General features: G+C 49.7%; 39 protein-coding genes and 1 pseudogene. 25 read left to right on the forward strand and 15 right to left on the reverse strand.

Annotated elements, in window-relative coordinates; all coding sequences use genetic code 11:
• Window positions 1–79: 79 nt before the first annotated feature.
• From ACOJTG_RS13930 to ACOJTG_RS13960, 7 genes are all read left to right on the forward strand, one after another.
• Window positions 80–1,009: a hypothetical protein gene (locus ACOJTG_RS13930; protein WP_420154378.1), complete on the forward strand. Its 930-nt coding sequence runs from the start codon at window positions 80–82 to the stop codon at window positions 1,007–1,009.
• Between the two features lie 12 nt (window positions 1,010–1,021).
• Entirely contained in the window at window positions 1,022–2,719 is a 1,698-nt protein-coding gene (locus tag ACOJTG_RS13935; RefSeq protein ID WP_420154379.1) for a RagB/SusD family nutrient uptake outer membrane protein, read from the forward strand.
• Window positions 2,720–3,376: 657 nt separating this feature from the next.
• Window positions 3,377–5,218, forward strand: a complete 1,842-nt coding sequence (locus ACOJTG_RS13940; protein ID WP_420154380.1) for a PQQ-binding-like beta-propeller repeat protein — start codon at window positions 3,377–3,379, stop codon at window positions 5,216–5,218.
• Window positions 5,219–5,318: 100 nt separating this feature from the next.
• Window positions 5,319–6,131 (forward strand): class I SAM-dependent methyltransferase, encoded by an 813-nt coding sequence (locus ACOJTG_RS13945; protein WP_420154381.1) that lies wholly within the window; start codon window positions 5,319–5,321, stop codon window positions 6,129–6,131.
• Window positions 6,132–6,166: 35 nt separating this feature from the next.
• Window positions 6,167–6,961, forward strand: a complete 795-nt coding sequence (locus ACOJTG_RS13950; RefSeq protein WP_420154382.1) for a 3-keto-disaccharide hydrolase — start codon at window positions 6,167–6,169, stop codon at window positions 6,959–6,961.
• A 195-nt stretch (window positions 6,962–7,156) separates the two neighbouring features.
• Window positions 7,157–7,942: an endonuclease/exonuclease/phosphatase family protein gene (locus ACOJTG_RS13955; protein ID WP_420154383.1), complete on the forward strand. Its 786-nt coding sequence runs from the start codon at window positions 7,157–7,159 to the stop codon at window positions 7,940–7,942.
• Between the two features lie 89 nt (window positions 7,943–8,031).
• Window positions 8,032–8,943, forward strand: a complete 912-nt coding sequence (locus ACOJTG_RS13960) for a sterol desaturase family protein (RefSeq protein ID WP_420154384.1) — start codon at window positions 8,032–8,034, stop codon at window positions 8,941–8,943.
• Window positions 8,944–8,952: 9 nt separating this feature from the next.
• On the opposite strand, the gene ACOJTG_RS13965 is transcribed toward ACOJTG_RS13960, so the two are convergent.
• Window positions 8,953–9,390 carry a GNAT family N-acetyltransferase gene (locus ACOJTG_RS13965; protein ID WP_420154385.1) on the reverse strand — a complete coding sequence of 146 codons (438 nt, stop codon included), beginning with the start codon at window positions 9,388–9,390 and terminating at the stop codon, window positions 8,953–8,955.
• A 223-nt stretch (window positions 9,391–9,613) separates the two neighbouring features.
• Between ACOJTG_RS13965 and ACOJTG_RS13970 the strand changes: the two genes are divergently transcribed.
• The gene (locus ACOJTG_RS13970) at window positions 9,614–10,432 is read left to right on the forward strand and encodes an enoyl-ACP reductase FabI (RefSeq protein WP_420154386.1); all 819 of its coding nucleotides are present in this window, start codon (window positions 9,614–9,616) and stop codon (window positions 10,430–10,432) included.
• Between the two features lie 255 nt (window positions 10,433–10,687).
• On the opposite strand, the gene ACOJTG_RS13975 is transcribed toward ACOJTG_RS13970, so the two are convergent.
• From ACOJTG_RS13975 to ACOJTG_RS13990, 4 genes are all read right to left on the reverse strand, one after another.
• The gene (locus tag ACOJTG_RS13975) at window positions 10,688–12,457 is read right to left on the reverse strand and encodes a MutS-related protein (protein WP_420154387.1); all 1,770 of its coding nucleotides are present in this window, start codon (window positions 12,455–12,457) and stop codon (window positions 10,688–10,690) included.
• Between the two features lie 54 nt (window positions 12,458–12,511).
• A complete protein-coding gene (locus ACOJTG_RS13980; protein ID WP_420154388.1) occupies window positions 12,512–13,795 on the reverse strand; it encodes a glycosyltransferase family 4 protein in 1,284 nt (427 codons plus the stop codon).
• A 25-nt stretch (window positions 13,796–13,820) separates the two neighbouring features.
• Window positions 13,821–14,708 (reverse strand): glycosyltransferase, encoded by an 888-nt coding sequence (locus ACOJTG_RS13985; protein WP_420154389.1) that lies wholly within the window; start codon window positions 14,706–14,708, stop codon window positions 13,821–13,823.
• Window positions 14,709–14,984: 276 nt separating this feature from the next.
• On the reverse strand, window positions 14,985–15,770 hold the full coding sequence (locus tag ACOJTG_RS13990) for a TylF/MycF/NovP-related O-methyltransferase (protein WP_420154390.1): 786 nt from the start codon (window positions 15,768–15,770) through the stop codon (window positions 14,985–14,987).
• 263 nt (window positions 15,771–16,033) lie between these two features.
• Here ACOJTG_RS13990 and ACOJTG_RS13995 point away from each other — a divergent pair, with 263 nt between their 5' ends.
• The 6 genes from ACOJTG_RS13995 (at window position 16,034) to ACOJTG_RS14020 (ending at window position 24,562) form a co-directional block, all read left to right on the forward strand.
• Window positions 16,034–16,975 carry a glycosyltransferase family 2 protein gene (locus ACOJTG_RS13995; protein ID WP_420154391.1) on the forward strand — a complete coding sequence of 314 codons (942 nt, stop codon included), beginning with the start codon at window positions 16,034–16,036 and terminating at the stop codon, window positions 16,973–16,975.
• Window positions 16,968–17,900 (forward strand): glycosyltransferase family 2 protein, encoded by a 933-nt coding sequence (locus ACOJTG_RS14000; RefSeq protein WP_420154392.1) that lies wholly within the window; start codon window positions 16,968–16,970, stop codon window positions 17,898–17,900. Before ACOJTG_RS13995 ends, ACOJTG_RS14000 begins: the two co-directional genes overlap by 8 nt.
• Window positions 17,901–17,952: 52 nt before the next feature.
• A complete protein-coding gene (locus ACOJTG_RS14005) occupies window positions 17,953–19,461 on the forward strand; it encodes a polysaccharide biosynthesis C-terminal domain-containing protein (RefSeq protein WP_420154393.1) in 1,509 nt (502 codons plus the stop codon).
• Window positions 19,462–19,552: 91 nt separating this feature from the next.
• Entirely contained in the window at window positions 19,553–21,898 is a 2,346-nt protein-coding gene (locus tag ACOJTG_RS14010; protein WP_420154394.1) for a TonB-dependent siderophore receptor, read from the forward strand.
• Window positions 21,899–22,143: 245 nt separating this feature from the next.
• Window positions 22,144–24,048 carry a M1 family metallopeptidase gene (locus ACOJTG_RS14015; RefSeq protein WP_420154395.1) on the forward strand — a complete coding sequence of 635 codons (1,905 nt, stop codon included), beginning with the start codon at window positions 22,144–22,146 and terminating at the stop codon, window positions 24,046–24,048.
• Between the two features lie 154 nt (window positions 24,049–24,202).
• Complete coding sequence (locus ACOJTG_RS14020) at window positions 24,203–24,562, forward strand: BlaI/MecI/CopY family transcriptional regulator (RefSeq protein ID WP_420154396.1); 360 nt, start codon at window positions 24,203–24,205, stop codon at window positions 24,560–24,562.
• Window positions 24,563–24,753: 191 nt separating this feature from the next.
• Here ACOJTG_RS14020 and htpG read toward each other — a convergent pair whose 3' ends face one another.
• The gene (gene htpG, locus ACOJTG_RS14025; RefSeq protein ID WP_420154397.1) at window positions 24,754–26,568 is read right to left on the reverse strand and encodes a molecular chaperone HtpG; all 1,815 of its coding nucleotides are present in this window, start codon (window positions 26,566–26,568) and stop codon (window positions 24,754–24,756) included.
• Window positions 26,569–27,535: 967 nt separating this feature from the next.
• Here htpG and ACOJTG_RS14030 point away from each other — a divergent pair.
• From ACOJTG_RS14030 to nadE, 4 genes are all read left to right on the forward strand, one after another.
• Entirely contained in the window at window positions 27,536–28,438 is a 903-nt protein-coding gene (locus ACOJTG_RS14030) for an ROK family protein (RefSeq protein ID WP_420154398.1), read from the forward strand.
• Between the two features lie 41 nt (window positions 28,439–28,479).
• Window positions 28,480–29,118: a cysteine hydrolase gene (locus tag ACOJTG_RS14035; RefSeq protein WP_420154399.1), complete on the forward strand. Its 639-nt coding sequence runs from the start codon at window positions 28,480–28,482 to the stop codon at window positions 29,116–29,118.
• A gap of 293 nt (window positions 29,119–29,411) precedes the next feature.
• The gene (locus ACOJTG_RS14040) at window positions 29,412–30,167 is read left to right on the forward strand and encodes a hypothetical protein (RefSeq protein ID WP_420154400.1); all 756 of its coding nucleotides are present in this window, start codon (window positions 29,412–29,414) and stop codon (window positions 30,165–30,167) included.
• A 109-nt stretch (window positions 30,168–30,276) separates the two neighbouring features.
• Complete coding sequence (gene nadE / locus ACOJTG_RS14045; protein ID WP_420154401.1) at window positions 30,277–32,295, forward strand: NAD(+) synthase; 2,019 nt, start codon at window positions 30,277–30,279, stop codon at window positions 32,293–32,295.
• A gap of 123 nt (window positions 32,296–32,418) precedes the next feature.
• Here nadE and ACOJTG_RS14050 read toward each other — a convergent pair whose 3' ends face one another.
• Window positions 32,419–34,146: a glycoside hydrolase family 9 protein gene (locus ACOJTG_RS14050; protein ID WP_420154402.1), complete on the reverse strand. Its 1,728-nt coding sequence runs from the start codon at window positions 34,144–34,146 to the stop codon at window positions 32,419–32,421.
• Between the two features lie 159 nt (window positions 34,147–34,305).
• Here ACOJTG_RS14050 and ACOJTG_RS14055 point away from each other — a divergent pair, with 159 nt between their 5' ends.
• The 5 genes from ACOJTG_RS14055 (at window position 34,306) to ACOJTG_RS14075 (ending at window position 41,617) form a co-directional block, all read left to right on the forward strand.
• Entirely contained in the window at window positions 34,306–35,061 is a 756-nt protein-coding gene (locus ACOJTG_RS14055; protein WP_420154403.1) for a type III pantothenate kinase, read from the forward strand.
• Between the two features lie 105 nt (window positions 35,062–35,166).
• A complete protein-coding gene (locus ACOJTG_RS14060) occupies window positions 35,167–35,778 on the forward strand; it encodes a TetR/AcrR family transcriptional regulator (RefSeq protein ID WP_420154404.1) in 612 nt (203 codons plus the stop codon).
• A 102-nt stretch (window positions 35,779–35,880) separates the two neighbouring features.
• A complete protein-coding gene (locus ACOJTG_RS14065; protein WP_420154405.1) occupies window positions 35,881–37,194 on the forward strand; it encodes a TolC family protein in 1,314 nt (437 codons plus the stop codon).
• Window positions 37,195–37,208: 14 nt separating this feature from the next.
• Entirely contained in the window at window positions 37,209–38,258 is a 1,050-nt protein-coding gene (locus ACOJTG_RS14070) for an efflux RND transporter periplasmic adaptor subunit (protein ID WP_420154406.1), read from the forward strand.
• 221 nt (window positions 38,259–38,479) lie between these two features.
• Window positions 38,480–41,617 carry an efflux RND transporter permease subunit gene (locus tag ACOJTG_RS14075; RefSeq protein WP_420154407.1) on the forward strand — a complete coding sequence of 1,046 codons (3,138 nt, stop codon included), beginning with the start codon at window positions 38,480–38,482 and terminating at the stop codon, window positions 41,615–41,617.
• A 117-nt stretch (window positions 41,618–41,734) separates the two neighbouring features.
• Here ACOJTG_RS14075 and dinB read toward each other — a convergent pair whose 3' ends face one another.
• On the reverse strand, window positions 41,735–42,811 hold the full coding sequence (dinB, locus tag ACOJTG_RS14080; RefSeq protein ID WP_420154416.1) for a DNA polymerase IV: 1,077 nt from the start codon (window positions 42,809–42,811) through the stop codon (window positions 41,735–41,737).
• 173 nt (window positions 42,812–42,984) lie between these two features.
• On the opposite strand from dinB, the gene arfB reads away from it, so the two are divergent.
• Both arfB and pafA read left to right on the forward strand, forming a co-directional pair.
• Complete coding sequence (gene arfB / locus ACOJTG_RS14085) at window positions 42,985–43,389, forward strand: alternative ribosome rescue aminoacyl-tRNA hydrolase ArfB (protein ID WP_420154408.1); 405 nt, start codon at window positions 42,985–42,987, stop codon at window positions 43,387–43,389.
• A gap of 37 nt (window positions 43,390–43,426) precedes the next feature.
• Entirely contained in the window at window positions 43,427–45,079 is a 1,653-nt protein-coding gene (pafA, locus tag ACOJTG_RS14090) for an alkaline phosphatase PafA (RefSeq protein ID WP_420154409.1), read from the forward strand.
• Between the two features lie 151 nt (window positions 45,080–45,230).
• Here pafA and ACOJTG_RS14095 read toward each other — a convergent pair whose 3' ends face one another.
• The 7 genes and pseudogenes from ACOJTG_RS14095 to ACOJTG_RS14125 all read right to left on the reverse strand — a co-directional run.
• Window positions 45,231–46,343: a Gfo/Idh/MocA family protein gene (locus ACOJTG_RS14095; RefSeq protein ID WP_420154410.1), complete on the reverse strand. Its 1,113-nt coding sequence runs from the start codon at window positions 46,341–46,343 to the stop codon at window positions 45,231–45,233.
• A gap of 187 nt (window positions 46,344–46,530) precedes the next feature.
• A complete protein-coding gene (locus ACOJTG_RS14100) occupies window positions 46,531–47,286 on the reverse strand; it encodes a hypothetical protein (RefSeq protein ID WP_420154411.1) in 756 nt (251 codons plus the stop codon).
• A 309-nt stretch (window positions 47,287–47,595) separates the two neighbouring features.
• Window positions 47,596–48,390: a thymidylate synthase gene (locus tag ACOJTG_RS14105; RefSeq protein WP_420154412.1), complete on the reverse strand. Its 795-nt coding sequence runs from the start codon at window positions 48,388–48,390 to the stop codon at window positions 47,596–47,598.
• Between the two features lie 77 nt (window positions 48,391–48,467).
• The gene (locus tag ACOJTG_RS14110) at window positions 48,468–48,929 is read right to left on the reverse strand and encodes an OsmC family protein (protein WP_420154413.1); all 462 of its coding nucleotides are present in this window, start codon (window positions 48,927–48,929) and stop codon (window positions 48,468–48,470) included.
• A gap of 221 nt (window positions 48,930–49,150) precedes the next feature.
• Complete coding sequence (locus ACOJTG_RS14115) at window positions 49,151–50,020, reverse strand: DUF6438 domain-containing protein (protein ID WP_420154414.1); 870 nt, start codon at window positions 50,018–50,020, stop codon at window positions 49,151–49,153.
• 126 nt (window positions 50,021–50,146) lie between these two features.
• Window positions 50,147–52,267 carry a tetratricopeptide repeat protein gene (locus ACOJTG_RS14120; RefSeq protein ID WP_420154415.1) on the reverse strand — a complete coding sequence of 707 codons (2,121 nt, stop codon included), beginning with the start codon at window positions 52,265–52,267 and terminating at the stop codon, window positions 50,147–50,149.
• An 82-nt stretch (window positions 52,268–52,349) separates the two neighbouring features.
• Window positions 52,350–52,689 (reverse strand): annotated as a pseudogene (locus ACOJTG_RS14125) (hypothetical protein); the annotation flags it as partial.

Genomic DNA, 52,689 nt, shown 5'->3' on the forward strand with positions numbered 1-52,689 from the left:
CACCAGCTACTTTATAACACGGGTTATTCACCGGCCTTTTACCTTCGGTGCAGCAGCCCCCCTACCAAACTACGGTTAAATGCACACGACGGGATGGGAACTGGCCGTTGATTTCAATCATGGATTTACGAATGGACTGAACGTAAACCTGGGACTGACGCTTTCGGATTTTACCGAGAAAATTACCCGCTTCGATGGTACACTGGTGAATGGGAACTACGCTGGAAAGAAGCTGGGTGAAATCTGGGGCTACGAGACCGACCGCTTCTTTACCAAAGACGATTTCCTGCAGGATGCCAATGGAAACCTGAGCCGCGATGCCGCTGGGAAGTACATCCTGAAAGACGGTATCCCCACCCAAACCCGACACGAATCGGGCTGGTTCTTCTACGGACCCGGCGACGTGAAGTACAAAGACCTTAATGGGGACGGTACTATTTTCACGGGAAGCAGCAGTCTGGAAGATCATGGCGATTTGAAAGTCATCGGTAATTCGACGCCCCGCTATCAGTACGGCGTGCGACTGGGAGCCGATTGGAAAGGCTTCGACTTTAACATGTTCTGGCAGGGCGTTGGCAAACGCGAATTGTGGCCTTCGGGTGGTATTTTCATCCCTGGCTTCAACCCGAACGATGCCATGTACGCCCATCAGATGGATTACTGGACGGAAGAAAACCCGAATGCGTTTTACCCGCGTCCGACCAATACGGGTCAATCCAACAATACGCAGAACTTCCTGATTCAGAGTAAGTATCTGCTGAATATGGCCTACCTACGGCTGAAGAACATGACGCTGGGTTATACCCTGCCCAAAACCCTCACGGAACGGATTCGGATTGAGCGTTGCCGCGTCTACGTGAACGGGGAAAATCTGCTGACGTTCGATAACCTATCCATTCCGATTGATCCTGAGGTAGCCTATCTGAATGCGAGTAGTCAACCCGCTACGTTTGGCCGGGTATATCCGTACCGTCGCACGTTCTCATTCGGTCTTCAACTTACGTTTTAATCAGAGCCAGCGATGAAAAAAATAGCGATTTTACTATCCGCAGCCCTGCTTTTTCTAGTGGGTTGTAAGGAAGATTTACTAACCCGTTCGCCCCTCGATGCCCTGTCGGACGAAACCTACTGGACCAACGAAGCCAACGTCCGAACCTTTGCCTGGGGTTTTTATACCCGATATTTTGATGGCTACGGATCCGGCTTTACGGCGGGACGGTACTTCAACGGGCAAACGTTAAACGACGATTTTGCTCCGGCAAGTCCAACCCAGTTTACGCGAAACGTACCGGCTGTAACGACTACTACCACACCATGGAGTGGGTTTACCTGGGTACGCAAGGCTAATCTCTTCAAAGAGCGGATTCAACGCGTACCGATGGAAGCCGAAGCGATCCGCCACTGGACGGGCATTGCCCGTTTTTTCCGGGCCATGGAGTACCACGAACTGGTACGGCAGTATGGCGATGCACCTTTCTATAATCAGGTCATCGGGGAAACCGATTTCGCTCAACTTTATAAACCCCGCGACCCGCGTACGGTGGTAGCGGATAGTATGCTGGCCGATTTGCAATACGCGGCGGCCAACGTACGGGCGGACGACGGCGAGAAAGGCCTGACGGTGAACAAGAGCGTTGTACTGGCGTTTATGTCCCGAATTATGCTCTACCACGGCACGTTCCTGAAGTACCATAACATCGATCAAAACCGGGCTAAAACCTATCTGGAAGCGGCGAAATGGGCGGCGAATGAAGTCATCACTTCGGGTCGGTACGCGGCTACGGATAATTACCGCTCGATGTTCAGTTCGCTGAGTCTGGCGGCTTCGAAGGAAATGATTCTGTACCGGAAATACGAAACCGGTATGCTGACGCACTCGCTGAATAGTTACAACAACAAAGAGCCGCAAACGGGCGTATCGAAAGATGCCATCGAATCGTATCTGAGCAAGGATGGATTGCCCATCCAACTTTCGCCGCTGTACAAGGGCGATAAGGGTATCGATAATGTTATGGCGGATCGCGACCCCCGGCTTTCCGCGACGATTGTCGGGCAATTGCGGGTCAGCAAGTACGCCCCTAACTTTTCGTCGAGTGGCTACGCGACCCATAAATTCCTGAACGAAGAAACCAAGGAATTACCCGAAGGCAGCGGCTCGCTCAATCAGACCGACGCCCCCGTCATTCGCTACGGAGAAGTACTGGTCAACTATGCGGAGGCTAGTGCCGAATTGGGCACGCTCACCCAGACCGATCTGGACAAATCGATCAATGCACTGCGGCAACGGCCCGGTATCGCAATACCGAAACTGGAAGTCAGTGGCTCAAGTCCAGCGGTGAACGGTAAGGTCTACGACGACCCGTCCCGCGATCCTTCGGTACCTGCTTTGATTTGGGAAATTCGTCGCGAACGCCGGATTGAACTAATGCTGGAAGGCTTCCGTCTGGATGATCTGACTCGCTGGAAAAAGATGGAGTATGTTGATACGCAGGCAAATTCGGACATCAATCGGGGAGCCTGGATTCGCAAGGCCGATTACCCCAACACCGATGCCATTATTGAGGGAACGACGGAAGGCTACATCATTCCAGCTCCGAAACTCGAATCGCAACGTTTGTTCACTGATCCGAAAGTGTATCTGACGCCCATTCCCCTCGATCAGATTACCCTGTACCGAGCCGCCGGATACGAACTCAAGCAAAATCCGGGCTGGGAGTAAATATTGTAAAGTGATCCAACTGCCAGCCTATCGCTGGCAGTTGTGTTTTTGGGTTAAATGAGGTTGGTTTTATAGGTTCAATTAACTATGTCGTCTTCAACAAACCGGGTTCGGTACTCCTTCCTGGCTGGCTAGTAGCCATTGAGTCTTCCAGGCTGGACCTCTCCACGACTAACCATTCCATGGGGGCCATCCCATGGTGGCGACAGCCTGCACTGGTCCGACGCTTTGCGGCTATCGTAGGTCGTTCAGTTGCCGCCATGGAATGGCTCAATGGCGGGAAAGATTTTCATCTTTAGACAGCAGTTTTGGTAGTTTGTTGATAGTTAATGGTCGTTAGAAAACCGTCGAATAACTTCAAGGACGGCTTAAAACCCATCCCCGTCCTATCGCGAAAAGCCGCCTTTTTCATCCGCAACGCGGTGGCCTAAAGCGGGATGAAAAGAGCGGTGTTCGCGATACGGACTAAACGAACAGCTCTGCTACCGACACCAAACTTCGTCTAGGTGAATAACGAAGCTCAAAAAGAACAAAATTTTAGATGTAGAACACAAGCTACTAGCTAGCCAGTATACCGGCCGATGTCCTGTTTGAGTTGACAATACTCTCTATATTCCAAACCCTAGCATTAAAAATAACCTCCGTAAACATCACTTTATGAAACCTATCCTCACACTGCTTCTCTGCTGGCTCGCCCTACAGACCTCGGCTCAGAGCTTTCAGTTTGCCTTTGTGACAGACTTGCACGTCGGCGGAGCAACCGGAGCCGATGACTTACGGCGTACGGTGAAAGACATCAACGCCAATCCTAATCTGAAATTTGTGTTACTCACAGGTGATCTGACCGAATTCGGTTCGGACGAAGAGTTGCAACTGGCCAAAACCATCATCGACAGCCTGCAAAAACCCTGGTACGCCATTCCCGGAAACCATGACGCCAACTGGTCGGAGAGCGGTAGTAATACCTTCAAGCGAGTGTTTAAAGGCGAATCGTTCTACTTTGAGTACGGCGGTTTTGCCTTCATTGCGACGGCTTCGGGACCAAACATGCGGATGGGACCGGGGCAGGTTCCCCGCGAGCATCTGGTCTGGCTGGATAGCACGTTGAATCATCTGCCCAACCCGAAAATTCCGATTGTGTACATCAACCACTACCCGCAGGATGCCTCGCTTAATAACTGGTACGATGCTCTGGATCGGGTGAAAAAACGGAATGTACAACTCTTTCTCTGTGGTCACGGGCACCAGAACAAGGTATACGATTTTGAACACATTCCGGGGGTCATGGGTCGTTCGAACCTGCGGGCCAAGGCCGAAGTGGGGGGCTACAACATCGTGACACTGACTAAAAACGAAGCGGTGTTCATGGAAAAAACACCAGGTACCGATCAGCTACGTTCCTGGGCAACCATCCCATTGTACGATCACGAATTTAGTAAGGATACAACGCGTTTTTCGCGTCCTTCCTACGCCGTTAATGAGCAGTACGCTCAAGTCAAAACGCTCTGGCAGTACCAAGATAACAGCGACATCGGCTCGGGGATAACCGTACAGAATGACCTGATTTTGTGTTCAAACACGAATGGACTGCTGTATGCTCTGGACGAAAAAGGCCAGAAAAAATGGAGTTTTCAGACCGCAGGTAAAGTATACGCAACGCCAGCGGCGAACAGAAAATACGCCGTCATTGCCTCCAGTGATCGCTGGATTTACGCCGTAAACCGAAAGAATGGAAGCTTACGCTGGAAGTACGAGACGGGCAAGGCCGCGGTAGGCAGTCCGGTCATTTACGAAAACGCCGTATACGTCGGCGGTTCGGATGGCCATTTTCGGGCTTTCGATTTGAAGACGGGAAAGGTACTCTGGGATTTTGACGGGGTCAAAGGTTTTATCGTGACCAAACCTCTGATTTACCAGAACAAGATCTACTTCGGTTGTTGGGCGAATGATTTCTACGCGTTGGACTTGAAAACGGGAAAACTGGTCTGGAAGTGGAACAATGGTTCGCCCAATCGCATGTATTCGCCCGCCGCCTGCTATCCGGTCGGAACGAATAATCGCATTTTTATCGTCGCTCCCGATCGGTACATGACCGCCCTGGATGCGGCAACGGGACAGGTCATCTGGCGGAAACAGAATCCAGACGTACGCGTACGTGAGTCGATGGGCCTTTCCACCGATGGCTCGCTGGTGTACGTGAAAACCATGCAGGGCAACGTCTACGGCGTTTCGACGACGGCCACGGCCATGGAATTGCCCTGGAAAGCAGAGGTACAGTTAGACTACGAAATTTGCCCGACGGCAATTGTCGAAAAAGACGGAGTCGTCTACGTACCCGGCAATTCGGGCTTGCTCACGGCCATTGATCGGCAAACCGGACAAACCCGCTGGCAGCATAAGCTTTCCAACGCCCTGGTGAGTGGTATTACTCCTTTAGGCCGGGGAAAGGTGCTGGTTAGTACCATGGACGGGAAAGTGACTTGTCTGCAAGCCAACTAAGCCTTCACGTTTTTCCGAAGCCGCCGTAGTTCCGCTGGGGAGTACGGCGGCTTTGCTTTTCAGGATTTTTCCTATCTTGATTGCCCAAACAACCGAAGGGATGGATTACCTCGAAAAAAACCGGAATACCTGGAATCAGCGAACCCTGTACCATTTGCAATCGGATTTTTATGATCTGGAAGGGTTCATGAAAGGAGCTACTTCGCTCAAAGACATCGAACTCGGCTTGTTGGGAGAGGTTGCGGGGAAAACGATCCTGCATTTACAGTGTCATTTCGGTCAGGATACGCTTTCGCTGGCCCGCATGGGAGCGAAGGTAACGGGCGTTGATTTATCAGATATTGCCATTTATTCGGCGGAGTCACTGGCGATTCAGATGGATCTGCTGACGCCTCAGTTCATTTGTTCGGATGTTTACGATCTTAACCTCAATCAGCAGTTCGATCTGGTTTTTACCAGTTATGGCGTCATTGGCTGGCTACCCGACCTGGATCGCTGGGCGGAAGTCATTGCCCGCCATCTCAAGCCGGGCGGGCGTCTGGTTTTCGCGGAGTTTCATCCCGTAGTCTGGATGTTCGACAGCCATTTCCGGTACGTGCAGTATTCGTATTTCAATACCGAAGCCATTGAAGAGACTACGCAGGGAACCTACGCCGATCCGGATGCTCCCATTACGACCGACTCGGTGGGTTGGAATCATTCGCTGGGCGAGGTACTGAGCAGCCTGATTGGGCAGGGATTACAGATTAATTTCTTTCAGGAGTACGATTATTCGCCCTACGACTGCTTTGCCGAAACTATGGAAGTGGAACCGGGCAAATTCCGAATTCGGCACCTCGATGCCAAAATTCCGATGGTCTATGCCCTGCAGGCCGTAAAACCAGAGCCTAGGGAAGGGTATGCCGCTTCCTAAAACGTCTAATCGGAATAAAGACCTGCTTTTCCTCAATGAAGATTCGCTACACCCTCGTATGCCTGGCCCTTTTGGCCGCTTCCTCCGTTCAGGCCCAAAAGAAAAAATGGGTTTCCCTGTTCAACGGCAAAGATATAAATGACTGGATCGTCAAGATTCACCACCACGATGTAAACGTCAATTACGGAAATACGTTTCGGGTCGAAGACGGCATGATTAAAGTTCGCTACGATCAGTACGATCACTTCAACGAACAATACGGGCATTTGTACTACAAAACGCCTTTTTCGCATTACCACCTGGTCATTGAATACAAATTCGCCGATCCCTGGCGGAAAGATGCCCCGTCGTACACGATTCTGAATAGTGGCGTGATGTTCCACTCGCAGGATCCACGAACCATGCCCAAGGAACAGGACTGGCCGATTTCGATAGAAATGCAGTTTCTGGCCGGGCTAGGAGATGGGAAACCCCGACCGACCGGAAATATGTGTTCGCCGGGTACCAACATTGTCTATAAAGGCAAATTGGACAAGCGGCATTGCATCGATTCCAACTCCAAAACCTACGGCAAAGATGAATGGGTACGGGCCGAACTCATCGTACTAGGCGATTCGCTCGTAAAGCACATCATTAACGGCGAAACGGTTTTGGAATACTCGAAGCCGCAGATTGGCGGCGATGTGGCGAATCGGTACGATCCAGCTCAGAAAGTGGACGGCAAAATTCTGAGTTCAGGCTTCATTGCTCTACAAAGCGAAGGGCAACCCATCGATTTCCGGAAGGTGGAAATTATGGATTTAAGTGAAGGCAAGGAGGATAAAAAATAGCATTCACAATAGCCTCGCTTGTTCGCTATTAATCCTGAAAATCCAATCGACTTTACTTCCTTCCATTACTACATCGGTGTTAGTGGGAGGAAGTAAAAGCTGGAAGCAAATATGTTATCCTAGTATTACCATTGTAAGCATCGCTTGCAGAAGTACCGTTCCGCGTGTTATTTCCGGTTTTAATACGCTCTATTGATGAAAACGGTTCTTTCCCTTTCCCTACTGGTTGTATTACTAGGTTGCACCCGTCCATCGACTCGTTCGGGTGCTGATACGGTTCGCGTCCTGACGTACAACATTCACCACGCCAACCCCCCTTCCAAACCTGAGATCATTGATCTGGAGGCCATTGCCCGGGTCATTCAAAACGACCAGCCGGATGTAGTTATGATACAGGAGGTGGACGTGCGTACCCGCCGTTCCGGTCAGATCGATGAAGCCGAAAAACTGGCCCAGCTTACGGGTTTGCAGGCGTACTTTGTCAAAGCCATTGACCACGACGGCGGCGAGTACGGCGTTGCTTTGTTATCGAAATACCCCCTCCAAAATCAACGCCGCTATCCGTTACCGCTGGATCCGCAGAAACCCGGCGAGCCCCGCGTACTGGGAACCGCCGAGCTGAAACTGCCTTCGGGCCGTAGCATCACCGTGGCCTGTACGCACCTGGATGCCCAGCGAGGTCCCGCCAGTCGGGTTTTACAGGCCAAAGAAATCGCTCGGATTTTAAAAGCTGTACCCATGCCCGTTATTCTGGCCGGAGACCTGAACGATACGCCTGAAAGTGAGACCTTACGGATCTTAAATCAGTCCCTGCAATCAACGTGTCAGAACTGTGCTCCAACCATTCCGGTTGAAAATCCTCGGAAGACTATCGACTTCATTTTAACCGCTGGTCCCTGGAAAGTAACTGAACATCGCGTCATTCAGGAAACCTACGCTTCTGATCACTTACCTGTTCGAGCTACGCTGAGCTTGCCCTAACTTCTAATTTCGTTTTAATATTTTAAAAGTATAAGGAAAAGCGTTTTGTTGCATTTTTGTAAGACCATTGATGTTTTACCTTGATTGCCATGGAACGTATATTTACCTTAATTACTACCCCTACCTACCTTTTTTTCATTCTGTTAGAACTCTACATCTCACATCGTGAACGACTGGGATTGTATAATTTCAAGGAAACCCGTAACAGTCTTCTGCTTGGATTAGGGGGTTTAGTACTGGATGTCGCCATGAAAGGCGTCTCATTTTTCGTACTCGACGGGCTGGCTCGGCACTCTTTTCTGTGGACGTATTGGCAGGAGCATCCCGTAGTGGCCTGGGTGGGCGTATTCTTTGCCCAGGACTTTTGCTTCTACTGGTTACACCGGGCTGAACACTATTGCCGGGTACTCTGGGCGGTGCATTCTACGCACCATTCCGCCGAACGGTACAATCTGACGGTGGCCCTGCGATCGTCGATGTTTCAGCCCTTGTATCGGTATGTGTTTTACGTACCGGCGGCTTTGATGGGCTTCGATGGGGTTCATATTCTGTTTATCTACGCGGTCAATCAGGCGTATCAGTTCTTCCTCCATACCGAGACGGTCGGCAAGTTGGGCCTGCTGGAACGCGTGCTGGTTACCCCTTCGCATCACCGGGTACACCACGCCTCGAACATTGCCTATCTCGACAAGAATATGGGTCAGGTGCTCATCATCTGGGATAAGCTATTTGGTACCTATGCCGAAGAAAGTGCCGAAGAACCCGCCCGTTTTGGCCTCACGCATCCGCTGCCTAGTCAGAACTTTGTACACGTAGCCTTCGATGAATGGAAACACCTGGCTCAGGATGTATCGCAACCAGGGCTTTCCTGGTCGGATAAATTCCGTTACGTATTCGCTGCTCCGGGTTGGTCGCACGACGGCCGTACACTCACCTCACGGCAGCTTCGGCAACAGCAGTCTGCCGTAGATGTAGAGAGACTGGAGGAGGTAGAGGCTTAGCTCTACGATCTAAAGCTCAATCAGGAAACTGAACCCATGCTTCTGGAATCCCAGCGATTCGTAAAAAGCATGGGTTCTTTCGCGTTTTAGATTGCTGGAAAGGGCCATTTTGTAACACTGTTTCTCCCGGCAACGCTCCATCGCAAAGATCATCATTTCCCGACCAATGCCCTGACCCTGGGCGGAGGTATGTACGGCCACATCCTCGACCACGCCCGAGCGGGCTCCGGCGTGGCCCAGATTATCCATGATCAGTAGAGCAAAAGTGCCCAGAATTACCTGCTGCTGTTCGGCTACGTACAGGGTGTAATCCGGATACGACTGCATGCGTTGAAAGGTTGCCAGAGCCTGTTCGGGACTCAGGACTTCCGGATCTTCGAGGGCGTTTTGATACAGGGCCAGAACGGCGGGAAGGTCTTCCGCCTGGGCCGGACGAATGGTTAACATACGGGAAACAAGTTGAGATGACGGCCTGAATTTCGGCTGATTTGATGGAATCAAAGCTAAGAATCGCTTCGGGTTAATTAGCGATTTCCTCAGGAAAAGATGCTTGGATGACCTGAGCGAAAGCCGTTTCTTTGCGACTGGTTTTTCAATATTCGCCTGGAAATAGGGATGAAACGAAAAACGTCAGAATCTTTACATCGACTAAACACTAACGTTAGATACTATGGCTTACGGCTTACTGAAAGGCAAACGGGGAATCATTTCCGGAGCATTGGATGAAAATTCCATCGCCTGGAAAACGGCTTTAAAAGCGTACGAAGAAGGAGCCCGTTTTGTATTGACCAATGCTCCTATTGCGATGCGAATGGGAGCCATCAACCAGCTGGCTGAGCAGTGCGAGGCCCAGATCATTCCGGCAGACGCCACCGATGTAGCGGATTTGGAAAAACTCTTTACCCAGTCGCAGGAAATATTGGGGGGTAAAATCGATTTCGTCCTGCATTCCATCGGCATGAGTACCAATATTCGGAAAGGTCGGGAGTACGGTGATCTGAACTACGAATGGTTCCTGAAATCACTGGACGTATCGGCTCTATCCCTGCACAAGATGCTACAAACGGCCGAGAAGCTGGATGCTATGGCCGAGTACGGTTCCGTAGTTGCTCTCAGTTACATTGCGGCCCAGCGGTCTTTTCCCGACTATACGGACATGGCTCAGGCCAAGGCCATGCTGGAAAGCATTGCCCGTAGTTACGGATATCGGTACGGACGCCTGAAAAAAGTGCGGGTGAATACCATTTCGCAGTCGCCCACGAAAACGACGGCGGGGACGGGAATCGGCGGTTTCGACGCGTTTTTTGATTACGCAAACAAAATGTCTCCGCTCGGCAACGCCTCAGCCGAAGCGTGTGCGGAATATGCCGTAACGTTGTTCTCAGATTTGACGCGTTCGGTTACCATGCAGAATCTATACCACGATGGGGGCTTTTCGGCGGTGGGTATTTCCCACGAAATCGTGGATATGATGACACCGAAGGAATAAGGAGAAAACAGGCTACGCACGTACGCAGCTCACCCCGATTGATTTGTAACCATCATGGAATGATTGGGGTGGGGTGGTTTCGCGTCGCAGACGCTAGACCAATCCACCCCGATTATAAATCGGGGTGAGCGTGTTAAAGGCAGTTTTTGCACAAGCAAGCAGACTAAACGCCAAGTGCCATGATAACCCCGAAGGGGGTTCAATGTGAATAGCCCCGTCTGTAATCTGAGGGACACTCTCAAAACCCACAACTCCTCAAATCACTCCCATCTTCTGCATCAGAAACGTCGCACTGCGGTTCTGGCAAATGCCGTCGAGCAACTGGTAGGGGAAGACCAGCTCATCGTTCACAATTTCTACTTCAAAGCGTTTGTTGACCAATTTTTGCGGATACTGATCCGTAATCTCGCAAACCTCCAGATCGTGCGTGGCAATCACCCCCCAGGCATTGTACTGGATAATTTTCTTGATCACTTCAATCGTGCCGTTTCGTTTGTCGTCGGAGTTGGTACCCCGGAATAACTCATCCAGCAAAATGAAACAGGGCTTCGTTTGCAGCGTCTGCAAAATGGATTGAAGTCGCTTTACTTCCGCAAAAAAGTACGATTCACTATCGGCCAGCGAGTCGTTCAGTCGCATCGATACCAGAATGTCCAGTGGCTGAACGCGGGCTTCGGTAGCACACACGCAGGCACCCACGTTGGTCAGTAACATATTGATACCCAGCGTACGCAGAAAAGTACTCTTTCCGGACATATTCGAACCCGTCAGAATCATGAAGCGGGGCGAAAAACGTACGTCGTTAGTGACGCGTTTGGTACGGTTGAGCAGCGGGTGCCCCAGGCTTTTAAACGCAATTTCGCCCGAATCCGACAACGATGGAAATACAAAGTCCGGGTTGTTGTACGAAAGATTAGCAAAGCTGTTAATCGATTCGAACGTACCAATCGTTTCGAGCCAGCTACGTAGCGATGCCGCGTACTGAGCTTTCCATTGCAACAACCGGTGGAGCGTATGCACGTGCGAAACGTACAGTCCGTTGGTCAGTACGGCGGCCAGGGCATGGTTGATACCGTTCATGGCCGCCAGTAAGGACGAAAGCCGGTGTGCCTGCGTACTGGCGAGGGATCCGTTCGTCCGGAGGCGTTGCTGCAAATCCTGTAATTCTTCCGACTGAAAGCTTTGCGATTCAATAGCAGCAATGAGTGTACTGTACTTTTTAATAATCAGTCCAATACGTTCCGAATCCACCGTTTCGGCTTTCACCTGCTTCAGATTTCGGGAAAGAATAAACAGGTTAATGAGTCCCATGAAACCAGCGAGGGTGAGAAAATCATCGTCCCAGGTCCATACAAACCCACCCAAACAAAGGGCCAGTAAGGCTGGAAAAAGAATGGCTAGTGTACGGGTCAACCCCGAGACGGGCGGACTTTTCCGTTCGCTCCATTCAACCAGAGCGGCGTATTCCGCCGCCGTATCCTGACCCATTGTACCCAGGGCCAGAAATTCCTGCCGCCACTCGGGACGAGTCGCCAATTCCTGAACGGCTCGCTGGCGTGGCGTGATGGCCGCATCCGGCAAACGGTGCAGGAGCTGTTGGGCCAGGGCCGCCTGCCCGATGCTGGTAGCCGTACGGTTCAGGTGCTGATACAGGGATTTTTCACCGAAAATATCGAGGTCATACGAATACGAATGAGCCGTTTGCAGATGTTCCGTACCCGCCTGAAACGGAATACGACTGCCGTTGAGGTAATCCAGCTCATCCTGGTTGATTTGAATGAGTTGACGGGTGAGAGCAATCCGGTCGGACAGTCGTTCATGACGATACATCAGGTACCGAAAAAAGCCCGCTGGAAAGAGCAGTAGTAACCAGTACCCGCTTTCGTTGGACCGCTGAGCCAGATAAATCAGTGCTCCGGCCAGGACCACGGTTAGAAAACGTAGGGTACCAATCCAGTTATAGCGACGGCTCAGTTGCTCGGATTCTTCCTGAAACTGAGCCAGACGTTCGGCGTAAAAAGACATAACTTGCAAAGCAGATAAGTACAAACAAAACCCTGTTTTTCAGGGGATTTAAGTCTAGGTACTGGATTTGGAGCGTCCCAGTACTTCTTCGTACAGGGTTTGGTAACGCCGAGCGATGACGGGTTCTGCGTACTGCGTCAGTACCTTTTGCCGGGCGTTACGGCGTAAGGATTCATAATCCGACTGGTATAGCGTTTGATACAGGGCCCGCATGAGGTCTTCGGAAGAACGGTATTCGGCCATTGCCCCGTTTACCCCATCGTCAATAAGCTCGGGAATGCCGCCAATGTTGAAACCCACCGAAGGCGTACCGCAGGCCATGGCTTCCATGATGGTATACGGCAGGTTTTCTTCCAGCGAAGGAATCACAAAGACCGAAGCCGCTGAATACGCCAGGGCAATTCGCTCCGGATTTGACAAACGACCCAGATGATGAGCGGGATAGGGAAGTTTGGGTAGCCCTTCGGTTTGCCCGAAAATGACGAGTTCAATCTGCTCTTTCGTTTCGGGATGAGCCGTAGCCAGCCGTTCCAGAGCTTCCTTGAAATACGAAAATCCCTTCATGGGAGCATCTACCCGCATGGCGGCGAACAGAATCAGGTGTTTATGTTGGGGCAGATTGAGTTTCCAGCGGGCTGCTTTTTTTTCGGTCGGCTTGAAAACGTCCGTATCCAGGGGATTGGGAATGCTGACAATCGTATGGTTTTTCAGTAAACTACTTTTCCGGGCCCGATTGGCTAGCCAGTCGCTACAGGCTACGGTGGTGAGGTGGGCCGGATCCATGACTTTCTGCTTCCGTTCCCAGATCTGATTGGACAAATCGACCTCCGAAGGATACCGCAAAAACTTACAGTTGCCGCATTTATTGATAAAGTGATCGCATTCACCACTGTGGTGGCAGCCCCCCGTGAAGGGCCACATGTCGTGCATGGTCCAGACCAGTGGCTTTTCCGTTTCTACCAGTTTCTGAAAGGATTGGGTGGAAAGAAATCCGTGATTGATCCAGTGTAAGTGCAGAATCTGGGCTTTTTGTACAAAGGGGTGCTCAGTCACGTCTACGCCCAGCACCGCAGGATCGAAAGCCCAGTGTTGCTTTTTGGAGGCTTCGTATGCTTTCAGGTACAGACGTTCACCGGCAAAACGAAACAGTGCTTTCTTTTTACCCAGCCAGGATTCGTCTAAAGCGGCAATGGCTGGATTTTGGGTATTTTTTTCCTGTACTAAAATTTGGGAATACAGGGGCGAATAGCGACTCAGAGCCTGCTGCAACCGCACGGCTCCGATGGATGCCCCGCCCATATTATCGGAAGTACTCAGTAGCGTAACGGAAGTTGGCATGAAATTCAAATAGTACGGCGTGCATTTACACCCCGTACCGAACAAAGTTAATAATCTTCCGTATCCAGCTGAGACGGAAGTGTTTACGTAATCGCTGGTGAATGACCTCGTCGGGAGAAACGGCCTTCGTCAGCCGACTAAATCGCTCCACCCGCTGTACGTCGTAGCGGTGCGTACCCCGACCAAAGTTCGTGCCCGAACCATCCATACCCGTACTCTCCAGTTTGGAGGCCCGGGGGTGCAAATTGTACGCCTGATGCTTGTAATGAGCATAGGTCCACCGAATGGCCCAGGAATTGAGTACGCCCAGCTGCTGTTTTTTCAGCATCGGTAACAGGTCTTCGCCTCCTCGCATGAATTCCCGCCGGGCCGCTTTATTTTTCATAAACTCCGGAAAATCACTTACCTCCCAGTCAACTTTCGCCCAGCGGTCGGGCCAGGTGCCCCAGCCGTACGAACAGCCCCGGGCCAGTAAGAGGACATCGTGTGGATAGTCCAGCGGAATCTCAATGGGGTAGAGGTAGCCCGAAATAGAAAAAACGCGGATGTCTTTTCGGTAGTATTCCAAGGCCTCGTTCATGAAGCGTAAATAATCGCGGGTACAAAGCAAATCGTCCTCCATCACCACAATTTTATCGTGTTGCTGGAGCACCTGCGTAACCCCACGAATGATGGAAGCGGCCAGCCCACGGTTTTCTTCGCTGAAATCCAGGTGGATGCTCTCGAACCCGCGAACGGACTGGGCGTATTCACGAACGATGGCTACGTTGGCTTCATCAGCGGCCGTTTTGGGCCCATCGGAAAAAATATATAGGGTACTAAATGCAGCTTCTGGACAGCGAAGTAAGCTCTTGACGGTCTTTCGAAAATGTTCCGGACGGTTATAACAAAATAGAGCAATGGGTGCGTACATGAAAAACGTTGGTTGGAAGGCAATGTTGGGTGGAGGGGAGTGAGGTTTGAAGTGGTTTGAGGAAGTTTAAAGTTGGAGTGGGTTTTGGCAGTGATTGTTTCGGGCTTGTATATCAATAATTCTTACCTAAACCAGTCATTAGTAAAATGCTCTTCAATGCGTCACTAATGCTAACTAATGATTCAAACCTCTTAAATCCCCAACTTTCAAACGCACTCAAACCTTAAACTTTTTAAACCTTTTCAAACCATCTTAAACGTCCTCCAACCCCTCTACCTAAAACTGCTTAATCAAAATACCCTGACCCGTGGGAGAGGTGAAAATGGTGTGTCCGACCTTTTGGGCGAAAGCGTCGTGCCCGTGCTTCTGGGCTTCGCAGGTAGGGAAGCCGTAATCATCAAAAATGACAACGGCCCCGCGTACCAGCTTGGGCCAGAAGTACTCCAGAGCGGCTACTTCGGGCACCACCGCATTCATGTCAATCGACAAAAAACAAATCTGCTCGGTATCGGCCTGGGGAAGGGTATCGGGAATGGCTCCTTTGATAATCCGAACGTTGAAATCTTTGAACGTTTCCTGCACCTGTTCGTACAGATTCCGACTTTGTTCATAACCCATCGTATGGTTCCGCTGGATTTCATAATCCGAACTATACCGCGGGTCCAGCCCCTGAAAGGTATCCATGAGGTAGTATCGCTTGTCGGTTTTGGCAAAATCAATGTACTGCATGATAGCCCGGTCGCAGAACCCCGAGAAAACCCCACAGGCCACAAAATCACCCGGCAGGTGCTTGACCTGATCGGCTGCCCAGCAGAGCATATAAATCCGCCATTCCATCCCGTTTTTGGGCACAAGCGTACCGCCCAGCTTCGTCACCCAGGCATACGCGGCGGCAAAGCGAGGATCCTGTTTGAATTCCGTATTGACTTCGGTATAGAGTTTATCCGTTGCGTAATGAAATTTATCTTTTTGCAGCAGGTGAAAATTCCAGGGAGCCCGGATGAATTTCAGATACGGAATCCAGGGTTCAGGGACAATCTTCGATAAAAATGTAAGGGCCATGCGATGTGTTCAGTCTTCAAATCCAGGTTTCCAGGAAAAACAGACGACGAATCCTTCTTTTTTTGATGGAATCAGCCCAAGCGTCGGGTACTTTCCTCTCGCATGAAAGACTGTCGCTGACAATCAGTGATTTACGAATGTGTCAACGCGTACGATTACGGCTTTTTCCTGAAAACTTCTGTAAAGTAACAGCCAATTTTTCAAATACTTTGGAATGGAGTAGGGTTTGACGTGCGTACCTTCGCCGGCAAAAAGGCTTTTCTATGCCGAAACTTTCGGTTTGTATTCCTGCGTATAAGGAGCCAGCTTTACTCGAAAAAGCCCTTCAGGCACTGGAAACGCAGACTTTTCGCGATTACGAATTGATTCTAACGGACGATACGCCCGATGATTCCGTCCGGCAGCTCGCCGAACAATGGCAGTCTCGTTTGCCCCTGCGATACCAAGCCAATCGGCCCGCGTTAGGTACGCCTGAAAACTGGAATTCGGGCATTCGTCTGGCTCAGGGAACGTACATCCTGATTCATCACCACGACGACTGGCTGCTACGTCCGAACAGTCTGGCTTTGTTTGTACAGGCTTTGGATGAACAGCCTGACGCGGTTTTCGCCTTTGCCAATACGGATATTCGTCGGCTGAGTACGGACGAACGCATTCGCCTGAATCGTCCTTCGGAAACGCAACTGACTCAGCTCCGAACCGAACCCGAAGTGCTCATCACGGCTGATTTTGTGGGGGTGCCGAGTACGGTCATGTTCCGGAAATCCGCCGGACTTTTCTTCGATTCCCAGCTCAAGTGGCTCGTTGATGTGGACTTTTACGTGCGGGCCTTGCGGCAACAGCCTCAGGCGGCGTACATCCCTCAGGCCTTGGTAGGGGTGGCCATCCACGAAAAACAGGTGACGGCCTCGGTAACGAAAAACAAAAATTTACTGCTGTTCGAGTACTTCACGGTGGCCGAGAAATTCAATCTCGATCTCCGGCAGGAACCCTATGCCGGAGCGTACGGCTACTGGTTCTGGCGGCTCAATGTACAGTCAGTGGATGAAATTCGGACGGCGGGTTTTCGCGGACCTATTCCCGCGGGTACGGAAGCGTTAATCCGAAACCGTCGTAAATTCGGTTTCCGGCACTGGTACATCAAAACGGTCATGTTCGTCAAATATCGCCTCCTGGGCCTCAAACGCAAGGATCTGCATGAATGAGTTGCCGCTTTCGGTGGTCATCTGTACCTACAACCGGGCCGATCTGATCGGGCTGGCTCTGGCGGATTTGACCCGACAAACGCTGGATACCCATCAGTTTGAAATCATCGTTATTGATAATAATTCCCGCGATACTACGCCAGAGGTCGTGCGGCCCTTTACGGAACAATACCCGCATATTCGGTACTTTTTCGAAGGAAAGCCGGGCCGTAGTATCGCCCGAAATCGGGGCTGGCAGGAAGCACGAGGCGAATTTGTCGCGTACCTCGACGACGATATTCGCGTCGATCCGCAGTGGGCGACGGCTATGCTTAGAGCTTTGCAGCAAACGCCCCGACCGCTGGCCGTGGGTGGACTGGTAGAACCCTGGTACGCCGAAACACCGCCGGCTTGGTTTGTTCGCGACTTTGAACTTCGCAGCTGGGGCGACGAGCCCGGTTATATTCCGGCCCAACGGGCTCCGTTTGGGTTTGCTGGAGGAAATATGGGGATCGCGAAAAAGGTATTGCAGCAGTACGGTGGTTTTCAGGAAGAGCTCGGCGGCGGCGGCGAGCACATGCCACGCATGGGCGAAGAAACCGATCTGTTTTTCCGGATCTACAAAGATCATCAGGCCGAAGCGGACCGTATTTTCTGGTTTGAACCGGCGGCCCGGATTCAGCACTGGACGCCCGCCCGCAACTGGCAGATTCCGTACCGCTTGCAACGCAGTCACGCCAGCGGAGCCGCCCGGGCCTGGATGATGCAGGTAAAGCCGTATTCCTGGCAATACTGGCGGGTGCTAGCTTTTGGGGTGAAGTCCACGTTTCGTTTGCTCAAATCGCTGGCAACCACAAAGCATCCGATGAAAACCGAGTGGGTGAAGTATCGGCAGACGCTGGCCTACCTCAAAGGCTTCTCGGACGAAAGCCGAACGTTAAAGTAAGAAATAAGGGCCTCGTGCCACCCCCATACAGAAAATAAACCATTACAAACCCTTGGGAATTGTCATTCGTCAAAGCCTGAAAGCCAGTGCCGTTACCTACGCCGGTGTGGCCGTTGGAACGATCAATCAGCTTTTTGTTGCTACGCATTTTCTGAGCGAAAGTCAGTTGGGCCTTACGCGTTCGCTGCTTACGTTCAGTCTGTTGTTTTACGCCATTTTTACCTTCGGTGGTCCTTCCATTGCGGACCGGTATTTCAGTCGATTTCGTAACGATGAAGAAAAACACCACGGATTCCTGACGTTTTTGCTCGGGTATGCTGCGGTGTATTTCCTGCTCTTTGTGGTCGTGTACCTGGGCGGTCACCGCTGGTTTATCCATTTTTTTCAGGAAAAGTCGCCGGAACTGGTTCGCTATTATCAGCTATTGATCTGGTTAACGGGCTTTAATTTATTGCAGGGAATCCTGGAAGCGTATTGCCGCAATTTGCAACGCATTGCGGTTCCGGCTATGTTCCGGGAAGTAGGACTGAAGCTGGCCAATATGGTGGTGATCCTGCTGTACGGCTTTAAAGTAATTGATTTTGAAGTATTTATTCGTTTGTACGTCTGGTCGTACGGACTGATCAGTCTGGGACTACTGGTGTACCTGCGGCTGATGGGCAAGCTATACCTCCATCGCATCTCCTGGGATCTGGTACGCCCCGTACTGAGTGAAATGATGCGGTTTGGCTCGATTGCAGCCCTGGGAGCCATCGGAACGACGATTTGTAATTACATCGATCAGGCCATGATTAGCCATTACCTGGGGCAGGACTACGCCGGGGTATTTGCCATTGCCGTACTAATCGCCTCGCTCATCGAGATTCCCAAAAAAGCCCTTACCCAGATTGCCATTCCGCTGGTGGCTCAGTCTATTCGGCAGCATGATTACGTAACCACCGAAAATATGCACCAGAAAGTGGCTCTGCACCAGCTACTGGCGGGAATGTTTCTGTTCGTGGGCATCTGGACCAATCTGGATGATCTGTTCGGAATCATGCCCAAGGGAGCCGTTTTCGCTCAGGGGACGAACGTCGTTTTTCTGTTTCTGATGACCCGACTGCTGGATATGGCGGGGGGCATGAGTGGTGAAATCATGGGGTATTCGCAGTACTACCGCGTATCGACAGCCTTTGTACTGGTGCTAGGCGTACTGACGATTCTCACCAATCAATGGCTGGTACCGAAGTACGGAATCGACGGATCAGCCATGGCGACTACGATCACGATTTTGTTTTACAGTGCCTTACGGGCCGGCTTTGTGTACTGGAAATTTAAAATTCTGCCTTTCACGCAGCAGACCCTCGGAGCCATTGGAATCGGACTTGTGGCGTACTTAATCACCCTCGCCATTCCTGATTTTGGGACTACGGTCGGCACCCGGATTGTGAATATGGTGCTACGGGGCATCGTAACAACGGTCGTCTTTGCATCGATGGTGGTGGGCTTACGCATTTCACCCGAAATCAATGGCCTAATCGATTCGCTGGTTAAACAAGGAAAAGGCCTCATGAAAAAGTAGTCGTATAAATTAAATAATCATTCTTGTTTTTAATTGGTCTAAATAGGTATAGATTTGTGGCGAGTTTTTTCTCCCCAAACAATTCATATCTGTGAGATCACTATACACACTCATTTTTCTTCTTCTTGGTTTCAGTGGATTTGCCCAGACGGGGCAAATCACGGGGCAGGTGCTAACGGCCGACGGTAAAGCGGCTGAAAATGTTTCGGTAGGTGTTAAAGGCCGGGCAATTGGAACGATGTCTGACCACGAAGGAAAGTTTACGATTCAGAAAATCAAGGTTGGCAAGTATACGTTAGTAGCCAGTTTTGTGGGTTTAAAGTCACAAGAGCAATCCGTGGAAGTGACGGAAGGGCAGACGGTAAACGTATCCTTTATGCTTCAGGAAACGTCCAGCCAGCTCGATGAGGTCGTGGTTCGCTCGGCCCAGAATCCGTACCATTCTAATCAGGTTTCTTCGACGCTTCGCATCAATGAACCCATCCTGGAGACGCCGCAGAATATTCAAGTGATTACGGGTAAGGTCTTACAGATTCAGCAGGTAACCACGATGAACGACGGTGTGATCCGGAATGTTAGCGGAGCCACGCGTCTGGAACACTGGGGTGATCTGTACGCCCGGATCAATATGCGGGGCTCCCGTGCTTCGGCATTCCGTAATGGAATGAATGTTACGTCTAGCTGGGGTCCGTTGACGGAAGACATGAGCGTAGTAGATCACATTGAATTTGTAAAAGGTCCGGCGGGCTTTATGATGTCGAATGGCGAACCGGCGGGTATGTACAACGTCGTTACGAAACGCCCGACGGGTGTAACAAAGGGTGAAGCCAGCCTGTTACTCGGTAGCTACGATATGTACCGGGCCTCGGCCGATCTGGATGGTAAACTTTCAGACAAAGTCTGGTATCGCTTCAATGTGATGGGCCAAACGAAGAACTCGTTCCGAGCGTACGAGTTCAATAATCGCTATAGTATTGCCCCCGTGATCAGCTACAAAGTGGATGATCGCACGACTTTAACGGCCGAATACATTTATCAACACGTGAAAATGTCGGACGTAGGAAGCTATTATTCATTTGCAAAAGCAGGCTACGCCGTATTACCCCGCGATTTTACGCTATTGGACCCTGGTCTGGATCCGACTTACGTAGACGACCATAACCTGACGCTGAATGTACAACATCAGCTCAGCAAAAACTGGAAAGTAACGGCTCAGGCTTCGTACTTTAATTACAAACAAAAAGGTACTTCTCTGTGGCCTGCAGCTGACCCCGATAGTGCCGGTAATTTGATTCGTAGCGTCGGGATCTGGGACGCTTCCAACGTTTCTAAATTTGGTCAGGTTTTTGTAAATGGCGAAGAACAAACGGGTTTTATCCACCACCGGATTCTGGGGGGCTTGGACCTGGGGAATAAGGAATATCTCGCCGATTGGAGTCGGTCGCATAGTCTAGATACTGCAGGAACTTTCAACGTGTATCATCCGACGTACGGATCACCCGTGAATGGTTATCCGCAATTTGACCGTAGCAAAAGTCTAGCCCAGCGGGCGGGTATCTATGGAACGGTTACGCAAACCTATACAGCCTTATACTTGCAGGATGAACTAGGCTTCCTGGACAACCGCATTCGCCTGACCCTGGCGGGTCGGTACACATATGTGAAAGACAATGCCTACAACACCTTTACAACGGGCAAACGCTTTACGCCCCGCGTTGGGTTGAGCATTTCGATTGATCCGCAAACCACGGTTTATGGTTTATACGACCAGACTTTTGTACCGCAAACGGGCTTAATCCGAAACGGCGGTACGGTGAAACCCATTTCGGGTAATAACTTAGAAGCAGGTGTGAAACGAGATTGGTTCGGTGGTAAATGGAATACGAGCTTGTCGGTTTATCGGATTCTGAAAAACAATCAGCTTTCACCCGATCCTACTAATGTAGCTAACGAAACCTACGTGTTGCAACTAGGACAAACCCAGACGGAAGGCATCGAATTTGACCTTAAAGGGGAGATTTTACCGGGCTTAAGCTTAGTAGCGAACTATGCTTTAACCGATTCGAAAATTACTAAGCAAACGAGCGAGGCGAATGTAGGAGATAAAGTAGCGGGTTACGCTAAACATGTAGCCAATGCCTGGCTGAGCTACCAAGCTCCCAAAGGTGTTCTGAAAGGACTGGGGCTTTCAGCAGGCTTCTCCTATCAGGGGGATCGCACGACTTGGTCCTGGTTTGCGGCTAACCAGCGAGCCTTACCTAACTACTTCCGTCTGGACGGCGGCGTATTCTGGGAAAAAGAGCACATCACCATTACCGCTAACGTATTCAATATCCTGGATAAATACCTGTACAGTGGATCGGCCTATGCTTCCTATTACTACTGGCAAGCTGAACCAGGACGGAATTCTCGGATTGGCATTACTTATAAATTCTGATCGCACGCTAGTAGATCGATTTCGAAGGCTTCCGGTATAACCGGGGGCCTTTCTTGTTTAATAGCCTATCTAAACGTAATCCGGGTAGGGGTGGTGTTGAACTCATTCGGAGACATGCCTTTATACTAGTAAATAAAAGAATAAGATTGCGTTTCTTAATCTTCATAAACTCCTAGCCCAGATCGGCAAACTGAAAACTCTTCCGTACATTAGACCAGATTTTCACATTAAATCATTCCTTCATCATGTTTCTCACGAGTAAAAAATCTGGTTTGCTGGCGGCGGCCTTCCTGACCTCCTTTGCTGCTTTGAGCCAGGAAGTGCAGAACCTGCCCGTACCCCTGGAAATTCAGAAAGCCTACGAAAACGGCACGCGGAGCACGGACGGCAAGCCGGGTGCGAAATACTGGCAAAATCATTCAGACTATAAAATTCAGGTAGACCTGAATCCGGCTACGCGTCGACTGAGCGGTACGGAACAGGTTGTCTATACCAATAACAGTACGACCCGTCTGCAAAATCTGGTGGTCCGACTGTACCCGGACATCTTCAAGAAAGATGCCAACCGCGATGAACGTGAAATCGACCCTTCGGATATTAATGAAAGCGGCGTTGATGTAGAAAGCATCAGCATCAATGGTATGGAAGCCAAAATTCAGCGGAATGGTACCAATATGTTCGTGAGCGTTCGGGGAGGTTTGGCACCGGGTGAAAAACTGACCCTGGATGTGAAGTGGAATTACCTGATTCCCGCCAAAACCCACATCCGCGAAGGAATCTATTTCAATACTTCGTACATGGTGGCCTACTGGTACCCACAGATCGCCGTATACGACGACATCGATGGCTGGGACAAACAGGATTATACGGGTCAGAAGGAGTTTTACAACGACTTTAATACCTACGACGTGAACATCACCGTTCCGGCCAGTCACCTGGTGTGGGCGACGGGGGAATGGCAAAATCCGGATAAGATTCTTTCCACGGAATATTTAAATCGGTATAAAAACTCGCGTACATCCAGTGAAGTCGTGAAAATCGTTTCGTCTACGGATCGCGAAAAAGGGGGAATCACCCTCGCCAAAACGGGTACGCATACCTACCATTTCAAGGCCGAGCACGTACCTGACTTCGTATTTGCCGCTTCGGATACCTATCTCTGGGATGCCGCCAGTGCCGTAGCCGATCCGAAAACGGGCCGTCGGACGGGCGTTGCCGCAGTATATCACCCTTCCAGCAAAGATTTTTATGACGTATGCCGGTATGCTAAGCAGTGCGTGGAGTACTTCTCGACCTACCTGCCCGGCGTACCATTTCCGTATCCCAATGAAACCGTATTCAACGGGTCGGGTGGGATGGAATTCCCGATGTTCGTAAACGATGGTTCATATCCTCCGGCTTTTGCGGCCGAAGTGACGGCTCACGAAATCGCTCACACGTATTTTCCTTTTTACATGGGAATCAACGAGCGGAAGTACGCGTGGATGGACGAAGGCTGGGCTCAAACCCTGCCCAACTGGCTGGAATTCGACATCGCCGGAATGCCTAAGAAGTTCATGCCGCAGCAAACCAACGCCGCTTACTTTGACCAGTTTGCTGGAAAAGAGCAGGAGCAACCCATGATGGTACCAACCAACCTGCTCAACGGATCGGCGTATACGTTTGCCACCTATATGCGGCCTTCGCAGGCGTATACCTTTCTACGGGATATGCTGGGTCATGATAAATTCAAAGCCACCTTGCAGGAGTACATGGCTCGCTGGAACGGAAAGCACCCCATGCCGTACGATTTCTTCTTCTCATTCAATGATTACCTGAAAGAGGATTTGTCGTGGTACTGGAAACCTTGGTTCTTCGAAAAAGGCTATCCCGATCTGGCTCTGACCGATGTCAGTGATAAGAAAGGAAAGACAAAGATCGTCGTAACGCGTAAAGGTTCATTGCCCGTACCTATTCGGCTGATCGTATTGTTCAACGATGATTCGACCGAGGAGATCAACGAAACGGCCCGGTACTGGAAAGACGGAGCGAAGACCTTTGAAGTAGATAAGAAATTCGGTAAACCCATCAAAAAGATTACCCTTAGCGGTCTAATGATTCCGGACGTAAACCGTAAGGACAACGTCTGGGAACCCGCAGCGAAACAATAGATTCTCCCAACGAAAGCTCAAGATGGTCGGCCTGATAGCCGGCCATTTTTCGTGTTTAGTCTTAATAATTAAGAATCTAGTTACAAAACTGCAGAATCAGTTTTGTAATTGAAAAATAAGTTGAACCTTTGGTTCGATACAATTTAACGAAGAAATGGAAGAACTTACCCGCACTGAAGAACGCGTGATGCAGGCCATCTGGGATTTGGATACGCCCTTCTTCATCAAAGATCTGGTGGAGCGGATGCCGGGCAAACCGCCCTATAATACGATCTTATCCGTTGTGCGAATACTGGAATCGAAGGGCTTTTTGGGGTATAAAGCCTACGGTCGTACGTACGAATACTTCGCCAAAATTCCCAAGGAAGATTACCGGAAAAGTGGGTTTCGCAAACTGCTCAGCGATTATTTCGATGGTTCTACCACGAGCTTACTTTCTTTTATGGCCAGGGAAGAACAGATTACATCGGAGCAGCTTGAGCAACTGCAAAAAATGATTGAAGGCAAAAACTAACAGTAAGGTGAATACGTCTAAAAGAGCGAAACTGCCCCGAATGGCGATGTTCAATTGAGGAGAATCATGAATAGCTATAGTTAGCTGACCATTCGTAAGGTATACCTTGGTTCAAATTCCTAGGATAGGTCAATAAGAAAGGCCCGTTCTCTCCAGAGAATGGGCCTTTCCTGTAATCTACCAGCTATCAACTATACGGTTGCTACCGTCCGTTTAATAAACTCCGTCAGACTCGGGCCACTCAGTAAGCCTTGTGACAACAGAGCCAGGTCAATGAGTTGCTTAGCCAGATTCGAATCCGCGGAATCTTTTACGCGTAAAATGGCCGGGTGGTTTGCGTTGATGATCAGATTGTACGTCATCGGCATCGAACCGAAGAAGGCCGGCTGACCGCCCATTTTAGACATATCATTCATCCGACGCATGAACTCATTCTGGGTCAATACTACCGGAAGCTCGTCGGAACTCAAGGGTTGTACATCTACTGAGTACCCAGCTCCGGCTACGCCTTCGAACAGGGATTTCAGGGACGTTTTCTCGTCTTCACTCAGTACGCTTTCGACCGTAACACCTTTATCGATTAGGCGATCCAGACTGTCGGCATCCACGCGTTTGAAGGACGTTTTCTCCAGTTTCTGCTCCATCTTACCGATGAAGTGCGGGTCAATCGCACCTTCCAGCTTCAGGACATCGTACCCCCGGGTCAGAGCCGTTTGAATGTACGCATCCTGTTTACCGGCGTCGGTGGTGTAAAGCCATACCAGCGAGTCGTCTTTATCTTTTTGCGTCGCTTCGGTTTTGGCTTTGTAGTCTTCCAGCGTATAGTACTTCTCATCCGCACTTTGCAGCAGGACGAAATCCTTGGCTTTGTCGTAGAACTTGTCGTCTGACACCATACCGTACTTGATGAAGAGGCCGATATCACTGAACTTCTCTTCGTAACCCGTACGGTCATTCTTGAACAGTTCGTTCAGTTTATCCGCTACTTTACGGGTGATGTACCCGTTAATTTTCTTCACGTTCGCGTCAGCTTGCAGGAAGCTACGGCTTACGTTCAGCGGAATATCCGGTGAGTCGATCACCCCGTGCAGCAGCATCAGGAAGTCAGGAACGACGTCTTTTACTTCATCCGTGATGAAGACCTGACGGCTGTACAACTGAATCTTTTCACGGCTCAGTTGGAGTTCATTCTTGATTTTGGGGAAGTAGAGAATACCCGTCAGGTTGAAGGGATAATCTACGTTGAGGTGAATCCAGAAGAGCGGTTTTTCCGAGAACGGGTACAAAGTTTCGTAGAACTTCAGGTAGTCCTCGTCCGTCAGGTCGTTCGGATTTTTCGTCCAGATGGGTTCGGTTTCGTTGATCACCTTACCGTCGAATTCGACGGGGATCGGCAGGAATTTGCCGTACTTCTCCAGAATAGTATTCAGACGGTACTGTTCCAGAAATTCTTCTGAATCTGGAGCAACGTGCAGAATAATGTCCGTACCACGTTCGGTTTTGTCAGCCGCCGTAATCTCAAATTCCGTTGAACCATCGCAAATCCAGCGAGCTGCCGGAGCATCCTGATACGACTTAGTAACGATTTCTACCTGCGAGGCTACCATGAATGCCGAGTAGAAGCCCAGTCCAAACTGACCAATAATCGCTCCCCGTTCTACACCCTGATCTTTGTATTTTTCCACGAATTCCAGAGCACCGGAGAAAGCAATCTGATTGATATACTTTTTAATCTCCTCGGCAGTCATGCCCAAACCCTTATCGCTAATGGTAATGGTTTTGGCTTCTTTATCAACGGAAACCTTAATTGTCAAATCCCCTAATTCTCCGCCATATTCGCCCAAAGACGCTAATCGCTTGATTTTCTGCGTGGCATCAACGGCGTTGGATACTAATTCGCGAAGAAAAATCTCATGGTCGGAATACAGAAATTTCTTAATGATGGGGAAAATATTCTCCGTGTGAATCGAAATATTCCCCTTTTCATGAAAAGTGGTTGTATCCATTGGTATGTAATAAGTTGGAATGATGGTGAATCGGAGAAAAGTCTAGCAAAGTTTATTCCTAAGTAAATAAAATGTCATATTGACAGATAAAGACAAAATCGTATCAAGTAAGGTGAAAAAAAGGTAATACTGTTGGTATAAAAATAAGTTAAAATTGCATATTAGTTGCTTATCCTGCTTTACCTCGAACAATTCGTATTGATAACCTATGAACAGACGGCATAAAAAGTGCCGTCTGTTTTACTTTTTACAAGGTCCGGGAATGATCCTTTTTAAAAAATTTTCCGTACTGTCTTATTGTAAACAGTGTCTTAGTGTATAAAGCTTTACTTAAGCACGGGAAATAAAGGCTACTGTTTACCAGGATATTGAAAATATTTTTTTGTTATCAACATGTGAAAATGCTGCGAAGCGGAAGTCATATTTTAAAGACAAATGAGTATTTTTACTTATTTAAACTCCTGTAAATGAGTCTTATAATGCAGGAAATGCTTCAAAGACGTTACCAAGTAGTAAAAAATTGAAAACACTTTAACGACGAATTACGTTAGTATCGGTACTCACAGAGCGGCGGGCGACTTTGAAATGTAAATATTTAAATTGTACTTTTGCAATAGTAATTCTTGAGTGACCTAAAGCTCTTCAGCCTTAAATAACGATACCCAACTTATGAAAGCACCTGTTTCCTCCAAATCCATCAGTCCGACGGACTATCTCATTGCCGCAGTTTTATTTTTAGGTTTATTGTTGACCGTCTTTTCGTTCAGCCAGATTCACTAAGAACCCATAGTTGTTTCGTAGCAAACTAGCGTTTTAGGAGTATCCGCATATGTACCTCTGTCAGGCCCGCAGTTAAACGGCTCGACAGAGGTTTTTTATTTCTATGTATTGGATAAAGTAGGGGTAAATTTGCCGACACGAGCAAAAGCCCTTTTATTCGCCTCTGCTTAACTAAACATTTCAAGTAGTGAATCATCTTTGGGGTATAGATTTGGGAGGCACCAAAATTGAGTGTGCCGTATTAAACGCCGACAACATCAAAGAAGTCCGGGTTCGTCGCCGGATTCCTACCGAAGCCGACCAAGGGTACGAACATATTCTTAATCAGATTGAAAAACTGGTTAACCAGGTTATTGAAGAGTTAGGGGAACGGCCGGAGAGAATTGGCTTTGCCACACCCGGTACGCTCGATCCCGTTACGCAAACGATGCGGGGTTGTAATACCGTAGTAATGAATGATCAGCCCATGCAGAAAGATCTTGAAGCACGGCTGGGCGTATCCTGTTTGATTGCCAATGATGCCAACTGTTTTGCCTTAGCGGAGGCCCTTTTGGGTGCTGCACCCGAAGTATACCCGAAGGCTCAGGTTGTATTCGGTATCATTATGGGTACGGGTGTCGGTGGGGGCGTGGTGATCAACGGAAAAGTATGGGGCGGTCGTCAGGGAATTGGCGGTGAATGGGGGCATATCTTCCTGGATGAATCCGGAGGGCCTTGCTACTGCGGAAATGTAGGTTGTGTAGAAACCGTATTATCAGGACCTTCGCTTCAACGTTTTTACACGCAGGAAGCCGGTGAAAAACGTAGTATGCCTGACATTTTGGCCCGCCATCAGGCCGGTACTGATCCGGCTGCAACGGCTACCGTTGAACGCATGCTGAATCAGTTCGGCAAGGCGTTGTCAATCATTACCAATTTGCTTGATCCGGACGTAATTGTGATTGGAGGCGGTGTATCTAATATTGATCTGCTGTATACTGAAGGTGTGCAGCGGGCTCAAAAGCACATCTTTACGCCTAAGCCTGACGTGTTAGTAGTGAAAAACGTGTTAGGCGATAGTGCGGGCGTTTTCGGAGCAGCTCTTTTGTAATAAATACCTCTCATTTATTCAAAATTAAACCTCGTACAGCCATGCAACTTTCAGCAGACCGGACGGCTCTCGTCCTGATTGAGTTTCAGAATGATTTTACGACCGAAGGAGGTGTTTTGCATGACGGCGTAAAGACCGTTATGGAATCGACTCAGATGCTTCCGCATACCATCGAACTGGTTCGGCAGGCTCGGGAAGCGGGTGTACAGATTGTACACGTACCGATTTCTTTCACGGAAGATTACCATGAATTGAATCCGACGCCGTACGGGATTCTGAAAGGGGTGAAAGACGCCGGAGCCTTCAAAAAGGGAACCTGGGGTGCTGAAATTATTTCAGACCTGCATCCGCATCCCGAGGATATCGTTATCGAAGGAAAACGGGGATTGTGTGCTTTTGCCAGTACGAACCTCGATTTTATCCTGCGAAACCGAGGTTTACAAAACATCGCTCTGGCGGGTTTTCTCACCAATTGTTGCGTGGAATCGACGATGCGGACGGCCTACGAAAAAGGTTATTACGTCATGACTCTGACCGATTGTTGTGCAACACTAAGTCAGGAGGAACACGACAACGCTCTGACCAAGGATTTTCCCATGTTTAGTCAGCCCATGACGCATCAGGAGTTTCTAAGCTCCGTAGGTACGGAAGTGGAGCTGGTAGGGAAAGGCTACGAATAAATAAAAAAAGCGATTCAGTACTGCTGAGTCGCTTTTTTATTCTTACAGGAATGCAAAGCGGCTGTAATTTTCCGCAGCAAGGCCAAGAATACGTAACGAATGAATATTCCTGATCCATTAACAGACCTTTCCTGAATGCCTAGGAAATCATAGGATTACAGAGCGGGTGTATGCGTCTGGAGCGTCGCACGCGGCTATCCACATTTAAATTTTTGTCCCCACCACCGACTAGACCTAATCATTAAACGCCATATTTGAACGAAAATGCTCTTCTTCAAAAAATTATCCGTGCAATGAAACGCCTATTTACCGCCTGTCTTTTACTGGGAACGATCCACGTAGGTTTAGCCCAAACGAACTTTAAATATCGGCCATCCGCCCATTCGCACAACGATTACGAACAAAGTAAACCCCTAGAAAACGCGTATGCTCTGGGCTTTGGCTCGATCGAAGCAGACGTGTACGTACAAAACGGGGAATTGATGGTGGCTCACGAACGCAGCGAAATCAAACCCGAGCGTACCTTCCGTCAATTGTATCTGACGCCTTTACTCAAACTAGTACGGCAGCACGAAGGCTATCCCTATCCGGGCCATCATCCCTTGCAATTAATGGTTGATCTGAAGGATGCGGAAGCGTTGCCCCTGTTGGAGCACTTACTCAAATCACATCAATTTGAACTCAAACAGGTTCGCTTTGTAGTGAGTGGTAATATGCCTCGTCCGGAAGAATTTAAAAACTATGATGCAATCATCAATTTTGATGGGCGTCGCTCTCAAAGCTATGCGGCTGATGCAAAGGCACGCGTACCACTGATTAGTGCCGACTTTAAAGAATTCAGTACGCAGGCCTGGGATGGAATTACACCGCTCTCGAAGGAGGTAGAATCAAAACTAAAAACCTTCGTCGCTCAAGCTCACGCCAACGGTCAGAAAACCCGCGTATGGGGAACTCCGAACACGGCTCTGGCGTACCAGACCCTTCAGAAAATTGGACTCGATTACATTGGCTCAGATCAACTCGACAAATTGGCGGCTACCCTCAACTAGTACGGTCGATTTGCGGCCTGGTGTAATCTTTTAGTAAACGGAATGGTTACTTCTCTAGCCGTTCGTACCGGATGGTGCGAACGGTTTTTTCTATCGAAATTGACTGGGTATGAAGCTCATTAAATTAGCCGCAGGCGTAGTGAATACCATTCCGCTGGACTGGAATGGCAATCTTCAAAATATTCTTTCCTGTATTGAGGAAGCCCGTAATCAGGAGGTTACGTTGTTGTGTTTACCCGAATTGAGTCTGAGTGGATACGGGTGCGAAGATATGTTCTACGCACCCTACGTAGCGGAAACGGCCCTGAGTCAGTTGCAGGAGATCGTTCCCTACACTTCCGATCTGGCCGTATCGGTGGGTTTGCCTTTAATGCTGAACAACAAGTTGTACAATGCTTCCTGTTTCATTGTCAATCGACAGATTCGGGGCTTTGCACTGAAGAAAAACCTGGCCAATAACGGGATTCATTACGAAACTCGCTGGTTTCATGCGTGGTCAGCCGGGGATCGAACCAACGTAAAAATCAATGGGATTGATTACCCCGCGGGGGATCTGCTTTTCGAAGTAGCGGGAGCCAAAATCGGTTTTGAAATTTGCGAAGACGCCTGGATTGCCAACCGTCCCGGTCGCGAGTTATACGCTCGTGGGGTAGATATTATTCTGAATCCTTCCGCCAGCCACTTTAGCTTCTTCAAAAGCCAGACCCGCGAACGGTTTGTACAGGACGGCAGTCGCTCTTTCGGCTGTGTGTACGTGTATTCGAATCTGTTGGGTAACGAAGCGGGCCGGGCCATCTACGACGGTGATGCCATGATCGCCCAGTCTGGAGAGATGCTGGCTTCGGGTACGCGTTTCAGCTATACTGATCATTACATGGTCACAGCAACGGTCGATCTGGAAAAAGGTCGCCTCGAGCAAACGCAGAACCGGGCCGTATTCAGCAAAGTTGCCGATGCGTTGATGGTTTCCGTACCCTTTCAGTGGCCCGAAATTCGTCCGGCCCGCAACCAGTATGTACTGGAAGACTGGGAAGCGAAAGGCTACCAAAAGGAAGAGGAATTTGCTCGGGCCGTATCGCTGGCCTTGTTTGACTACCTGCGGAAAAGTCGTTCCCAGGGCTTTGTTGTATCGCTTTCGGGGGGTGCTGACTCGTCGGCCTGTGCCGCTCTGGTATACCTGATGGTGGAACTGGGCGTAGAAAGTATTGGAATTGAGCGATTCAAACAACGACTCAGTTATATTGAAAAAATTCAGCAGGCGACTTCGACCAAGGAAATCGTACATGAACTGCTGTACTGCATCTGGCAGGGAACGGAAAATTCTTCGGCGGAGACGAAGTTTTCGGCAACCTCACTAGCTGAAGATCTGAACGCCCGTTTCTACGACGTCAACATCAATGGCCTCGTTGAAACCTACAAAGAACTCATTGAATCCGGACTGGATCGTAAACTGAGCTGGGACACCGATGACATTGCCCTGCAAAACATACAGGCTCGGGTACGGGCTCCGAGTGCCTGGTTGCTGACTAATATTTACAACTGTTTGTTGCTTTCCACTTCCAACCGGTCGGAAGCGTCCGTAGGGTATGCAACCATGGATGGTGACACGGCAGGTAGTATCTCGCCGCTCGCGGGTATCGATAAAACGTTTCTCCGGAAATGGCTCCTGTGGCTGGAAGAAGTAGGTCTGGGGGGTACCCTGAAAGTGAAAGGCCTGAACGCCATGAACAACCTGCAACCTACGGCCGAATTACGCCCCGCAGATCGGAAGCAAACGGATGAGGCCGATTTGATGCCCTACGAAGTGCTCAATGCAATCGAAACCTACGGCTTCCGCGATAAGCAGCCGCCGAAGGAAGTACTCAAAAAGCTGGAACTGGATTTCGAAGGTATCTATACGCGGGAAGAGCTGGTTGCCTGGACGGAACGTTTCTTCCGTCTCTGGAGTCGTAATCAGTGGAAACGCGAACGGTATGCTCCCAGCTTCCACATCGATGACCGGAACCTTGACCCACGTACCTGGCTTCGTTTCCCCATTTTGTCAGGCGGTTTCGAAAAAGAACTGGCCGAACTGCGGGAAGAGGCCAATAGTCCTTTGGGACGCCGGCGGATTGGATTTGGAAATTAAAATAGCTCGGCTGGGTTTGCTGCCGTTGTGGAATGAATGAAATGGCTGGGGACGCGTCTTTGACGCGTCCCCAGCCATTTATTAAAACGTTTACAAATGATGATAATCAAGTAATCCTAAACATCAAAACTTCCCCTGCAACGCCTCCAACGCTACCGCCAGATACACCAGCGGAGCATTCCAGTTGATCGCAATCTCATTGGAAGCATAGGAGCAGACATCATCCGTAAACGAAACATCGGGTAGTTTTGAAGGGTAGGTGGTGCACTTATCCTGCTGTCCCGGATTAGGGCCGCCCGAAATCATACCGGGTACGGGGTCTACGACGCCATCTGCTTCCGACAACCGATGGTGAGGGTGCATCACCCGCTTACTCCCGAAGCCCGTCAGGAGGCAGTAGCCCGTCGGATTTTGTCCCAACAGATAATTCAGATTCGACAAGGCTCCTGCTAAATACTCTTTTCGTGGACTCAGTCGGTACGCGTGCAGTAAAGCAATCCCCTGATTCGCCGCAACCGAGCTGCTACCCCAACTGAAGTCTTTTGCCGTCTGGCCCATTACGGTAGCGTTAGCACTGGCCGCATAGTCAGCCACCAACGCATCAGCTTCCTTCAGTAACAAAGCCCGCAGCCCCGCCACTTCGCTCTGAGCTGCTTCGGGTAATTGCTTTTGCAAACGGGTAAGGGTATAATAACCCAGGGTCCGGACCTGATTCCAGGAGGGCAGGGGAGCTTTGGGGTCGGGTAGCCAGGCCAGTCGGTATTGTTTGTCTTTCGTCAGGGCATACAACTCGGCGGCGGCCCAGATCCACTCATCGCTCACGTCGCGGTCACCGTACGTGCCTGTGCTGATGTCGGGGTCGAAGGCCTTATTAATGGCCTCCTGATCGTACAAAACTTTGGGGTTTTCCTTCGCCCAGTTCCAGGCCTGTACCGCCATGACCCGGCAGGAGTCCGACAGACCCGGCAATGCTTTGGAGAAAGGCTTGAATACCCGGGCCGCTTGAGCCATCACTGCCGCAAAATCGAGCGTGGCGGCGGTACTTTTCTGAACGACGTACCGTATGGTATGAGCATTCTGCGGCATAATCATTCCATCGAATTTGGCGTTGGTGAGCTTATGATACACGCCGCCGTCGTTGGGATCCTGCATGGTGAGCATCCAGCGAAGATTGACGAGTACTTCATCCAGTAAATCCGGAATAGCATTCGTTTTCTCGGGAATATCTAGCGAAAGTTTCTGAACAAAAGCCGGATGATCTTCATACAGCGAGAGCAACGTTCCTACCGTAATACCCGAATTCACGATATACTTGTTGTAGTCGCCCGCATCGTACCAGCCGCCGGGCGAAGACAGCACCGTACCCGCCGGCCGCTCCTTCGATGCCGCCGAAGGGTGTACCACCACCTTCGTATCCGGATGACCTACGGGGCGGGCCCATTTGCCCGCGTAGGCTTTTGTTAGGGGGTCCGAAACCCGGTTGTAGTAAAACATTTTGATACTGGCCTGAGCGGCGTTCCGGTGAATATTACTCTGAATTTTGAACGGGTACGAAGTGCCAATCTCCGGGACGATCAGCTGATAGGTGCCAGGTTTTTGAAAAGCCGTAAAATCGGCTACGCGGGTCTGCCGGGAGGCGTATGAATTGGTTCGTACCTCGCTCAGCGTACCCCTGAATACGGTATCCCGTCTGGCAACCACGGCAAACGTGCGGCCCGCTTCGGGTACAATGGCTTGTTTGGTTGCCTTCGGATAAAAACCAATCTGGTTGAGCTGAATGGATTCGGTGGGGGTTTGAGCAGCTAACGTGCCGCTGGTCAGTAATAGGGAAAACAGAAATCGGATACGCATACGGATGCTGGGTTTAGAGCAAAGAATATACGCAAGTTAAGGCGGAGCCTCAGGTACGGCAATTGCAAAGCCGCTGGAATCGACGAAATGTCGCTAAACGACTGTAGCTTTGTCCGGTCATTGCCGATCTGGCAACCGCTTCAACATTTAGATCATTGCATGTTTCTCGCCATCGACGTCGGTAATACTGATATTGTTTTTGGAGTCCATCCGGGTTCGGGCTGGCGGTGCCAGTTTCGCATTCCTACGCATTATAGCACACGTTCGGCGGATTACGAAGTACGCGTACGTACGCTTTTTCTGGAAAATGATTTGAAAATCAGTGACATCACCCGGGTGGGGATCAGTAGCGTGGTACCGGGGGAGACGGGTTTGATTCGCAGTTTAGTAACAGAATTATTCCAGCTTGAGCCTTTCGTGGTAGGGCCGGATCTGTATCCACTGCTGGGCCTGGGTATCGCCAGCCCCCGCGAGATCGGTACTGACCTGGTGTGCAATGCCGTCTATGCCTGGGAAACGTACCAACAAAATAGTGTCGTCGTGGATTTTGGTACGGCTCTAACGTTTACCGTCGTCAGCGAAGCCCGGATTGTGGGCGTGAATATCGTACCAGGAATCAAAACGGCCCTGCGTTCCCTTTTTGCCAATACCGCTCAGCTGCCCGAAGTGCCGCTGGAAATGCCCGCGTCAGCCATCGGGAAGAACACCGTACACGCCATTCAGGCCGGAATCCTGTGGGGCTACGTAGGTTTAGTGAAGGAACAATTATTTCAGATTCAGAAAGAAGTAGGACCGTGTAAGGTACTGGCCACGGGAGGCCTTTCCTCCGTCCTGAAACCTTTACACGAACTATTTGAAGAAGTAGATATTAATTTGACACTTAATGGTCTGAAAATCATTGGCGATAAATTGTAAAATTGAACTTTAAAAACAATATCTATAATTGAACGTTTATTTTAAACGATTGTTTAAATTTTATTTGGAAGAAATGATTCTTCTGGTTTTTATTTGCATCACTGTATGACGACGACCCAAAACGATACCGAGGAAAAGATTAAGGAAGCGGCTCAACGCATCTTCCTGGAAAAAGGTTATGAGGGTACAACGATTCGGGATATTGCCGAAGCGGCCCAGATCAATACGGCTTTGACGAATTACTATTTTCGAAGTAAGGAGAAGCTGTTCTGGCTGGTATACGAGTCATTGTTGAAAGAGGCAATACAGAGTGTTCAGGCGATTCTGGACAAGCCCATTCCGATGCAAGAGAAGTTAATGGGACTGATTGATCACATGTTTGAAACGCAGGCGGCCAATCCCAATCTATCCATGTTCCTGATGAATGAATGTCGTCGGGATCCGAAGAGTTTCGCGGAGAAAACGGGCGTAGGCTGCCACTTGCTGGAAGGCGGTTTCATCCAACAGTTCCAGGAAGAAGTGGAAAAGGGCACCATCACAAATGTATCTGCGGAACACATGCTACCGCTGATATTCGGGCTTATTCAGCAGATTTTTGTCGGACGGGAACTCCACATGCATTTGTTTCAGGTCGACGAATCCGAATTTCTAACCTTCGCCCGCGAACAAAAAAGGATCATCAAAGACATGCTCTGTAAATATTTATTCAAGAAATAAATTAGTCTTTTTCCCCTGTACAAGCCCCGGTTTACGTGGGGCTTTTCTTTTAATCTTAATTTAAACAAACGTTTAAATTATCTATTTTAATCAAATAATACAATGTTACGCCTTCCCCTGATTGTTTGCCTATTCCTGCTCAGTTCGGGCGTTTGGGCTCAGAAACTGACGCTGGCTGACCTAACCGACAGAGCTCTGACGCACAATCTGGACGTCCGGTCTATTCAGCTCGAACGCGAGATTACGGACGCTCGTATCAAAGAAGTTCGTTCGTCCGCCTTACCGCAGGTAAATTTTGCGGGCGACTACAAGTATTACATCAAGATTCCGGCTCAGGTCATTCCTTTATCAGCTTTTGGGGGCCCGGAAGGATCGTATTCAGCGGCGGCTTTTGGACTACCCTGGAACCTGGGAAGCACGGTACAAGCCAATCAGATTCTGTATAATCCTTCGCTGATGATTGGTCTGAAAGCCGCAAAAGTGGGTCGGGAAGTCGCTGATTTACAGATTCGTCGCACCCGAGAAGACATCGCCTACAACGTCGGAGCTACGTATTTCAATGCTCAGACCGTTGCTCAGCAGGTTCAGTTTCTTGAAGGAAACATCAAGGCCCTGGATCGCTCCATTCAAATTACGGATTTGCAGTTTCAGCAACAAATGGCCAAGGGCATCGACGTAGATCGGCTGCGGCTGAATAAGGTTTCCATGCAAACGCAGATTGAATCGCTGAAAGCCGACTATGCTCGTATGCTGAATATGCTCAAGTTTCTGGCCGGTATTCCACAGACCGAAACGATCGAAATTGAACAGCGAATCGAGGAAACGGCGATTGTCGTACCGACGGCGGAAGAAAGCGGATTGAACCGTACCGAACTACTATTATTGGATCGTCAGCAGGTGGCGAATACCCTGGAACAACGTAACATCAAAGCAGGATTTCTGCCGACGGTTTCCGCGTACGGCGTGGCCAATCACAGCGTATTTGCCATCGGTGGTAATGAATCTTACATCAAAGGCATTCCCGCGTACTGGTTGGGCTTACAGGTGAACTGGAGCATTTTCGATGGCTTCACCCGCCGGAACAAGCTGGCTCAGAAACAACTGGAAGGACAACAGTTATCGCTCGATCTTCAGAAGACCAAAGAATCGATCAGTATGGACATTTCCAACGCTCGTACACAGATGACCGTTCAGCAGCAAAACCTGAAAACGTCCGATGAACAAGTGCGACTGGCTCAGAAAGTATACGAGCAAACGCAGCTGCAATTCAAGGAAGGTACCATTGACATCAGTAACCTCATTCAGACCGAAAATTCCCTGCGGGAAGCTCAAAATAACTATCTGAGTTCATTGGTCAAACTCCGTACGGCCGAACTCGACTGGCGGAAAGCAACCGGAAATCTCATCACTAAATAGATCAAAACACTCCTATGAAACGAATAATTGTAGCCATTGCCCTCGTGTCTACGCTGGGGCTGACGGCCTGGAAACTGCTGGATAATAAGGAAAAAGTTGCCGAAAAAGTATACAAACCCAATCCGAACCTGAAAGTGGGCGTGCGTACGGCCAAAGCCGAAGTACGCGATCTGTCGCTTGAATCGCAGTTTTTAGGTTCGTTTGAGGCGAATCGGGAAATTGAAATTCGTCCGCAAGCCGGGGGTGAAATTGTCCAGTTACCCATTGTGGAAGGGCAGGCCGTAGGAGCCGGAAAACTCGTGGCCAAACTCGACGACGATCAGCTTCGCTACCAGATCGAAGCCTTGGAAGTACAGATTGAAGGGTATAAAAATGACCTGAAACGCTACGAAGCGTTGGTGAAAGGGGATGCGACGCCCGCGGTCAACATCGAGAAAACGCAGCTCAACATCCGGGCTACGCAGGCTCAGGTGAAGCAGTTACAAAAACAACTGGCAAATACGACGATTACGGCTCCGTTCTCGGGTATTGTAACGTCCAAAATGGTGGAGAAAGGATCGATCGTTTCACCAGGTACGCCGTTGGCGAAAGTAACGGATATCTCTACGCTGAAACTGGTGGTACAGGTCCCGGAAAAAGCCATCAACCAATTCCGGATGGGCCAAAGTATTGCGGTGAAAACCGAAGTATATCCTGATACTGAGTTCAAAGGCCGCGTGTCATTAATCGGTGCTCAGGGCGATGCCGCTCATAATTACCCCATCGAAATTTCCGTAGCCAATTCCAGTGCTCATGCCTTACGGGCGGGTATGTACGGTACGATTGCCAATACCAGCGAATTGAAAGGTCAGAGTCTATCCGTACCGCGTCAAGCGATCATCGGCTCGACCAAGCAGCCGCAATTGTACGTGGTTGAAAATGGAACAGCCATCCTGCGTGACGTACAAATCGGAGCGACGACGAACGATTACTACGAGATTACGAAAGGCTTGCAGGCGGGCGAACAGGTCGTCGTTAGTGGACAAATCAACCTCCAGAACGGTACCCCGGTGGTTGCTCAATAAGGTAGTAGTTTGAGAAGTTTGATTCGTTTGAGAAGGTTTGAGCGGTTGGTAAAAAGGTAGACTGGAATGGTTTGACTGGGAGAACAGAAGAAGCCATTCAGTGGAGTGAATACAGAAAAGTGATTCCAGAGCTCATACCCTCAAACGAATTAAACCTTCTTTAACCATTCCAACATTCTCCAACCACCCGTCAAACCTTTCCAGTACAACTAGCACAGGATATGAATTTTATAGAAACCATCATCAAGCGGCCTTCCATGATTATCGTACTGTTTGCGATACTCACGCTCGGAGGGTTTGCTTCGTATCGGCTGCTCAGCTACGAGCTGATGCCCGAGTTTTCCATTCCGGTCGTAACCATCACCACGGTATATCCGGGGGCTGCTCCGTCCGAAGTAGAATCGGAAGTAAGTAAGAAAATCGAGGACGCCGTATCGGGCCTCGACAACATCGATAACATTACCACCAAGTCACTGGAAAGTGCTTCGCTGGTGATTGTGGAATTCAAAGCGGGTACGGACATTGACAACGCTCTGGATGAAACCCAGCGGAAGATCAACAACATGGTGAGCGACCTTCCAGACGACGCCGAAACGCCTTCGTTGTCGAAAATTTCACCCAGCGATCAGCCGATTATGCAGTTATTGGCTACGTCCAGTCTGCCGAACGAAGTGTTCTACCAGCAGGTAGAGGACCGATACCTGCCTCTGATGCAACAGGTACCCGGTGTCGCTGAAATCACGATGGTCGGGGGCGACAAACGTGAAGTACGGGTGAACGTCAACGACGATAAGCTCAACTACTACGGTATTTCGCTGTTGCAGGTAACGCAGGCCATCAATCAGGCCAATATGGAATTTCCGACGGGGAAAGTCAAAAGCTCCTCCGAGCAGATTACGCTGAAGCTGGCCGGTAAGTTTTCCTCCATGGACGACATTCGGAATCTGGTGGTGGCAACGCCCCCCAACGGAAGTCCGATTCGCGTCAAAGATGTGGCTACGGTTACGGATGGACTGGCTGATACGGAAAGTATCAGTCGTTTCAACGGACAAAACGGGATTGGGATGTTCATCAAGAAACAATCCGATGCCAACGCGGTGGAAATCAGTCGCCTGATTCAGGAACGACTGGCCACCATTGAAAAAGAGAACGCGAAAGATAACGTACATTTTACGATTGCCTACGACAGCAGTACGTTCACGCTGGAGTCCGTAGAGGCCGTTACGCACGATTTGATTCTGGCCGTTGTCCTGGTAGCGGTGGTAATGCTGCTCTTCCTGCATAGTATTCGGAACGCCATTATTGTCATGATTTCTGTACCGGCTTCGTTGGTTTCGGCCTTCCTTTTCATGTACGTCATGGGTTATTCGCTCAACCTGATGACCCTGCTGGCCCTTTCGCTGGTAATCGGTATTCTGGTCGATGACTCGATTGTAGTACTGGAAAATATTCAGCGACACCTGGAAATGGGTAAAAATCGTTGGCAGGCGACGCTTGATGGGGTGAAGGAAATTGGCTTTGCGGCCGTAGCTCTGACGCTGGTGATTGTGGTGGTATTCGTACCCATTACCATGGTTAGCTCGATCATTGCCGACTTGTTACGTCAGTTCTCGTTAACGGTAGCGTTTTCGACGATGGTCAGTTTGCTGGTTAGTTTTACGCTAACGCCGTATCTGACGTCCCGAATTGCCCGGCTGGAACACCTGAATCCGAAGAATCCTTTCCACGCTTTTCTGTTGTGGTTTGAACGCGGATTGACGGGTTTATCCAACTGGTACCAGCGTACGCTCGTTTGGGTGATTGGTCACAAAATTGCCTTTACCGGAATCCTGATTGCCATTTTCGTAGCGACGGGCTGGGTGATGGGTCTGGGTATTATCGGACAGGAATTCGTGGCTCAGGGGGATCAGGGCAAGTTTCTGCTGACGATGAAGCTGGATAAAAGTGCCTCCCTGCAGCAAAACAACCTGACGGCCCGTAGCATTGAAGATTACCTGAGGAAGAAACCGGAAGTAGAAACCATTTTCGCTAACGTGGCGGGTGCCAGTACGGGCATGTCGAGTACCGGACAGGGGGAAACCAACCGGACGGAGCTGACCATTGAGCTGGCTCCGGCGGAGGAACGGCCAAACCAGTTGCCCACGGAAAAGTACATGATTGAAACGCGTAAGGAGCTGTCGGAGCGTTTTCCGGGTATTGAATTTACCTCTTCCGTAATCGGGATGGTCAACTCCGGAGGTTCACCGATTGAAATGATTCTGAGCGGGGACAACCTCGACGATTTAATGAAAACCGCGGGGCAGGTTGCCGATCGTCTGAAAAAGACGCCGGGTGCCAATGACGTGAAGGTTTCGGTAGAAGCCGGAAATCCCGAGGTACAAGTCAACATTGACCGGGAAAAAATGGCAAAACTGGGCCTGAATATTCAGACCGTGGGTGGCTTGCTGCAAAATGCCTTTGCCGGTAACGATGATTCGAAATACCGCGAGGGTAGCGAAGATTACGACATTCGGATTATGCTCGACGCCTTTGACCGGAAAGATCCCGAAGCCGTGAAGAACATTACCTTCTTCAGTCCGATCGCGAATCGTCCGGTACGGCTGGCCGAGTTTGCCGACGTGCGTCTGGGTAGCGGGCCTTCGTTGCTCGAACGCAAAAACCGCCGTACCTCCGTTACGATTACGGGGAATACGCTTGGCGTAGGATCCGGTACGCTGATCAACACGATCAATGAAGATTTGGCGAAAAATCCGCTTCCAGCTAACGTAACGTTGAGCTGGGGTGGCGATGCCAAGAGTCAGAGTGAAGGATTCGGCTCGCTGGGACTGGCCATGGTGGCTGCTTTGATGCTGGTGTACTTCATCATGGTCTTACTGTACGACAGCTTTATTTATCCACTGGTTGTATTGTTCTCCATCCCTGTGGCCATCATTGGAGCAATGATTGCTCTGGCTCTGTCCTCCTCCAACATGAGCATCTTCGCGATGCTGGGTATGTTGATGTTGATGGGTCTGGTTATGAAAAACGCCATTTTGATTGTGGACTTTGCCAACCAGCTCAAAGCTCAGGGCATGCATTACAAAGAGGCCATTATTCACGCCGGAGAAGAACGTCTGCGACCCATTCTGATGACCACCATTGCCATGGTAATCGGGATGTTACCTATCGCACTGGCGGCCGGGGCTGGTTCGGAGTGGAAAAACTCTCTGGCCTGGGTGTTGATTGGTGGATTAACCAGTTCGATGATTTTGACCATATTCCTGGTACCCATGATTTATTACCTGGTTGATCGGGTACGTGAAAAATGGGGGAGTAAGCAAAAGAAAAAAGTAGAAGAATTAGAGTCAGTACCTGTTTAAGCCGTGAAAATAAGGGTGTCTTTCGAAAGGAAGGCACCCTTTTATTTGGGTAAGGGTAAGAGGCGGTGAAAAGGGATGAAGCTTGATTCGTTGGTAGAAGCGATTTCAACCCGTTTATTAAAAATGAAACGTCAGCTGCCGCCCATCCCATTCATCTGCCCGCTCCAGGTTCGACAGCGTAACCCCCATAAGCCGAATACCCATGCGGAGCGGAAAAATTCCCTCGAATAGCTCCCGTACCATACGTTCGTAAAACGCTTGTTCGGTAATGGGTTGCAGGCTGGTTCGACTGCGAGTAATCTGTTCAAAATCACCGAACTTCACTTTCAGCGTTACCGTTTTGCCGTACGCCTGAGCCCGCTCGGCTCGTCGCCAGACTTCCTCTGTAATGGGCCAGAGTTCATTGAGTAACAATTCCACGTCTTCCAGATCCGTCGAAAAGGTTTCTTCGGCTCCAATGGACTTCCGAATCCGGTCGGGATTGACCAGCCGATCATCCTGCCCCCGGGCAATCTGGTAGTACCAGCGTCCCACTTTTCCAAAATGTTTCACTAATACCTCTAGCGGCTGAGCCTTCAGATCGGCTCCGGTAAAAATGCCCATTTTGTGCATTTTCTCGGCGGTAACCTTGCCGATGCCGTGAAAATCCTTGACGTGTAAGCCCGCCACAAACGCTTCTGCCTGTTTGGGTTTAATGATGAAAAGACCATCCGGCTTGTTATAGTCGGAAGCGATTTTAGCCAGAAATTTGTTAAATGAAACCCCCGCTGAAGCCGTCAGTCCGGTTTCTTCCCGAATCTGGTCTTTGATCTCCTGAGCAATTTGCGTAGCCGTTTCGATCCCTTTCAGGTTTTCGGTAACGTCGAGGTAGGCCTCATCCAGCGAAAGCGGTTCAATCATAGGCGTATAGCGGGCGAAAATTTCGCGGATTTGTGCCGAAACCGCCTTATACACATCAAATCGCGGCCGGACAAAAAGCAGGTGCGGACACTTACGTAACGCCGTCACCGAGGCCATCGCCGAGCGAACGCCGTACTTGCGGGCTTCGTAACTAGCTGCCGCCACCACACCCCGTTCACGGCTACCGCCCACCGCCAGCGGTTTCCCCCGCAGCTCCGGATTATCCCGCTGTTCGACGCTGGCGTAGAAAGCGTCCATGTCAATATGTATGATTTTCCTAAATGTTGCCAAAATTCAGTGTGTACCTTTGGAAAGTTTTCAGTTCGCTGTTTTCCGTTTTTCGAAGATTCCTTTGCTGTGAACGTAATTAGAGCAAATACTAAAGTTTGAAACTTGCCAAGGACAACACGAAAGCTTCCATAAGTTGGTTTTAACTGAAAACTAAAAACCGTAAACTGAAAACTAAAATGTTACCCGATCTATACCCCGAACTCCAATTTCAGACCAGTCGTTCCTCCGGACCGGGTGGTCAGAATGTAAATAAGGTTGAAAGCAAAGTGGAAGTTCGTCTCAATATTCAAACTTCCCAAATTCTAACGGACGAGCAAAAACAGAAGTTACAACAACGTCTGGCCTCGCAGCTCAGTACCCAGGGTGAACTCATTATAACGGCTCAACAGTCGCGTAGTCAGCTTACGAATAAAGAGCAGGCCGTCAAGAAGTTATACGCAGTTTTGGAAAAAGCTTTTCGCGAACCTCGCGTACGCAAAGCCACTAAACCCACCAAAGCCTCCACGCAGGAAAGGCTCCAGTCCAAACGGCTGGCTTCGGAGCGGAAAGCGTCCCGTAGTCGCAAAAACTGGGAAGAGTAAACGCCTTATTATTAATTTTGTTACAAACGATTTCCACATGCATTCTTTCAAACTTAGTTTTCTATTGCTGCTAAGTCCTCTGTTGTTAGTGGCACAAACCAAGAAAAGCGTACAGCGAACCATGCCTGACCGTCCCAAGCTGGTGGTAGGGATTGTAGTCGATCAGATGCGATATGACTTTCTGTTCCGGTATTCAGAAAAATACGGAAAAGGCGGTTTCAAGCGGCTTTTAGGCGAAGGCTTCAATTGTGCGTACACGCATTACAATTACATGCCGACGATCACGGCACCCGGACATACCTCCATTTATACGGGCTCCGTTCCGGCCATTCACGGGATTGTGGGCAATGACTGGTTTGACCGTAGCTTGGGTCGAGATGTCTATTGTACGGAAGATACCACGGTCGTTACGGCGGGTGGAAATCCTTCTACGGCGGGTCGGATGTCTCCCCGCAATGTACTCGCCAGCACGATCACCGATCAGCTGAAAATCGCGACCAACTTTAAATCAAAAGTCATTGGCGTTTCGCAGAAAGATCGCGGAGCGATTATTCCGGCGGGCCACACGGCCGACGGAGCTTATTGGTTCGATTCCCGCGACGGAAGCTTTATCACCAGTACGTTTTACATGAAAGACGTTCCCCAGTGGGTGAAAGATTTCAACGCAAAAAAACTGGCGAATAAATACCTGGAAAAACCCTGGACGACGCTGTTGCCCATCGAGCAGTACACCGAAAGTACCGCCGATGATATGCCGTACGAACAGCCGATTCCGGGCGAAAAGAAACCCGTATTCCCGCACGAAGTAGGCGGTACGTTCCAGAGCTTCTACGAGAACTTCCGGAAAACGCCTTTTGGTAACAGTATTACGAAAGACTTTGCTCTGGAGGCTCTCAAAAACGAGAAGTTGGGCAAAGGCAGCGTTACGGATTTCCTGGCCGTCAGCTTTTCTTCGACGGATTACGTAGGTCACAGTTTTGGTCCTAACTCGATTGAAACGCAGGATACCTATCTGCGTCTGGACAAGGATATTGAAGAATTATTAACCTTCCTCGACAGCTGGGTGGGTAAAGAGAATGTACTCGTTTTCCTCTCCGCGGATCACGGCGTAGCAGACGTATGGGGCTTCTCGAACGAACACCACATTGCCGCCGGTTCACTCGACAAAGTGACGGTGAAGGCCCGCGATGTATTGAACAAAGCGTACGGTGAAGCCGATTGGATTCAGTACTACGGCAACTATCAGTTATACCTGAACCCGGCCGTACTAAAAGCGAAAAAACTGACCTATTCAGATGTATATCCCATGCTACGTGATTCCATCGTGCAAATGAAAGGGGTAGCTAACTTCATCAACCTGCATTCATTGGAAGCCGTTTCCATGAACGACAATCAGGCGTACTTTGTAAAGAATGGCTATCACCCGCGTCGGGGTGGGGATTTTATGCTCGTCTCCGAACCCGGCTGGCAGGATGGCTACACCAAAGCGGGTACGGGCCACGGTACGCTCTACAACTACGATTCACACGTACCTTGCCTGTTCTACGGCTGGAAAATCCCACACGGTCGTACGGGGGCCTCGACTCACGTAGCCGACATTGCTGCAACGGTATCCTACCTGCTCGACATCCTCGAACCCAGTGGTTGCGTAGGTAAACCAGTGCTGGACATGGTGGGGCAAATCAAGTAGTTTGCAGTTTTCTGTTTTCAGTTAATGAAAAGGCCTGTCTTTGAGGAGTATACTCAAAGACAGGCCTTTTTATTGTGAAACAGCGTGTCCTGGTGCCTTCGTGGCAAAACACCATTTCTAACACTGGTCTATACTGAAAACACAAAACGAATCAAAGCTTAAGATTCTCCTTTTTCCCCGATTTCACCGCTGCATAGATCGCGTCGATGATTTTTAGATCTTTTACGCCCTCTTCACCATCGACGGGTACGATGGGTTGTTTACCCTGAAGAATGATCGCCGCCATTTCGTCCATTTGTACGGTCTGGTGCGTCACGATGGGCTGATTCAGTTCACCTTTGTGCGTCCGGCCTTTGATAGGACCGTATCCCGTAGCGGGAAACAATTCAGCGAAACCATTATCCCCCGTCAGGAAGAAACGGTCTAGGTTATTGATGTTGTAGCTTGAAAGACAGGATGCTACGGCTCCACCGGGAAAGCCCAGTTGGAACGTAATCGTCTCATCAACGCCTTCCTTGAATCTTTGCGGATCGGTTTTCGTTTCCTGAGCCGTTACCCAAATGGGTTCTTCGCCTACCATATAGCGGGAACCGTTAATGGCGTAGATACCAATATCCATCATCGAACCACCGCCCGCGAGTTGTTTGTTCATTCGCCACTGACTGGGGTCGCCAATTTTAAAGCCAGAAAGTCCCTGGAAGAAGGTGATTTTTCCGAGTTCGCCCGCTTTTCGCATCCGTACGATTTCCAGCGTATGTGGCTCGAAGTGCATGCGGTAACCCACTAGCAGCTTGACGTTCGCCTTTTTGCAGGCGTCTACCATTTCCTGGCCTTCTTTAGCATTGATAGCCATTGGTTTTTCACAGATCACGTGTTTACCGGCCTTGGCTACACGAATGACTTGGTCATGGTGTAAGGCGTTGGGCGTAATGACATAGACGGCATCAATGTCTGCGTTATTCTTGATCTGGTCGAAGTTCTCGTAGTTGTAACAGTTCTTTTCGGGAATCTTATATTTCGACTGCCAGTCTTTAATCTTCGACGGCGTACCGCTGATAACGCCCACCAGCTTCGCCATTTTACTGGATTGCATGGCTTCCGCCACGCGGCTACCGTAACCACCCAGACCCATAATGGCCACGCGTAAAACCGGGCCATCGTAGGGCTTGCTATAAAATTCTTCCAGCGAAGTAGAAGTCGGTAAAAAGGGTAAGGTAATGGCCGAAGCCGTCAGCTTTTGTAGAAAGTCGCGACGTGAATGCATAGAGAAATGTTTTAGCTTGAGGTTAAACAGGCGAGTCGGCGAACCGACGGATACGCACTCAAAAATGAGTTTTTCTTATTGAACCCTCAAAACATTCGGCGAAAATCCTGTACCAGCGATGAGTCTAAAACATTTTCCTTCCGCAAAACGTATCCATTTGCGTAAAAGCAGCCTTCAGAGTTATAGACTACCTTAAAAACTTCAAGGTCAACAGGTTGGTCAACGAAGAAAAGAGTAAGGCTATACTATATGCCACCCATAGAGACGTATGGGGTAGTAACAAGCCCACGCCATACAGAAAAGCCGCGAAGCCAAAGCCGGAGCTGACCATTCCCCGCAGAATACGGGCACATTGGGCGGGGCCCTGCTGGATGTGTGTAAATACGGCCAGACAGGTAGTCATGATCGGAAAAGGAGTAAGTAACCCACTCCAGACCGGACCCGTCCAGGCCGCCAGTTGCGTAATTCCCGCGACAAAAACCGTGGCAACCAGCATCCGCAAGGGCAGGTCAAAACGGGGTGGGGGCGGAATATGCGTTGGAACGGTAGGTCGCGGAAACTTCCAGTAAACCAGTGCAATGAACAGTAACAAGGCCACGAATAAAACGTGTATACTGCCTGAGTAAAACTGGCCCAGATATAACGAAACAAAAATCATCGCGTAGCAGCCCATCAGCAGCGGAAACCAGTGGAACCGAGCCGCCCCTTTCGCGTACAGCCAAGCAAAAGCATAAGTAGAAAAACAACCTAAGAGCGAGCCCGCCGCCGACTGAGCCGCAAAAGTCTTACTTTGTTCCAGAGCCAGAAAAATCGAAATAGGACCCGCAATCCAGGGAAAACCGCCCAGCCATCCGCCCACCACATTCCCCCAGCGACGGGCGGCCAGCGTAACGCCACCAATTAGCGAAGGCATGAGAATCAGTTTGAGGAGAAGGGTGGACATGACAGGTAGAAAAGGCGTTTGATCGAGTTTGATTTAGTTGGATGGGTTTCAAAAGTTTAACGTATTAAAACCCTCAAACCCCGAAGGGGTTCAATCGAATTAGCCAGGGGTACAACCCCTGGTCCTGTCACGGTAATGGGCAATCTGATACGTTCATCTTTTTACGTTGGTTAACCACACTACTCCTGGTTTTGCTAAAAACAGGTGCAAGTTCTGGATCTCATACCAAGAAAATCCCCAAGCATACCAACATAAAGCCACGAGACAACGCCGTATCCCGTGGCTTTAGCACAACGCTGTAGTCCTGATTTATACCGCAACCGGAGCCTTGATGGCTGGCCAGGGATCGTAGTTTTCCAGCTTGAAATCTTCGTATTTAAATTCAAATAAGTCCGTTACATCCGGATTCAGTTGCATCGTAGGCAGGGGCCGTGGTTCGCGACTCAATTGTAGCTCCACCTGTTCGAGGTGATTGAGGTACAGGTGCGTATCGCCACCCGTCCAGATGAAATCGCCGAGTTCGAGGTTCGTGACCTGAGCAATCATCATCGTCAGCAATGCGTAGCTGGCAATGTTGAATGGTACGCCCAGAAACACATCCGCACTGCGTTGGTACAACTGGCAGGAAAGCTTGTTATCGGCTACGTAAAACTGGAACAAGGCATGGCAGGGTTGCAAAGCCATCTGTCCAAGGTCCGCAGGGTTCCAGGCCGAAACCAGAATGCGACGGGAATCGGGTGATTTGCGGAGCAGATCGACAGCCTGCGTGATCTGGTCAATAACCTGACCGTCGGGGCCTTCCCAGCTCCGCCACTGCTTTCCGTACACGGGACCAAGATTCCCTTCGGCGTCGGCCCATTCGTCCCAGATACTCACGCCGTTTTCTTTCAGGTACTGAATATTAGTTTCGCCCTTCAGAAACCACAAAAGTTCATGAATGATCGATTTGGTATGGACCTTCTTCGTCGTAACCAGGGGAAATCCCTCGGCCAGATTGAATCGCATCTGGTAGCCAAATACGGAAATGGTGCCCGTGCCGGTACGGTCCGTTTTTCGGGTACCGTGGTCAAGAATATGTTGAAGTAGATCCTGGTATTGTTTCATTGATACTGGGTGCTGAACGTCGGTTGACTCCTTCTGGAAGTCTGGGTTCAGGCGGCAAAGGTAACACTTCTTAAACTTTACTGAGCCAGACTATCCGCCTGAATTTCCTGAGGACTTACGCCTTCAATCGTCAGCGTATGCGTAATCTCAGCCGTAGGTGACAACTGAGCGGTAGCTGAGCAGTACTTTTCCATGGAAAGCTGAATGGCTCGTTCGGCTTTTTCCTGGGGCACGTTGCCTTTGATTTGATAATGCAGGTTGATTTTCCGGAACGGACTCATTTCTGTACCTTCAATTTTCTCGCGTTCCCCCGATACACTGACGCGAAAATCTTCGATCTGTAAGCGTTGCTTTTTCAGTACCAGAATCACATCAATGGCCGTACATCCGCCCAGACCCATCAGTAACAACTCCATCGGCCGTACGCCCGCATTATGGCCACCCACGGCCTCAGAAGCATCAATAGATACCGAAGCTTCCGAAGAGCCGGAAGCCTGAAAATGAAAAGCGTCATCAACGCGAACTAATTCAACTTGCATGATAGGAGGGATTTTACCGTTTAGGGTCTACCTGTTTCAACACAGGATTAACAACGTTCCTGCAAAAGTAGTTTGCTTGTACTGTTAATTGGTGAGGTAGGGTTACTTCTGGAAGGAATCTTGCCTTGGGGATGCTCGGCTACTATGACCTTTCCACGGGGCTTATCGCCAATGAGAGGAACTTCTAATTTAGTTCGATAACTAATGCAGCGAAAGGGGTGCTAAGTCCCAGGAATAATTTTGCCTTTCATAAACTCCTTAAATTCAAAGGCTTTCAGTACGTTTGAATCGGGAGTTAAGGCAAGGTGGTGGTACAAGTCCATTAATAGATTAAAAAGAATCCGCAATTCCAGTGGCTCTTTATCGTACCCATACACATGAACTTCTGTGGATTGATCCGCATACGTAATATGAAGTCCCCATTGCTGATCATCCGTCCAATTGGCTGCATAATACGGTTTCAACGTACGCAAATCGAGCTGCTGTAACTTGTTATTAAGTAGGCTCACGAATGGCAATGGGAGCTGTCCTCGATGCAGACCGGTCGGATTCGTATCCTCTTTTCCCTGAAAAAGAAAATGTCCCAAACTATCAATTTCCAGGTACATCCAGGGGCAACTGCTGAAACAACCCGTACTGTAAAACCCAATCTTGCGAAAACGAATCTGATTCTTGGTCGTTAGTTTCCGTAGTTTTAAAACCCGTCCTGGCCGAAGATTATATCTCTTAAGAATCGCTTGGGTTGCTGCATTGGCGGGTTGTAGTTGAAGCCGATCGGCCTGTAGTTTTCGAATGGAGAAAGCAGGGTTTGAAGTCTCCTGTTTGGTTCCATGGAAATGGTTACCCAGGAGAGGGTGTACCGTTTCGATCAGGAGTGTATCATTTTGAAGGCTATACTTCGAATAACCCAGCGAGGCAAAAAGGTACGAACAAAGAGAGTCTTCGAACGAAAACGTTATTGGCTGATCACTTAACGAGTTACGTACCACGGCATTGGTGGTTACCCAATCGCCCTGTAAAAGGAAAAGATCCTGGGGCTTTCGAGTACAACCCCAGGCCAGAAACGCCAGTAAGAAGAGAAGTTTTTGCATAAGGCAAGTTTTACCTGAATTTTCAGACCTCTCCACTACAAAACTGCTACCAGCCTGAAACCTCCCGATTCTTAAATCTCAAAAATCTAAACTGCGGCTGCCCTACACTCAAAACAATACGCCTCCTCACACCGGACACTCCGTACTCCCCCGATTCTTCGACTTTCGCGGCGACTTCAACGATTTGCCTTTCGGATACGTGTATTCACGCGGCTGTCGTGGGACGGGCTCGGGTTTCGGCGGTTCGGGTATGGACTGAAAATCGAAGAAAGTCTGAAACTCCATGGGTTTACCCGCGTCTGCCTTGATGGGAAAGCGGGGTTGCCCTTCAAACTCGTAGGTGTTGTATTGATAATCAAACAGATAAACGGTAATGTAGCCGTCTTTGCTGTACTTGCGGGCAATGGCGTTGGGTGAAATAAACGATTCCGCTCGCAGATATTTCCCCCGCGTAGTTAGTGAATCCGGATAGTCGCTTCGGTAGAGTTTAGCCCGATTGTAGAGGAAAGAAAAATTGGTAGAATCGAGTTGCAGGGCTGTGGTGATGTAGTAATACGAGTAGCGTTTCTGCTTGGTTCCCGCGTACAGAACGCCGAGATTATTGATGGCCGTTTTGCTCAAATATCCATTGTAATTGGCTACAGCCTTATCGTTCTGATTAAGAATGCGGTACACGTTACCGATATTATTCCGGTAATAGCCCCCCGCCGTATCGATGGACATCGCCCGTTGAAAATCAGCCAGCGATTTTTTGTAAGATGCCAGAGCCTCCGTTTCTTTCTTTTCAAATTCCAGTTGCAGCCCCCGGTACGACTGCGTTATCCCCCGGTTATTATACAGCATCGGCTGTCGGGGATTTTTTAGTAGTAAACTATCGTAACGTACTAACGCTTCGGGAATACGGTCGCTTTGTAAGTCAGTGATGGCTACGCCGTTATGAGCATTGATATTGCCGGGATCGAGCTGAATAGCCCGTTTATAATCGTCAGAAGCGTCATTAAATTGCTCAATGTTCAACTGAAAATTTCCCCGGTTAGTGAGGAGTCCGGCGTGATTGGGCTCACGTTTCAGGGCCTCGTTCACATTTCGATGGGCCAGTTGAAAATCGCCCAGTCCGCGGTAAGCTTCACTCAACCCGGCATACACGGCCGTTTCGTTAGGTTTCGACTTCTGGGCATTTTCAAATTCCGCCAGAGCGTTACGGTACTTTTTCAGGCGAATCAGCGTAAAGCCCCGGCAGAGGTAAAAATCCGCGTAGTCCGGATTATCCGGGTTGATGATATGAGCACTCGCCGCAAAATCCTTCCAAGCTTCGGCGTAGCGTCCCAGCCGGTAATAGGCCATCGCCCGTCCCAATCGACCTGGAGCATACGTTGAATCATAGCTGAGGGCTCGCTGATACTGAGCGAGAGCCTTGCCGTCCTGGTGCTGACCGACCAAAATATGGCCCATACCCGTAGCCGCTTCGGCGGAGTTGGGACGGATGCGTAATACCCGTTGAAAAGCGGCTCCGGCGGCGGCGTAATCGCCCTTCCGGTAGTGTGTATAGGCCATGCCCAGGTGAGCCAGATACCCTTCCCGGCCACCCGCATCCAAGTATTCCTGAAAAACCTGAAGGGCTTCTTCGGGCTGATTTAACGCCAGATGGGCGTGACCGAGGCGTAAGAGTACCTGCGTGTCGGCTCCATCCTGACGAGCCTGCTGAAAGTTTCGTACAGCTTCATCCCAGCGGTTTTGAGCCGCCATCAACTGTCCTAATGCAAGCCGGGATTTAGGGTCTGTACTTACCGACTGCTGCAAGTAGCGTTCAATGTGCGGGTACACATCCGCTTTTTCCGGAGCAGACCGCCATAGGGCAATAGCCTGATTGTAGAACAGAGCATCCGAATTTTCGGGCGTAGCCGGCGTGGTTCGGAAATAAGTCAGGGCTTCCGAAAAACGACCCTGCTGACCAGCAATGAGCCCTTTCTGTAAACCCACGTTGGCAAAGGGCAGGGGCGTACTCAGCCACTGTTTCGCCTGATCCGAATGGCCCTGAGCCAGTTCCACCAGGGCCATGTTGTAGCGAAGGGTATCTCTTGCTTCGACCTGCAATGCTCCTTTAAGCAGGGGAGCGGCCCGGTCGTAGCGACCGCGTTTGGCTAGTTCGGCGGCTAGATTATTCAGCTTACGCAGCGAATCCGTACGGGTTTGGGCCGTACCGATATGCACCACAAAAAGTAAACCAAGGACTAGCCAACGAAGCATTCGTACTAACAAATTTCGGGATCGGAATCAGGCGTGAAATCCGCAGGAATGAGAAAAAGGAACTTTATAAATTAACGATATTTTACGATTCTTGGTCTTTCCGAGGAGCCGGGGGCGTCAATTCTTTTACGGGTTGGAAGCCCAGAGCAGCTCCGGCTTCAATCATAAACGGATAGGCATGAGCCCAATCGTTGGGTAACGTACCCTCCAGAATAGCCTCCCGAATGGTGTTTTTCAATTGACCCACTTCTTTAGATGGCCCCAGACCGAAGACGTCCATGATCATTTCGCCGGTGATAATGGGCTGGAATTGACGGAGCTGGTCCCGTTCTTCCACTTCCTTCATCAGGGCTTCCACTTTATCAAAATTAGCAAGGTACCGTTTCACCCGGTTGCCGTCTTTGGCTAGGGCAATGGGCCGC

The sequence above is a fragment of the Siphonobacter sp. genome (genome assembly GCF_048595215.1).
Classification (GTDB): Bacteria; Bacteroidota; Bacteroidia; order Cytophagales; family Spirosomataceae; genus Siphonobacter.

Coding starts and splice junctions, on each gene's coding strand:
- ACOJTG_RS13930 (WP_420154378.1), top strand. CDS start 80: ATGCACACGACGGGATGGGAACTGGCCGTTGATTTCAATCATGGATTT.
- ACOJTG_RS13935 (WP_420154379.1), top strand. CDS start 1,022: ATGAAAAAAATAGCGATTTTACTATCCGCAGCCCTGCTTTTTCTAGTG.
- ACOJTG_RS13940 (WP_420154380.1), top strand. CDS start 3,377: ATGAAACCTATCCTCACACTGCTTCTCTGCTGGCTCGCCCTACAGACC.
- ACOJTG_RS13945 (WP_420154381.1), top strand. CDS start 5,319: ATGGATTACCTCGAAAAAAACCGGAATACCTGGAATCAGCGAACCCTG.
- ACOJTG_RS13950 (WP_420154382.1), top strand. CDS start 6,167: ATGAAGATTCGCTACACCCTCGTATGCCTGGCCCTTTTGGCCGCTTCC.
- ACOJTG_RS13955 (WP_420154383.1), top strand. CDS start 7,157: ATGAAAACGGTTCTTTCCCTTTCCCTACTGGTTGTATTACTAGGTTGC.
- ACOJTG_RS13960 (WP_420154384.1), top strand. CDS start 8,032: ATGGAACGTATATTTACCTTAATTACTACCCCTACCTACCTTTTTTTC.
- ACOJTG_RS13965 (WP_420154385.1), bottom strand. CDS start 9,390: ATGTTAACCATTCGTCCGGCCCAGGCGGAAGACCTTCCCGCCGTTCTG.
- ACOJTG_RS13970 (WP_420154386.1), top strand. CDS start 9,614: ATGGCTTACGGCTTACTGAAAGGCAAACGGGGAATCATTTCCGGAGCA.
- ACOJTG_RS13975 (WP_420154387.1), bottom strand. CDS start 12,457: ATGTCTTTTTACGCCGAACGTCTGGCTCAGTTTCAGGAAGAATCCGAG.
- ACOJTG_RS13980 (WP_420154388.1), bottom strand. CDS start 13,795: ATGCCAACTTCCGTTACGCTACTGAGTACTTCCGATAATATGGGCGGG.
- ACOJTG_RS13985 (WP_420154389.1), bottom strand. CDS start 14,708: ATGTACGCACCCATTGCTCTATTTTGTTATAACCGTCCGGAACATTTT.
- ACOJTG_RS13990 (WP_420154390.1), bottom strand. CDS start 15,770: ATGGCCCTTACATTTTTATCGAAGATTGTCCCTGAACCCTGGATTCCG.
- ACOJTG_RS13995 (WP_420154391.1), top strand. CDS start 16,034: ATGCCGAAACTTTCGGTTTGTATTCCTGCGTATAAGGAGCCAGCTTTA.
- ACOJTG_RS14000 (WP_420154392.1), top strand. CDS start 16,968: ATGAATGAGTTGCCGCTTTCGGTGGTCATCTGTACCTACAACCGGGCC.
- ACOJTG_RS14015 (WP_420154395.1), top strand. CDS start 22,144: ATGTTTCTCACGAGTAAAAAATCTGGTTTGCTGGCGGCGGCCTTCCTG.
- ACOJTG_RS14020 (WP_420154396.1), top strand. CDS start 24,203: ATGGAAGAACTTACCCGCACTGAAGAACGCGTGATGCAGGCCATCTGG.
- htpG (WP_420154397.1), bottom strand. CDS start 26,568: ATGGATACAACCACTTTTCATGAAAAGGGGAATATTTCGATTCACACG.
- ACOJTG_RS14035 (WP_420154399.1), top strand. CDS start 28,480: ATGCAACTTTCAGCAGACCGGACGGCTCTCGTCCTGATTGAGTTTCAG.
- ACOJTG_RS14040 (WP_420154400.1), top strand. CDS start 29,412: ATGAAACGCCTATTTACCGCCTGTCTTTTACTGGGAACGATCCACGTA.
- nadE (WP_420154401.1), top strand. CDS start 30,277: ATGAAGCTCATTAAATTAGCCGCAGGCGTAGTGAATACCATTCCGCTG.
- ACOJTG_RS14050 (WP_420154402.1), bottom strand. CDS start 34,146: ATGCGTATCCGATTTCTGTTTTCCCTATTACTGACCAGCGGCACGTTA.
- ACOJTG_RS14055 (WP_420154403.1), top strand. CDS start 34,306: ATGTTTCTCGCCATCGACGTCGGTAATACTGATATTGTTTTTGGAGTC.
- ACOJTG_RS14060 (WP_420154404.1), top strand. CDS start 35,167: ATGACGACGACCCAAAACGATACCGAGGAAAAGATTAAGGAAGCGGCT.
- ACOJTG_RS14065 (WP_420154405.1), top strand. CDS start 35,881: ATGTTACGCCTTCCCCTGATTGTTTGCCTATTCCTGCTCAGTTCGGGC.
- ACOJTG_RS14070 (WP_420154406.1), top strand. CDS start 37,209: ATGAAACGAATAATTGTAGCCATTGCCCTCGTGTCTACGCTGGGGCTG.
- ACOJTG_RS14075 (WP_420154407.1), top strand. CDS start 38,480: ATGAATTTTATAGAAACCATCATCAAGCGGCCTTCCATGATTATCGTA.
- arfB (WP_420154408.1), top strand. CDS start 42,985: ATGTTACCCGATCTATACCCCGAACTCCAATTTCAGACCAGTCGTTCC.
- pafA (WP_420154409.1), top strand. CDS start 43,427: ATGCATTCTTTCAAACTTAGTTTTCTATTGCTGCTAAGTCCTCTGTTG.
- ACOJTG_RS14095 (WP_420154410.1), bottom strand. CDS start 46,343: ATGCATTCACGTCGCGACTTTCTACAAAAGCTGACGGCTTCGGCCATT.
- ACOJTG_RS14100 (WP_420154411.1), bottom strand. CDS start 47,286: ATGTCCACCCTTCTCCTCAAACTGATTCTCATGCCTTCGCTAATTGGT.
- ACOJTG_RS14105 (WP_420154412.1), bottom strand. CDS start 48,390: ATGAAACAATACCAGGATCTACTTCAACATATTCTTGACCACGGTACC.
- ACOJTG_RS14110 (WP_420154413.1), bottom strand. CDS start 48,929: ATGCAAGTTGAATTAGTTCGCGTTGATGACGCTTTTCATTTTCAGGCT.
- ACOJTG_RS14115 (WP_420154414.1), bottom strand. CDS start 50,020: ATGCAAAAACTTCTCTTCTTACTGGCGTTTCTGGCCTGGGGTTGTACT.
- ACOJTG_RS14120 (WP_420154415.1), bottom strand. CDS start 52,267: ATGCTTCGTTGGCTAGTCCTTGGTTTACTTTTTGTGGTGCATATCGGT.